A 55,792-nucleotide genomic window follows, 5' to 3' on the forward strand; every position below is an offset into this window, starting at 1 on the left:
GCTTCGCTGCGGTCAGCGTGCCGATCGCGGCGGTACGGCTGGCTCAGGGCGTGGGCCGGTTGATCCGGGCGACCGGCGACCGGGGCGTCGTCGCGGTGCTCGACTCCCGACTGGAGACGGCCCGGGGCTACGGGCCGTTCCTGCGCCGCTCGTTGCCGCCGTTCTGGTACACCACCCGCCCCGAGGTGGCGAGAGGCGCCCTGGAACGCCTGGCCAAGTCCTGACGCCGGCCCAGGCCGCGGGACGCGCGGGTCCAGGCCGCGGGACGCGCGGGTCCAGGCCGCGGGACGGGGTGTGGTCTAGGGGGCCTGGGAGGCGACGACCACGGCGTCGGGCGGGGTGTCCGGAACCCTTCGAGCGGCAAGCCTGCGGATCGCGGTGTTAAGTACCGCGATGAGCGGCACGGAGACCAGCGCGCCGGTGATGCCGGCGAGTACGACACCGGCGGCGATTCCGATGATCACGGCGAGCGGGTGGAGGGCGACCGCCCGTCCCATGATCAGCGGTTGGAGCACGTGCCCCTCGATCTGCTGCACACCGATCACCGCGCCCAAGATGATCAACGCGGTGACCGGGCCGCTGTCGACAAGCGCCACCAGCACCGCCACACCACCGGAGAGCGCCGCACCGACGATCGGGATGAACGCGCCGAGGAAGACCAGCGCGGCCAGCGGGAAGGCGAACGGGACGTCGAAGATGACCAGGAAGATGCCGATGCCGACCGCGTCGATGAAGGCCACCAGCACGGTCGCTCGGACGTAGGCGCCGAGCGTGTGCCAGGAGGCGCGGCCGGCGTCGTCGACCTTCCACCGGGCAGCGACCGGCAGCAGCCGAACCAGGAAGCGCCAGATCCGGTTGCCGTCGCGCAGGAAGAAGAACGTGGCGAAGAGCACCAGGAGCGTGCCGGTCAGCACCTCGGCCAGCGTCGCGGCAGTGCTCAGCGCCCCGCTGGTGAACTTCGAGGTGTTGTCGTTGATCCAGGCCTGTGCCTCGTCGATGTAGCGGTCGAGCTGCGTGTCGGAGAGGTGCAGCGGGCCGGTCTTCAGCCAGTTCTGGATCTGGCGGACACCCTCCGACGACTTCTCGCTCAGCTCGGGCACACCGCGGATGAACTCGTTGACCACCAGCGTCAGGGTGCCGATCACCGCGACCAGGCCGCCGACCAGCACCACTGCCGTCGCCAGCGAGCGGGGCAGTCGGGCGCGCAGCAGCCAGCCCACCGCCGGTGCGAGCAGCGCGGAGAGCAGCAGCGCGATCGCCAGCGGAATGATCACGATCTTGATCGTGCCGACGATCCTGAGCAGGGCCCAGGCCACCACACCGATCACGATCAGTCGCCAGCACCACGCGGCGGCGATCCGCAGCCCGTGCGGGACGTCGGCGTCGTCCCGGCTGGCGGTCGAGCTGTGCAGGTCCAGCGGGGCTTCCGCGCCGTAGACCGCGGCGCTCGGCGGTGCGGTCGGCCCCGGCACCGCCGGCGACGCCAGCCGGGCCGCCTCCGACACGTCGGTCAACTCTTCACTCGACGTGCGCTGGTCGGCGCGCGCCGACTCCTTCCGCGACTGGTAGGCGCGGCGGAGCCGCCCGCGTACCCGCTCGAAGCGGCTCAAGCGCACCTCCTGGCAGAAAAGCCGGTCCGCCCACGACAACAGGTCGGACAGCATACGTCCGTTCCCGACACCGTAGGGCAGTTCCGCCACACAATGCCCCGACCACCACCGGCATAACCACCGGCGGGTCCGCCGTCGGCCACACGGTAGCGTTTGCGGCGTGACCGCCGACAACGATCTCGACACCGGCCTGCCGATCCGCATGCTGCACGACCGCGTGCTGGTGCGGATGGAGGGCAGCGAGGGCGAGCGGCGCTCCACCGCCGGCATCGTCATCCCGGCGACCGCCGCGGTCGGCAAGCGCCTCGCCTGGGCCACCGCGGTCGGGGTGGGGCCGAACGTCCGCGCCATCGTCTCCGGCGACCGGGTGCTCTTCGACCCGGACGACCGCTCCGAGGTCGAGCTGCACGGCCGTGGGTACGTGCTGCTGCGGGAGCGGGACGTGCACGCCGTGGCCGCCGAGCGGATCGAGAACGATCCCACCGGCCTCTACCTCTGACCCACCTCCCCCGGCCAGCAGGCCCGGCCGCGCACCGTTTGCCCTGGCGCACGACGGGAAGCCATCCGGCGACCGTGGCCCTGGGGAGGGACGATGCCAGTATTCGTCAAGAAGCTGCTGACCTGGGGCAGTGTCGCGTTCCTGATCTACTTCGTGGCCTTCCGGCCGGACGGCGCCGCGCAGATGTTCAAGGCGATCGGGGCTGCGCTGATCGCGATGTTCCAGGGCTTCGGTGACTTCCTCACCACCCTGATGACCTGAACCGGCCCGCCGGGGCGCCGGCGATCAGGGATGACCCGGCGGCCACGGCGCCGCAGGGCGCAGGCCGGGCCAGCCGGGCGGGGCGTATCCCACCGGAGGCGGAGCAGGGGCCAGCACCACCGGAATCGGCACCACCGGCTCGTCCGGCGCATCCACCGAACGCTGCGTACCGTCCGGGAAGCGCAGGTGGTAGCGGCTGCCGTCCCAGACCCCCGTCGGGGCCTGCGGGTCCCGACCGACGAAGAACGACCGGTACGCGCTGATGGTGTCCAGCAACTCCCGCTCCTCCCGTGCGGTCCGTTCCTGGTCGGCGGGCTTACGGTCCAACCCGCGCAGCGTCCCGTCGCGCAGCAGGGCCAACCGGGTGGCGGCGGACTGGTAGCCGCGCATCGCCCGCACCCCGGCGTCGCCGGCCACCCGCCGCGCCCAACTGCGGGCCGCGTGCCGCCTGCCGAGGCTGCTCAACGCAGCCACCTCGGGTGGGCTCAGCCAACCGGCACGGACGTAGTCGGGCAATGTCCGCTCGGTGAGCCGCCCCTCCCAGGCGCGCAGCCACACCGCCAATCCCACGGTGCCGAAGAAGACCGGCACCATCAGGCCCAGGAAGCCGTACAGCATGATCAACGCTTCGCCGGTGACCTGGGTCAGCGTGGGCAGCAGGTTCCACGTGCCGTGCAGCATCATCGCCAGCAGCAGGCCGGCGATCGGGGCGAGCACCCGCACCCTCCGGTCGGCCGTCCGCGCCGCGATGCCCAGCCCGATACCGGTCATCGAGGTGAAGAGCGGATGGGCGAACCCGAACAACAGGATCCGCAGAATGAAGATCGAAATCACCTGCTGGATGCCCGTCGCCGGGCCATAACGGTCGGCACCGGACGCGTAGCCCAGCCCGCCCAGGTAGAGGATGTTCTCCACCATCGCGAAGCCGACCGCGGACAGCCCGCAGTAGACCAGGCCGTCGGTGATCCCGGACCACTCACGACGGCGGAACACCAGCAGCAGGATCGGGCCCAGTGCCTTGGTCAGCTCTTCGACGAACGGCGCCACCAGCACCCCGGTGAGCGCGGACGGCAGGCCCCAGTCGTCGAAGCGGCTCGCGGCGAAGTCGTTCACCGTGAGCGAGGCGGCGGTGGAGACGAACGCCCCCCAGGCGAAGCAGAAGACCAGATATTTCAAGGGCTCCGGTTCGTACCGGTCCAGCCAGAGGAAGCAGGCGACCAGCACCGGCACCGGCAGAATGGCGGCGGCCACCCCGATCAGCAGAGCCTGCGCGCCGAGCGACTGGCCGAGCGTGAAGACCATGAACACCGCGCAGGCGGCGATGAACAGCACTACCCCGGCCAGCACCAGGAACCGTCGCCAGCCCAGTCGGCGCAACGGCATCCGGGGTGCCTCGCCGACGGACGGGGCCGTGGATGCGGGCGACGACGGCAGAGGTGAACCGGGCGGGGTGTCGGCCATGCGGTCAGCGTAGCCATCCGCTGCCGGCTGGTCCGGGCGCATCGGTAGCCGCTATGCTGCCGACAGGTCACGAGTGCCAGCGTTCAGCCCCGGCTTGCTGGCCGGCAACCCTCGTCGAGTTCGCGGTGGGGTGCCCCGGGTGATGACCGGGCCCAGCCCGATCGGTGTGCTGGGCAAGCGCGGACCCCGTCCCAACAGTGCACCCGGGGTCCCTGACCCCGGAGGTTCCGGCGTGCCCGTCACCCTCGTCCCCTCGCTGCCCACCCGCTTCGACGCCACGCCCACGCCGGCCTCGTCGCGGCCGCTCGACGTCCTCGGCGTGCCAGGCGAGATCAACCTGGACTACGCGGCCAGCGCACCGTGCGCGCAGGCCGCCGCCGACGCGGTGGCCGAGCTGCTGCCCTGGTACGCCAGCGTGCATCGTGGCGCGGGAGCACTGTCCCGGCGCTGCACCCTCGCGTACGAGCAGGCCCGGCAGACGATCGGCGACTTCTTCGGCGTCCGCGCCGACGATCACGTGATCTTCACCCGCAACACCACCGACGCGCTCAACCTGCTGGCGCGGGCGCTGCCGGCCGGCACGACCGTGGTCACCTTCGCCTCCGAGCACCACGCCAACCTGCTGCCCTGGCCGCGCGGCTCGGTGCGGCTCCCGGTGCCCACCGACCCCGCCGGGGCGGTACGCGACCTCGCCGCCGCCCTCAGCGAGCTACGTCGGGGCAGCAGCCCGGCGCTGCCGGTGCTGGTCGCGGTCACCGGTGCGAGCAACGTGACAGGTGAGCTGTGGCCGGTCGCCGAGCTGGCCCAGGTGGCCCACCGGCACGGTGCCCGGATCGTGCTCGACGCCGCGCAACTCGCCCCGCACGCCCCGGTCGACCTGCTCACCCTCGACGTCGACTACCTGGCCGTGTCGGGCCACAAGCTGTACGCGCCGTTCGGCGCGGGCGTGCTGATCGGGCGGGCGGACTGGTTGGACGAGGCCCCGCCGTACCTGGCGGGCGGCGGCGCCACCAGCCGCGTCGGTCCGGCCACCCATGACGTGACCTGGACGACCGGTCCGGCACGGCACGAAGGCGGTACCCCGAACCTGCTCGGCGCGGTGGCGCTGGCGGCAGTGTGCGCGGCGCTCGGCGACGCCGACCGGGCCGCGCTGGCCGCCCGCGAGCAGGCGCTGCTGGCCCGACTGCGGACCGGCATCGCCGCCCTGCCGCACGTGGTGGAGCTGCGTACCTTCGGCCCGGACGCGCCGCGGGTCGGCATCGTCTCGTTCGTGGTCGCCGGCTGGGACTCCGCCGACGTGGCCGCGCGGCTGGCCGGCGAGCACCGGATCGGCGTACGCGACGGGTTGTTCTGCGCCCACCCGCTGGCCCGACGGCTGCTCACCGAGGCGGCGGGGCGTACCGGCCGGCGGGACCTGCCGCCGACCGCACTGCGCGCCAGCATCGGCCTCGGCAGCACGGCAGCACAGGTGGACCGGCTGCTCGCCGCGCTCGCCGAGCTGGGCTGAGGGCACAGCACGCCGAGCTGGGCTGGATCCCGCTCAGCCCACCGGTGGGGCGGTGGGTGGTTTCGGCCCCTCGTCGGGCTCGGCCGGTTCACCGATCGGCCGCTCCTGCTCGCCGAAGGCGGTGCGGATCCACCGGTTCGCCTCCTCCTGCTCGATCCCGGAGGCCACCAGCAGGTCGCTCGCGGTGGTCCGGACCTGGGCGATGACCACGCTGCCGGAGAAGCCGACCCCGGCGCCGTACGCCCGGCCGGCCTCGCTGACCGCCCGGAGCGACCGCTCCCGGGCCTTCTCCGGCTCCTCACCGGCGGCGAACTCGTGCTTGAGCAGCCGGACCGACTCGGCGAGGTGGCCGATCGCGTCCGGCATCGGATCGGGAACCGGCTCCTCGTCCTCGATCAGCGTGACGGACCGGCGGATCAGCGTGCCGGTGTTGCGCATCGCCCGGTCGATCGGGTCGGCCGCCTCCGCGTAGTGGATCAGCTCGCCGCGGCGGTGCCAGCGGGCCGGGGAGAGGGTGGAGGTCTCCTTCGCGCCCTCGATCGCCTCGGCCAGCGTGTTCAGCTCGTCCTTGTTGTTGCGCAGCCGATCCAGTGCCCGCTGGACGCTCGCCCGGTCGCGGCTGCGCAGCCCGTCGGCGGTGACGTCGAGCTGGGTGGCGAGCAGGTCCAGCGCCGGTCGGGCGGCCCGGTTGATCACCCGGAGCGGGTTCAGCGGCAGCAGCACCGCCGTGACCAGCAGCGCGACCCCACCACCGAGAAAGGCGTCGACGAAGCGTGGGATCTCCAGATTCTGGGTGGAAGGGCTCAGCGTGACGATCAGCACCGCCGTGGCTGCCGCCTGGATGACGATCGCCACACTCGCACCGGCGAAGATCGTGAGCAGGATCGCGACCGTGACCACCAGGCCGAGCTGCCACGCCCCGGTGCCGAGCAGGTAGATCAGGAAGTCACCGATGGCGACGCCGATCCCCACCCCGGCGATCAACTCCACGGTCCGGCGGAACCGCTGGCCGACCGACGCGGCCAGGGTGCCGACCGCGGAGATCGGCGCGAAGACCGGTTGCGGGTTGCCGAGCACCTTGTGCGAGATCAGGTACGCCACCCCGGCGGCCAGCCCCGCCTGCACGGCCAGCCCGCCCGCCATCCGTATCCGGTGGAACCGGTCGTGCAGGGTGGCGCGGCCGCGATGGCGTAGCTGTTCGGTGGCTTCGGCGATCCGCGCGCCGTCGATGTCCACCAGGCCCTCGCGCAGCGCGGTGCGTCGCACCAACGGAGGTCGGTTGTCCCGGGCCACGGCCATGGGCGCGACTACCCGTGGGCGGCCCGCTGAATCCTCCCGTGCCGCGCCGCGAAGCGATACGGCAGACTCGGCTGGTGGTTGATCTGCTGGAACGATGGCGGGCGGCGGCCCTCGGCGCTGGTGCACGGCCGGACGCGGCGTCGACCGGGGCCGGGGAGCAACTGCTCGCCCGCTGGCGGGAGCCGCACCGGCACTACCACACGCTGGCCCACCTGACGGCGGTCCTGGACGTGGTGGACCAGCACGCCGAGCTGGCCGACCGGGTCGACGTGGTCCGGCTGGCAGCCTGGTGGCACGACGCGGTCTACGACCCGCGAGCGGCCGGCGACGCCAACGAACGGGACAGCGCCGCGCTGGCCGAAGACGTGCTCACCGGGCTCGGAGTGCCGGCGCCCACGGTGGCCGAGGTGCACCGGCTGGTGCTGCTCACCGCCGGGCACGAGGTGGCGCCGGGTGACGCCGACGGCGCGCTGCTCTGCGACGCGGACCTCGCCGTGCTGGCCACGTCGCCGGCCGCGTACGAACGCTACGCGGCGGCGATCCGACGGGAGTACGACCATGTGCCGGAGCCGGCCTTCCGTGCCGGGCGAGCCGCGGTGCTGAGGGGCCTGCTGGCGCTGCCGGCGCTGTTTCGGCTGCCGCCGCTGGCCAGCCGGTGGGAGGGGCCCGCCCGGGACAACGTGCGTCGCGAACTGGCCGCGCTCACCGAGTCGGCGACGGGTGCGGCCGACCCGGGCTGACCAGGTGCTTCGGGCGGCGCAGGCCGGCGGCGCGGAGCAACCGGACCAGCTCCCGGCTCGGCACCTCCTGGGCACCGAGCCACACCGCCGCCGCGAACCGGTCGGCCGGGATGTCGTAGTGGTCCCGGTCGAAGCCGCGCCGGGGCGCGCCGAGTGCCTCGGCGAAGGCGTGCAACTCGGCGTACGAGACGTCGCTGATCAGGTGCGACCAGAGTCGACCGCGCCACGGCCAGGCAGGCCGGTCCAGGTAGAGCATGATGCCCAAGTTATCCCGCGCAGTCGATCATGTTGATGATCGGCAGCCGCCGACCTAGCCTCGGCTGCATGGCCCCCACCAGTCTCCTCGACGACCTGCGCGCCGCGCTCGGTGCCGACGCCGTGCTCACCGACCCGGATCTGCTGCGGATGCACCAGCGGGACGAGGCCGACCTGTGCGCCGCCGGCACCCCGCTCGTGGTGACCCGACCACGCAGCACCGAACAGGTGGTCGCGGTGGTCCGGGCGGCGGCGCGCCACGGCGTACCCGTGGTGCCGCAGGGCGCGCGGACCGGGCTGGCCGGCGCGGCGAACGCGGTGGACGGCGCGGTGGTGCTCAGCACCGTCGCGATGGACGAGATTCGGGAGATCGACCCGGTGAGCCGGATCGCTGTGGTTCAACCGGGGGTGGTCAACGCGGCGCTGGCCGGGGCGGTGGCCGCGCGGGGGCTCTGGTACCCGCCGGACCCCGGCTCCTGGGAGTCGTCCACGATCGGCGGCAACGTGGCCACCAACGCTGGCGGAATGTGCTGTGTGAAGTACGGCGTGACCACCGAGTACGTGCTCGGCCTGGAGGTGGTGCTCGCCTCCGGTGAGGTGCTGCGCACCGGTCGGCGTACGGCCAAGGGGGTGGCTGGTTACGACCTGACCCGGCTCTTCGTCGGCTCGGAGGGCACCCTCGGGGTGATCACTGAGGTGACGGTGGCTCTGCGGCCGGCGCCGGCCGACTCGCTGACCCTGGTGGCGGTCTTCGGATCCACCGCTGCGGCCGGCGCGGCGGTGGCCGAGATCGCGGCCCGAGGGCTCACCCCCAGCCTGCTGGAGTTGCTCGACCAGACCCATCTGCGGGCGATCGAGGCGTACCAACCGATGGGGCTGCGGACCGATGCGCAGGCCCTGCTGCTGGCCGCCGCGGACACCGGCAGCCGGGCCGCCGAGGACCTGGCCGCCCTGGCCGAGGTGTGTGAGGCCGCCGGGGCGGACGAGGTCTACGCGGCCACCGACGCGGTGGAGGCCGCGGCGCTCCTGCAGGCCCGCCGGCTGGCCCACCCGGCGATGGAGAAGTTCGCCGCCGACGCCTACCCGGGCGGCAACGGCGGTCTGGTGATCGACGACGTGGCGGTGCCGCGCGGTTCGCTCGCCGCGCTGCTGGACGGGGTGGCCCGGATCGCGGAGGAGTGTGCGGTGCCGATCGGCGTGGTGGGGCACGCCGGCGATGGCAACATGCACCCGAACATCGTGGTCGACCGGGCCGACCCGGCGAGCGTGCAGCGAGGCCGACGGGCGTTCGACGAGATCATGCGGCTCGGCCTGGACCTTGGTGGCACGTGCACCGGAGAGCACGGGGTGGGGTTGCTCAAGCGGGACTGGTTGGCCCGGGAGATCGGGCCGGTCGGCGTCCGGGTGCACCAGGCGATCAAGTCGGCTCTGGATCCGACCGGCCTGCTCAATCCCGGCAAGGTGCTCTGACCGGCGCGGCGGTTTGGCGTGCTCAGCCGACGATCTCGGCCGGGGTCGCCTGGGTGAGCAGCAGCAGGATCTCCCCCGCGACCCGTGTGCGCTCCTCACCTGGGCAGTCCTGCGAGGTGATCAGCCCGGTCGAGGTGAGCAGGCTGGACGTGAGTGCGTCGATGCAGGTGGTTCGGTACGTCCGCGCCTGATCGGTCTCGGTGGCCAACGCCGGGTCGGCGAGCAACACCTGGAGCCGTTCGACCAGCTCCGGGGCGAGGGTGCCCCGGGAGGTGACCCCGTCGCCGGCGCAGTCGAGGCACTGCCACGCGCCGTCCCGCTCGACGCTCAGGGTGCGCAACGGGCCGTCTGCGCCGAGTCGCTGAAGCAGGCTGACCTGGCCGGCGGCGACCGTGGTGGGGATCTCCAGCTGCGATCCGCCACCGGCCGCAGCGGACGGTTGCGCCACCGACGTGCCCCGCACGTCCCGGTCGAGCAGCGAACACCCGGCCAGGGCACCGACGAGCGCGGCGGCGAGGACGGGTAGCAGCAGACGAGAGCGCGCGCGGGGTAGCACGCGCGGAAACCTACCCCACCGTAGGTAGCGACCGAAACCACCATCCGGGTCACTATCGACGGTTACCGCTCGGTAACGTTCCAAATCGTCATCGAGCGGACGGACGCAGCTCCGCCTGGTCGTCGTCGCCACCCCGGTCGGCCGCGTAACCCCGCACGTCCGGGGCGCCGAGCCGGGCCGCGTCCGCCGCAGCGTCATCCGGCATCAACTGGGACTGCCGCTCCGCTTCCACCCGGGCGCGATAGTGCTCGACCTCGCGTGCCCGGGTGGCGGCGTCCCAGCCGAGCACGGCGCCCATCAGCTCGGCGGTGTGCTCCGCCGACTCCACCCCCCGGTGGCTGGTCTCGAACGAGATCCGGGTCCGCCGGGTCAGCACGTCCTCCAGGTGCAGCGCGCCCTCGGCCCGCGCCGCGTAGGCGACCTCCGCGGCCAGATACTCCGGAGCACCGGCCAGCGGGGACGCGAGCAGCGGATCGGCGTCGATCAGCGTCAGCAGGTCCAGGGTGAGGGTGCCGTACCGCTCCAGCAGGTGCTCCACCACGCCCACCGGCACGCCGTGCCGGCGGGCCAGGTCGGCCCGGTCCCGCCACATCGCCGGATACCCGTCGGCGCCGAGCAGCGGCAGGTCGGCGGTGCGCGACGAGCGGGCGCCGCCGAGCCGGCGGGCCGCCCGGTCGACGACGTCGGAAGCCATCACCCGGTACGTCGTGTACTTGCCGCCGGCCACCAGCAGCAGCCCGAGCATCGGCTCGAAGACCGCGTGCTCACGGGAGAGTTTCGAGGTCGAGTCGGCCTCGCCGGCCAGCAGTGGTCGCAGCCCGGCGTACACCCCCTCGATGTCCGCGGTGGTCAACGGCCGGTCCAGCACGGTGTTGACCTCCCGCAGGAGGTAGTCGATGTCGCTGGCCGAGGCGGCCGGGTGGGACCTGTCCAGCCGCCAGTCGGTGTCCGTCGTGCCGATGATCCAGTGCCCGCCCCACGGGATGACGAAGAGCACCGACTTCGCCGTACGCAGGATGAGCCCGGTCTCGCCGGTGATCGCCGAGCGGGGCACCACCAGGTGCACCCCCTTGGAGGCGCGTACCCGGACGCCGGGCCGCAGGCCCACGTCGTTGAGCATCCGGGACATGTCGTCGCTCCACACACCGGTGGCGGCGATGACGGTACGAGCCTGCACCTCGAACTCCGCGTCCGGTGAGCCGGCCGGCGCCTCCAGGTCCCGAACGCGCACGCCGGTCACCTCGCGTGCCTGCCGGATCAGCCCGACGGCGCGAGCGCTGCTCACCACCGTGGCACCGAGGCTGGCCGCGGTGCGGGCCAGAGTGACGACCAACCGGGCGTCGTCGACCTGCCCGTCGTAGTAGCGGATCGCGCCGGACACCGCGTCGGCCCGCAGGCTCGGAAAGATCCTCCGGGCGCCTTCCCGGGTCAGGTGCCGGTGCAGCGGCATGCCCCGGCCACCGCCGAAGACTCCGGCGAAGGCGTCGTAGGTGGCCACGCCCGCGCCGTAGTACGAGCGGCGGAAGATCCGGGCCGGCAGGTCCCGTAGGCCCCGCCCGGCCGGCAGCGGCACCAGGAACGGCACCGGGCGCACCAGGTGCGGCGCAAGCCGGGTGGCCAGCAGACCGCGCTCGGTGAGCGCCTCATGGACCAGGTGGAACTCCAACTGCTCCAGGTAACGCAGGCCACCGTGGATGAGTTTGCTGGACCGGCTGGAGGTGCCCGCGGCAAGGTCGCGCGCCTCGACCAGGGCCACCTTCAGGCCTCGGGACGCCGCGTCCAGGGCGGCACCGGCACCGGTCACCCCGCCGCCGATGACCAGCACGTCGAAGCGCTCGGCGCGCAGTCGACGCAGGTCGGAGGCGCGGCGGACCGGCGAGAGCTGACCGGCGACGGATCGGGACACATTGGGGTCACGCACCCGTCCACCGTAACCGTCGCGCCGGCGTGTCGACATTCGCAGCCCGCCCCGTACTGTGCGAGTCATGCAGGTCGGGCCTCCGTCACCCGCTGGTCAAACGCCGCCCCACCCGCTGCCGCCGGGCCGGGCCAGCCCGTGGCCGGTGGTCGCGGCCGTGTTTGCCGGCGGCTGGACGGTTGCGGTCACCGTGGCCACCCAGACCGGTGGCTGGCTCACCGATCAGGTGCTGCTGGGCTTCGGACGGGACCGGGTCGGCTGGCTCTGGCCGGTGCTCGGCCTGGCCACCGTCCTGCTGGTCGGCACGCCCGCCCTGCTGCTGGCCGTCCTGCCCCGGTCGAGCACGGTCCGGGCCACCGGGCGACTCTGGCTGCTCGGGGCACTCGCCCTCGGGGTGCTGACGCTGCTGCGGGTCGTGCCGCCGGTGCACCACGAGGCGTACCTGGCCGCGCTGGCCGGCGTGGCGTCGCTCACCGCGCTCGCCGTACGCCGGTCGGCACGGTGGTGGGCCGGCTCGGTCGTCGGTGCGACGCCGGCCGCGCAGGGTCCTGGCAGTGCGGCGTCGAGCGGCGACGCCGCGCCGCAGGCTGACGGAAGCCCGGAGCCGGTCGGCCGCCAGCGGGGGTTGCGCCGACTCGGGCCGGTGCCCCTGCTCGCGGTCGCCGCCGGGGTGGCGCTGCTGCTGCCGTGGGCCTGGCTGGGCGCGCTCGGCGGGCTCCTGGAGACGGCGCTCGCGCTACTCGCGGCCGCCGCGCTCGGTGTGCTGGCCGCCACGCTGCTGGATGCCACCTTCTGGTCGGGGTTCGCCGTCGGACGGCCGCCCCGGCCGGCCCGGCTGGTGCTGGTCGGAGGTCTGGTCGCCGGAGTGGCGCTGCTGCTGCTCGCGGCCGGCACCGGTCAGTCCGGTGCGCAGCTGCCCGCGCTGCTGACCGTGCCGCCGATGGGTTTCGTGCTGGCCGCGCTGTGGGCCGCGACCTGGTGTCCCACCGCCGACCCGACCGCCGCCACACGCGCCGGCCGCACGGCGACCGGCTGGCTCGTGGGCCTGGCCGTACTCGGCCCGCTGGCCTTCACCGACCCGGAAGAGATCACCCTGCTGCTGGTCGGCACCCGGGACGTCCCGTTCTGGGTGGCGACCGCCGCCGGCGCCGGGCTCGCCGTCGCGGTCCTGGTCGCCATCGGGTACGCGGTGCTGCTCGCCCGGCCGACGGCCGGCACCCCGAGCCGTCGGGTCGCCGCGGTGGCAGCCGTGGTGCTGCTGGTGGCGTTCGGTGTGGTCGACCTCGGCCCCGGCCAGCCGGGCTTCTACGGCGAACGGCTGCTCGTGGTGCTGCGCGCGCAGGCCGACCTGACCGGACTACCGGCCGGGGCGCCAGGTCGGGCCGGGCGGGACGCCCGGGCGGCCGAGGTCTACCGCCGGCTGGTGACGACCGCCGAGCAGAGCCAGACGGACCTGCTCCGAGGGCTGAACCGGCTACGACTCGACCCGGTGTCGTACTACCTGGTGAACGCGGTCGAGGTGGACGGCGGCCCAGCGATACGGGCCTGGCTCGCCCGCCGACCGGAGGTGGCCCGGGTGCTGGTCAGCCAGCGCCTGCGGCCGCTGCCAGCCCCGGCCGGGCAGACCCGGGGCACCGCCCCACCGCCCAGCGGGCCGGAGTGGAACATCCGCCAGATCGGCGCCGACCGGGTGTGGTCCCAACTCGGGGTGACCGGCACGGGCATCGTGGTCGGCAGCTCGGATTCGGGAGTTGACGGCGCCCACCCGGCGCTGCGAGCCGGGTTCCGTGGCGGGGACGACTCCTGGTACGACCCGTGGGACGGCAGCCGGAACCCGACCGACAAGGGCGGGCACGGCACCCACACGGTGGGCAGCGCGGTCGGGCGGGACGGCATCGGGGTGGCGCCGGACGCGCAGTGGGTGGGCTGCGTCAACCTGGACCGCAACCTCGGCAACCCGGCGCACTACCTGGACTGCCTGCAGTTCATGTTGGCGCCGTTCCCGGCCGGCGGCGACCCGTTCACCGACGGCCGACCGGAGCGCGCCCCGCAGGTGCTGACCAACTCGTGGGGCTGCCCGGCGATCGAGGGCTGCGACCGGGGCGTACTGCGGCCGGCCACCGCGGCACTCGACGCCGCCGGGATCTTCGTGGTCGCCGCAGCCGGCAACACCGGCCCGTGGTGCGCGTCGATCGACGACCCGCCCGCGCCGTACGCGGACGTGTTGACCGTGGGCGCGGTGGACGCGCAGCGCCGGGTGGCCGAGTTCTCCTCGCGGGGGCCGGTGCCGGGCGGCACGGGTAAGCCGGACGTACTGGCGCCGGGTGTGGGTGTGGTGTCCGCGATGCCGGGCGGCACGTACGCCGCGCTCGACGGCACCTCGATGGCGACCCCGCAGGTGGCCGGGGTGGTCGCGCTGATGTGGTCGGCGAACCCGGCGCTGGTCGGCGACGTGAAACGCACCCGGCAGATCCTGCGGGACACCGCCACCGCGGCGACGCCGACCTACCGCTCCGGCAACCCGACCGACGCCTGCGGTGGCCCCTCGAACGTCACCGGCGCCGGCCAGGTCGACGCCTTCGCCGCCGTCCGAGCCGCTCAGCGGTGAGGATGGGGCGGGAGTGCGGGCCGAGCCCCCGGTGACCTAGGGTCGGCGACCATGGACGCCGAGATCATCGTCACCGAACTGACCCCCGACCTGGCTCCCACCGTGGTCCGGCTCTGTGCGCAGGCCCTCGACCTTCCCGAGGACGCCGCCGAGGCGGCCCCCATCGTGGACGTGCTCTGGCCCCGGGCCGCCGCCGACCGACCGGTGGTCGGGCTGGGCGCATACCGGGGCGAGGATCTGGTCGGGGTGCTGCTCTGCTCGGTGTCGTCGACCGAGCCGGGCATCGGGCACGTGGACCTGGTCGCGGTCCTCCCCGAGCATCGCCGCCGGGGCGTCGGCCGGGCGCTGCTCCGCCGGGCCGAGCGTGTGCTCGCCGAACGCGCGGTGACCGAGGTGCTGCTGGCCGGAAACCCGCCGTACTACGCGTGGCCGGGCATCGACGTCCGCTACACGCCGGCGGTCTGCGCCGCCCTCGCGTTGGGTTACCAGCAGGACCGGACCGCCTGGAACATGACCGCCGACCTGTCGTACGACGGGTCGCCGGCACTGCGCTCCACCGAGGCGGCCGAGCGGCGGCTGGCCGATCAGGGCGTCACCGTACGCCGGGCGGAGCCGGCTGACCTGCAGGCGCTGGCCGCGTTCGCCAGGTCCACCTTCGGTGGCGCGTGGGACGGCGAGCTGGCCGGGTCGGTGGGTCGGGACGGCGCCGGCTGCCACCTGGCGGAACGGGACGGCGAGGTGCTCGGCTTCGCCGCGTACGGGTCGTCCCGGCCGAGCTGGTTCGGGCCGATGGGCACCGCGCCGGCCGCCGAGGGGTCGGGCATCGGTGGCGTGCTGCTGCGCCGCTGCCTACGGGACCAGCAGGCAACGGGCCTGGACCGGGCACAGATCGGCTGGGCGGGGCCGGTGCCGTTCTATTCCGGCAGCGCGGGCGCCCGGATCGAGCGGGTCTTCTTCCTGTACCGGAGAGCGGTCGGAGCGCGATAAGGGGCGAACGGGACGCTGGTCCAGATAGCGCCATTCGCCCGCACCGGCCATCGACGCCCCCTACCGTTTTGGTAGAGGAGGCAGCCATGACCACGGATGACGACAAGACCGAGGACGGCCCGCCGATCACCTGGAAACCGGTCGGCGAGCTCCCCGGCCAACTGCCGTTCGACCGGCTCGACTACGGCGACGCCGAGCAACTGGCCGAGATGACCACCGACGACTCACCGTCGGTGGTCGAGGAGCCGCAGGAGATGGTGGACGCGCCGATCCAGCTGCTTCCGCCGTACGACCGGGCGCACAAACAGCGCAACCAGCGCCCACTACCGACCTGACGACGAACGGGGCGGACCGCGTCAGCGGCCCGCCCCGTTCTGTGTCGGAACTGGACTCAGAAGTCCATGTCCCCGCCACCCGGGCCAGCCGGGGCAGCCGGGTTCTTCTCCGGCTTGTCCGCGACGACGGCTTCGGTGGTGAGGAAGAGCGCCGCGATGGAAGCGGCGTTCTGCAGCGCCGAGCGCGTCACCTTGGCCGGGTCGATGATGCCCGCGGCCAGCAGGTCCACGTACTCGCCGTTGGCGGCGTTGAGGCCGTGACCCGCTTCGAGGTTACGGACCTTCTCCACCACGACGCCACCCTCGAGGCCGGCGTTGACGGCGATCTGCCGCAGCGGGGCGTCCAGCGCGACCTTGACGATGTTCGCACCGGTCGCCTCGTCGCCGACCAGGTCGAGCTTGTCGAAGGCGGTCTTGCCGGCCTGAACCAGCGCGACGCCACCACCCGGGACGATGCCCTCCTCGACGGCAGCCTTCGCGTTGCGAACGGCGTCCTCGATGCGGTGCTTGCGCTCCTTGAGCTCGACCTCGGTGGCCGCGCCGACCTTGATGACCGCAACGCCGCCGGCCAGCTTGGCCAGCCGCTCCTGCAGCTTCTCGCGGTCGTAGTCGGAGTCGCTCTTGTCGATCTCGGCCCGGATCTGGTTGACCCGACCCTGGATCTGCTCGGCGTCACCGGCACCGTCGACGATGGTGGTCTCGTCCTTGGTCACCACGACCTTGCGGGCGCGGCCCAGCATGTCGAGGCTGGCGGCGTCGAGCTTGAGGCCGACCTCCTCGCTGATGACCTGGCCACCGGCGAGGATGGCGATGTCGGTCAGCATGGCCTTGCGGCGGTCACCGAAGCCCGGCGCCTTGACGGCGACCGACTTGAAGGTGCCACGGACCTTGTTGACCACCAGGGTGGCCAGGGCCTCGCCCTCCAGGTCCTCGGCGATGATCAGCAGCGGCTTGCCCGACTGCATGACCTTCTCCAGGATCGGGAGCAGGTCCTTCACCGACGAGATCTTGCTGTTGGCGATCAGGATGTACGGGTCGTCGAAGACGGCCTCCATACGCTCCGGGTCGGTCATGAAGTAGGCCGAGATGTAGCCCTTGTCGAAGCGCATACCCTCGGTGAGCTCCAGCTCCAGCCCGAAGGTGTTGCTCTCCTCGACGGTGATGACGCCTTCCTTGCCGACCTTGTCCATCGCCTCGGCGATGATCTCGCCGACGGTGCTGTCGCCAGCGGAGATGGAGGCGGTGGAGGCGATCTGCTCCTTGGTCTCGACGTCCTTGGCGAGCTTGGACAGCTCCTCCGAGACGCTCGCGACCGCAGCCTCGATGCCCCGCTTCAGGGCCATCGGGTTGGCGCCAGCGGCCACGTTGCGCAGGCCCTCGCGAACCAGGGCCTGGGCCAGGACGGTCGCCGTCGTCGTGCCGTCACCGGCAACGTCGTCGGTCTTCTTGGCGACCTCCTTGACCAGCTCAGCGCCGATCTTCTCGTACGGGTCCTCGAGCTCGATCTCCTTGGCGATGCTCACACCATCGTTGGTGATGGTGGGGGCACCCCACTTCTTCTCGAGCACGACGTTGCGGCCCTTGGGGCCGAGGGTCACCTTTACGGCGTCGGCGAGCTGGTTCATGCCCCGCTCGAGGCCGCGGCGCGCCTCTTCGTCGAACGCGATCATCTTGGCCATACGGCGTTGTCCTCCTGGACACTCACGGGCCACCCGAGATGTGTGCCTCGAATGGGCCGCCTGGTGTACGCACCTTGGGACGTCGCCACCTGGCGACGACGACGTCCTTCGGCCGGGCCGGATAGCCCGCGACGACCGGCCATGTGCCGCCCCGGCGTCTCCACGCCGGTGCAACCTGGCCCCACCGTCCCGACCATTGGCACTCACGGTATGCGAGTGCCAATGACTTGTTTAGCACTCTCCCCTGCCGAGTGCAAGCACGATGGGGCCGCTCAGCCGAGTTCCGCGGCCAGTCCGGCAGTGTTCACCGGCGCCTCATGGGCCCGCTGCTCGGCGTACGTCACCAGCAGACCGATCAACTGGGCGAGGTGGGCCGGCAGCGCCAGCACCGCAGTGACCCCGATCACCGCCACCGCCCCGGTCGCGGCACCCGGCGACGCGAAGGGATCCGTACCGAACGCGGAGGTGCCCGCCCCCTCCAGCGCCCCCGGGATCAGGCTGCCGACGATCACCGCCAGGGCCACCAGGGCCACCCGACCGAGCACCAGGCCGAGCCGGGCGTGGAACATCCCGAACGATCGGCCGATCGGGTCGCGGCGTTCGAAGAGGTAGACCGGGCCGGCCATGCTCAGCGCGAACGCCAGGTAGATGCCGGGCAGCACGCAGAAACAGAGGCCGACGCCGACGATCACGCTGACCAACAGGGTCCAGCCCCACAGCCCGAGCGCCCGACGGAGGCCATAGCGCAGCGCCGACTCGAGGCTGCCCGGCCGACCGGCCGCCTGCTGGGTGATCACCCAACTGCCGGCGGCCCACCCGGCGGCCTGCAGCAACCCGATCAACAAACTGCCGCCGACCAGCACGACGATGAGGCTCACCAACTCGGCGGCGAAATTGTCCGGCAGCACGGCGGTCGGATCCGCCTCGGCCTGGGCGGCCCACTTCGCCGTCGGGTCCAGACCGAGGGAGATCACCGAAAGCACCGCCGCCGGCAACACCTGGGTGAGCAGCATGATGGGCACCAACTGCCGCCAACCCCGGCGCAACGCTGCCCAACACCGGTTGAACCATCCGGCAAGACCGGCACCGGGGGGAGTGACCAGCGGGTCGTTCGGGTCGAACCCGTAACCCGGCGGGTACCAGCCGACTGCCGACCCCGGATACCACGGCTGCCCGCCATAGGGACCCGCCCCGGGCTGCCCGCCAGAGGGACCCCACCCGGGCTGTCCGCCGTAAGCGCCCACCCCGGGCGGGTAGCCCCCGGGTGGCGGGTAAGCCCAGCCCTGCGGGGGCGGACCGGCCGCACCCCGCGCGGGATCCCAGCCAGACGCCGTGCCCGGCGTCGCGTTGAAACCGCCGTGGGGCGGGGTCGGCTCGGACGGACCCGGCTCGGACGGACCCGGCTCGGACGGGCCCGGCTCACCCGGCCCGGAGGGTGGGGTGGGCGGGGGTGACTCGTCGGTCATGAACGCTCCTCAGCATTGGCTGGAACGGTTCACGATCTTCCCGGCTGCGCGCCCGTGCCGCAGCCCCGACGTGGGGGCCGATCGGGGAGGAAGCTCAGGCGATGACGCGTACGTGCTCGGCCTGCGGGCCCTTCTGCCCCTGGGCGATCTCGAACTCCACCCGCTGACCGTCATCCAGCGCCTTGTAGCCGTCCATCTCGATTGCGGAGAAGTGAACGAACACGTCCTGACCGCCGTCGACGGCGATGAAGCCGTAGCCCTTTTCGGCGTTGAACCATTTCACGGTGCCCTGTGCCACGGTGCACTTCCCTCACTCTGCGCAGCGTTGCCTGACCCGGCGCACGGCGCGGCCGGGCGCCCTCGGACCACCGCCCCAGCGATCGATGGCGGCCATTGAAGCAGGTGACCGGAATCGCACGCTACACGAGGGATGACGACCGCGCACGACCACAAATCGGGCACCGTTCTGGCCGCTCCGGCACCGCCTCCAGCCGTGCTCGGAAAATGGTGTCCACCCCTGTGGTAGGCATGCGGGCATGACCACCGATACCGGCCCAGCCGCCCTCCGGCAGACGCAGATCCGCCGGGTCCGGCCTGGCGACGCCGCCCGGATGCGGGCGCTACGCCTGGAGATGCTCGCCGACGCACCGTTGGCTTTCCTGGAGACCCTGGCGGACGCGGCGGCCCGACCGCACACCGAGTTCGCCGCCCGGGTCGCCTTCACCTCGGCCGGTCCCACCAACGCACAGTTCATCGCCGATCCGGGCGGCCGGCTGGTCGGACACGCCGGCGGCACGGTCGCCCCGAACGAGCCGGGGCTGACCGTGATCTACGCCGTTTACGTCACGCCAGCCTGGCGGGGCGGCGGGCTGCTCGGCGACCTGGTGGACGGGGTGGCCGCCTGGTCGCGGGCCTGCGGCCGGCCGGAGCTGCTGCTGGAGGTGGTGGTCGGCAACAACCGCGCCTACCGCGCCTACCAGCGGCTGGGCTTCACCGACACCGGCGTACGGGTCCCCCACCCCACGATCCCGGCCCTGACCGAACTACAAATGCGCCGAACGGCCTGAACCCCGCCGCGCAATGACCCGCTGTCGACGCCGCCAACCCCATGATCGCGCTACAACCAGGATCGAGTGGCCTCCCCGCAAACGGTTACCACTACATCCTGGTTGCAGCACGATCATGGGTTGATGGGACAGCGCAGGCGCAGAGACGCCCACGACCACCGTGCCCACAAAGGGTTTCCGGGGCAGCCCGACCCGCGCAGGGATCAAGCCTGACCGCCCGGAGCGGGTCGGGCTGCCCCGGAAACCCCCAACCGCAAGCAGGGCGGGCCGCCCCGGAAAGCCCAAAAGCAACAACCACAGATCAGACGTGCCGCCGAGACTGCACGATCCGGAATCGATTGGCCACGTACGCCCCATCGGTCAACGCCGAGTTCGCCGCCGCGTTGGCGCCACTGCCGTGGAAGTCGGAGAACGCCGCCGACTGGTTCACGAAGACCCCGCCGGTGAGGTTGCAGGACAGGTGCACCCCGACCTCGACCGCGACCGCCTCGGTGGCGTCCAGCACGGCCTCGTCGGTGGAGTAGACCCCGGCGGTGAGCGCGCCCTTCTCGCCGACCGTGCGGCGCAGCAGGTCCAGGCTGTGCGTGGTGGAGTCGGTCGCGATGGCGAACGAGATCGGCCCGAACCACTCCCGGCCGTACGTCTCCGCGTCGTCCGCGGTCAGTTTCACGATCGTCGGGGTACGCACCACCGCGTCGGCGTACGACGGGTGGATCACGGCCCGCGACTCCAGCACCGGCTCGCCGACCTTGGTCACCTCGGCCAGCCGCTCCAGCACCCCGTCGTTGACGATGGCGCCGGTCAGCTCCACGCCTCGGGCCGGGTCCGCGGTGAGCTTGCCGACCGCCGCGGCGATTCCGCCGGCCACCTCGTCGAAGCTCTTGCGCCCCTGGTCGGTCTCGATGCCGCCGGCGGGGATGAGGATGTTCTGCGAGGTGGTGCACATTTGGCCGCTGTAGAGGGTCAGCGTGAAACCGAGGTTGCGGCACATCCCGGCGAAGTCGTCGGTGGAGTCGATGACGACCGTGTTCAGGCCGGCCTTCTCGGTGTAGACCGACGCTTGCCGGGCGTGCGTCTCCAGCCAGTCGCCGTACTCGGTGGAGCCGGTGAAGTCGACGATCCGGATGGAGCGGTGCAGGGCCAGGTCGCTCGCGAGCTTCTCGCCGGGGGCCTCAGCAGCCAGCATGATCAGGTTCGGGTCGAAGCCGGCCTCGGCGAGCACCTCCCGGGCGTACTTCACGGTGATGGCCAGTGGCAGCACCGCGCGCGGGTGCGGCTTGACGATCACTGGGTTGCCGGTGACCAGCGAGGCGAACAGCCCGGGGTACGAGTTCCAGGTCGGGAAGGTGTTGCAGCCGATCACCAGCGCCACCCCACGCGGCACGACGTGGAACGTCTTGGTCATCCGCAGCGGGTCACCCTTGCCGGCGGCCTTCTCCCAGCCTGCCGTCCCCGGGTGCCGGGTCATCTCGGCGTACGCGTAAGCCAACGCCTCCAGCGCCCGGTCCAGCGCGTGTGCGCCGCCGGCCTGGAAGGCCATAACGAACGCCTGCCCGCTGGTGAACTGCACCGCGTTGGCCAGCTCGAAGATGTGCTTGTGCAGCCGGTCGAGGATCTCCAGGCAGACGCCCACCCGGGCCTGCGGGCCGGCGTCGCGCCACGCCGGAAGCGCGGCGGAGGCGGCGTCGATCAGCTCGCCGGGGGCGGCATGCGGGTAGCGCACCGCCAACTCCACCCCGAACGGGCTCGTCTCGGTGGCGACGCGTTCACCGGCGCCCGGCTGGTCGAGCGGAAAATCACCACCGAGGTACGCCTCGAAGGCGGCCTTACCGTCGGCGGCGGCGGTCTCGCCGTACACCCGGGGGCTGGGAGATTCGGGATAGGCGGACCAGTAGCCCCGCTCCGTGATCGCGGTCAGCGCACGGTTGAGGGTGTCGGCGTGCCTGTCGTACAGGGGCTGCGGGGTCTCCGTCATGCCCGCCATCATGCCGCAGCCGTGTTCGGGAGCAGAAGCGCCGATGACAGACAACGCCGCATGCCTGAGTCACGTCCGCGAGCACCAGCGTCCGTCAGAGCGTGAGCTGCCAGTCGGTCCAGGCGTCCACCGGCCGGAAGCCGAGCTGCTCGTTGATCGCCACCATGTAGCTGTTGCTTGCCGCGTTCCAGGTGTCGATCATGCGGACCGCCGGCTCGTGGGTGAGCAGGTGGTGCAGGTTCTCGGCCTTGGCGATGAGGCCGAGCCGGTGCCCACGGTGGGCCGGGTCGACGATGGTGATCTGCTGGAACGCGTGCCAGTCGGCGGAGGCGCCCACGTCCAGCAGGGTCCAGGCGACCAGCCGGCCGGTCGCCTCGTGGCGCATCCCGAGGTGGTAACGCCGCCGGCCCCTGGCGTCCAACGCCCGGTCGTTGCCGCGGATGCGCTCGGCGTCCACCTGCTCCGGTTCCCACTGCACGTCCCCCATGGGAGCGTCGATGAGCAGCCGGCCGTCCAGGTAGGCGATGTCCGCGACGTACTCCTGCGGGGTCGCCCCCTGCCAGCAGACCGACCGGTAGCCCTCGGCCCGCGGCTGGGCCTCGGCCAACGCCGCCCGCAGCGCGACCCGGTCAATCTCGTCGACATCGAGCCGACGACGCACCTCGGCCAGGGCGGATTGAGCGCCCGTCGAGGCGGCGAACGCGTCACCCGCCACGCTTCGGGCGGGCCCGCCGGGCAGCGCGGAGACGGCCATCGCGACCACCCGCTTGCGTCCGTGCTCCCGCAGCAGGCGCAGCCCGTACTCGTGCAGTGCCCGGCCGACGCCCCGCCGCCGCAGCTCCGGATGCACCACCAGCTCGGCGGTGGCGTTGTCGGTGTTGTCGAGCTGCGGCAGGTCCAGTTGGAGGTAACCGGCCGGCACGCCGTCCAGTCGGGCCAGCGCCCAGAGGGACCGGGTGCCGGGCATCGGCGTGTGGAACATCGCGTCGAACCGCCGCCGGCAGAAGGGCGGCAGGTCCGGCAGATCGGCGTCGCTGACGGCCGCCCCGATCAGGTACGCCTCGTCGACCGAAGCCCGGTCGGCGCCGTCGAACGACGCGATCGTGATGCTCATGCCGCCGAGCGTGCACCCGGAAAAGCGATCGGGCCAGCGAATTATTCGCTGGCCCGATCGAACGTGGTCGGGAGGGACACTCGCACAACGCCTCCGGCGTTGGGTCGCAAGAACTTCAAAAGTCTTCGGCGAAATGCCCTCCCGCACGGAGCATCTTGCGCCGTCCGGTTCCTGCCGTCAAGTACAGAGCGGCGGGTTTTCCACACTCACAGCGAAATTCCAGTTACCGGGCGGCTCTTCCCCACGCGACCCCGACCCAGCACGTGATCCACTCCAGATCGCCGATGTGGCGGTGTCCAGGCGCTCGGATACCGCCACGTCGGCGAAACGGAGCCGATCAATATCGCGACGCCAGCGACCCGGACCGACGCCACAGGCGCGGGCGCGGGCGCGGGCGCGGGCGCGGGCGCGGGCGCGGGCGCGGGCGGGGTCAGCCGAGCAGGCCGGCGTCGCGGGCGGCACGCAGCGAGGGCTTGATGTGGTGGGAAGGCCCGACCTGGCCCGCCACCGCGTCGATGGTCTTCAGTCCTTCGCCGGTGTTGAACACGACGGTCTCCGCCGTCGGGTCGAGCCGACCGGACTCGACCAACTTGCGCAGCACCGCGACGGTCACCCCGCCAGCGGTCTCGGCGAAGACACCGGTGGTGCGGGCCAGATCGCGGATGCCGGCGCGGATCTCGTCGTCGTCGGCGTACTCCATCCACCCGCCGGTGCGGCGGACCGCCTCCAGGGCGTAGAGGCCGGCGGCCGGGTCGCCGATGTTGAGCGACTTGGCGATGCCGGTGGGCTTGACCGGGATGATCGTGTCGGTGTCGGCGTGCAGAGCGGTGGCGATCGGGTTGCAGCCGGCCGACTGGGCCCCGAAGACCTTCCAACCGCCGGCCGGGGCCTCGACCAGGCCGATCTCCACCAGCTCGGAGAAGGCCTTGTCAATCTTGGTGAGCAGCTCGCCGCTGGCCATCGGGATGACCACCTGCGCCGGGATCCGCCACCCGAGCTGCTCGGCCACCTCGTAGCCGAGGGTCTTGGAGCCCTCCGCGTAGTACGGCCGGACGTTCACGTTGACGAACGCGGTGTCCTCGAACTCGTCGGTCTCCACCAGCTCGCCGCAGAGCCGGTTGACATCGTCGTAGGAGCCGTCGATGGCGACCAGCTCACCGCCGTAGACGGCGGTGGTGATGACCTTGCCCTGTTCCAGGTCACTGGGGATGAAGACCACCGAGGGCACCCCGGCGCGGGCGGCGTGCGCGGCCACCGAGTTGGCGAGGTTGCCGGTCGACGCGCAGGCGAAGCGCGTGAAGCCGAGCGCCTTCGCGGCGGTGAGCGCCACCGAGACGACGCGATCCTTGAACGAGTGGGTGGGGTTGGCGCTGTCGTCCTTGACCCAGAGCGGCGCGGTGAAGCCCAGCTCGGCGCCGAGGTGCGGCGCCGCCACCAGCGGGGTCAGCCCCGGGTCGAGGGTGACCCGGCTGGCCGGGTCCTGACCGGCGGGGAGCAGTGCGGCGTACCGCCAGATGTTCTTCGGGCCGGCCTCGATCTGCTCACGGGTGACGGTGGCCAGGGCGGCGGTGTCGTAGTCGACCTCCAGCGGGCCGAAACACTCGTAGCAGGCATGCTGGGCGACGAGCGGGTAGCAGGCCGAGCAGGCGCGACAGACCAGGGCGCGGGCGGGGCTGGCGGAGGTGCCGATGCCGGATTGGGCGAGCGTCGACGTCATGTCGAGAGTCCTCTCATCTTTCCCCGCATCGCACGGTGCGGCGGGGACGGAATTGGCACCTGCCCCGCGGGGCGCTCAGCGGTGAGCGCGCGGGGTGGTTGCCGGGGCGTCGTCGGGCCGTATCCCTCAGCCCCTCTGGATGAGGTATGCAGTTGTGACGTCGAGTCTAGGCAAAGCCGGGCGCAGCCTCCAGCGCCCATCCCAGTGGGTGGGTCAGCGGGCGTTCACCGCCACCGGGTCGACCACCGCGATCTGGTCCGTGACCGCGGTCGACTGCGGCAGGGACGAGGGCCGGACCCGCGCCCTGGTGGCGAGGTTCGCGGCGATCAGCGCGGCGATCGTGATGGCGGCACCGACCAGCTCGACGGGTTCCGGGCGGTAGCCGCGGGCGATCTGAACCGCGAAGGTGGTCACCGGGACCAGGTTCATGAACAGCGCGGCGTTGGCGGCACCGAGCCGCTGCACGCCGGTGTTCCAGGCCAGGACCGCGATCACGGCAGCCACAATCACGGCGTACGCCAATTGCGGGGCGACCGCCGCGAGGTCGGCGGCGGCCGGCGCGTGCTGCCAACCGACGGCGTCGGCGCCGATGCTCGCGGCCAGCATGGCGGCTGTGCCGGCGAGCGCGGTCAGTGTGGTGAAGCGCAGCGGCGACCAGTCGCCGAACCGGCTGGCACCATGCGTGTAGATGCCCCAGCCGAGCACCGCGCCGATCATCATCAGGCCGCCGAGACCGAACTGGCCGAGCCCCGCCAGGCTCCCGCGGGTGATCACCAGGCCGACGCCGAGGAGCGCCACCAGGGAGAGGGCCAGCAAGAGCGGCTTCGGCCGTACGCCGTCACGGGCCCACCGGACCAGCTGAGTGATCACGGGGGTGGTGGCCACGAAGAGGGAGATCTGCTGGGGGGCGGCGTGTTCGAGCGCCAGGTTGGTGAGCAGGTTGAAGCCGGCAAAGCCGACTACGCCGAGCACCACGATCTCGACGGCCCGGCCGCCGGGCCGCAGCGCGCCGGAGCCCTCGCGGAGCAGCAGAATGGCGACGAGAATGACGGCGGCGAGCAGGTAGCGGGCGGTGGTCAGGTTGAGCGGGTCGATCCGGGTCAGCGCACTGGCCAGGACCGGGAACATCACGCCCCAACCGAGCACGGCGAGCAGCGGATAGGCGGCGGCGCGGGATCGCATCGTCAGCTCCAATGTTCGAGTATCGTCGAACCAACGACACCGACCCTAGGGTGTCGTTCGACGATTGTCGAACAACGGTTACACTGGTCACATGGAGCCGCACGAACCTGACCTGACCGACATACCGGTCACCACCGTGCTGGCCGCACTCGCCGACGACGTGCGGCTACAGATCGTCCGGGCACTCGCCGAGGGCGGCGAATCCGCCTGCGGCAGCTTCGACTTCGGCGTCTCCAAAGCGACCCGCAGCCACCACCTCAAAGTGCTGCGCGAGGCGGGCCTGACCCGCACCCGGGCCGCCGGCACCAGCCGCCTGGTCCGCCTCCGCCGCGACGAACTGGACCGCCTCTACCCGGGCCTCCTGCACGCGGTTCTCGGCGCGCGCACGCCAGCCTGACGCTCCGCCGCCGGAATGACCCCAGACCGGGGCACGTCGCCGGAACCGCCTCGTCGAGGCTCCGGCGACGCGCGGTACGCGTGCGGTCAGACGACCATCGAGTTCGGCTCAGCCACCGACACGGGCGGAGTTTCGGCGCGACGCCGGGCGAGCAGAGTGTCGAGCGACCAGGAGCCCGCACCCAGAGCCGCGATCAGCAGGAACGACCAGCAGAAGAGCGCCGACAGCTCACCGCCGTTGTGCAGCGGCAGCAGACCCTCCGGCTGATGCACGACGAAGTAGGCGTACGCCATCGAGCCGGACGCGAGGAGTGCGGCCGGCCGAGTGAAGAGCCCGGCCAGCACCAACGCGCCGCAAAGCAGTTGGATCAGCGCGGCCCACCAGCCCGGCCAGGTGCCGAACGGTATCGCCGCGCCGGTCATCGGGTTGCCGCCGAACAACCCGAAGATCGAGGACAGGCCGTGCAGTGTGAACAGCAGGCCGGTCACGATGCGGAACAGGGACAGGATCGGCCCGCCGAGCCGAGAGACGTTCATGGAACTCCCATCGAAGAGGATAAATGGATCCCATCAATGTTGAGGCATGAAGACATCGAGGGTTACAAGTTCCTTGTCAGTGGGAAGATCCCTCGTGAAAACGATGCTGGGCTCCGCACGACGACGAGCAGCCGCGGAGCAAGTGCCCGACGCGGCAGCCCTGAGCCGGCCCGTTGGCAACCGGCGCGACCCCTCCAGCCCGAAACCGGCCCGCAGACAACCCCGGCGCAACCCCACCGCCGACACTCCAGCCCAGAGCCGGCCCGCTGGCGACTGCGGCCCGCCCGTCGTCGACGACACGCCGACTCTGAGCGGGCCCTGGAGAGTCGACCAGTCGACCGCGAGCGAGCGGACAACCAGTTCCCGCCCACCCGGGCCTCGCGGGCGTGACGCCCCGCCTGCCCGGCGGCTCGCGGTGCACCCCTCCGCACCGGTCACCCGCCAGCCCGCTCTCCCGGCCGACATTTGGGACTCGGCGGACAGATCTGGGCCGCCGCGCGCATGATCCACTCCATATCGCCGACATTGGGGTATCCAGGTCGCGGGATACAGCAATGTCGGCGAAATGGAGTGGATCATCAGCACGCGAAGCCGGAACAGGCTGGTGATATCGCAATCGGTTCAGCGCGAAGGACCACCAGGCGACCCCGCCACGCCTGCGCGACCGGAGCGGCCGGGACGGTCAGCGCGGACCGAGCGGACCGAGCCGACCGGAGCGGCCGGGCCGGTCAGCGCGGACCGAGCGGACCGAGCGGACCAAGCAGGATGGGCGGGGACGAGCGGACCGAGCGGACCGAGCGGACCAAGCGGGATGGGCGGGGACGAGCGGACCGAGCGGACCGAGCGGACCAAGCGGGATGGGCGGGGACGAGCGGACCGAGCGGACCGAGCGGACCGAGCGGGATGGGCGGGGACGAGCGGACCGAGCGGACCGAGCGGACCGAGCGGGATGGGCGGGGACGAGCGGTGCGCGCGGCCGGAGGCCGGCAGTGGTGGGACGCTGACGTAGGCAATGATCGACGAATGATTTCCCGCAACACCGCAGCATGGCGACGGATCAGCGCAATGGGCGCCACGGCTCTCGTCCTCGGCGCCTGCTCTTCTGACCATCGGGGTCAGGACGGGGACGGCCCGCGCCCGACGCCGACCGCGCCGACTGTCAGCCCGTCGGCGAACGTCGACCCGTGTCCGGCGTCTGGCGTCCGGATCCGGTCGACCGGCGGGGACGCCGCGATGGGCCTGCGCGCCCTGGGCATTGAGCTCATCAACTGTGGTGACCAGCCCTACGAGCTCAACGGGTACCCGGTGCTGCACGTGTTCGACGAGGAACGCGAGCCGATCATGCTGCGCGTGGTCAACGGCGCCAAGGAGATCACCTCGGGTTTCGACCAACCGCCACGAAAGGTCACCCTCGCCCCCGATGAGCGGGCCACCGCCGTGGTGCTCTGGCGCAACCTGGTCACCGATTCGACAGTGGTGGCCACCAACGGCGAGTACCTGACGGTGGCACCCGCCGCGGGGCAGCCGGCCGAGGACGTCGACCCGGACGGGCCAGTTGACCTGGGCAACACCGGCCGGATCGGCGTCAGCGCCTGGAAGAAGGCCGACCCGTCCACGCCCGCGCCGACGCGGCCGGCCCCGCCACCGGCTCCGAGCGCGGTGCCATCTTCGGTGAGCCCGCCGGACAGCCGGCTGTGAGTCGATCCGCTACGACGTGATGTCCTTGCGGGTGAAGCGCCAGAACGCCAACCCCCAGAACAGCGTCGCGTAGCTGATCGCCGAGATGCAGCCGCGTACCACGTCGTCGGTCTGCACCGGGGTCGAGAGCAACCCCAGCCAGGCGGTGCTGAAGTGGGTGGGTAGGAAGTCGCGCAGCGCGCCCAGGGCGGTGATCTGGTCCAGGATGCTGGACAGGATCCAGAGCAGCACGGCGCCGCCGACCGCGCCGAGCGCGGCGTCCGTGGTCACCGACAGCAGGAACGCCAGCCCGGCCACCACCAGCAGTACGACCGCCAGGTAGCCGAGCACGGCCAGCAACCGGAACAGCCCTTCGGTGGGTTCCAGCTCGGCGGCGACCGTGCTGCGCAGCGGTGACCAGCCGTAACGCAGGGTGCCGGCCAGCAGCGCGGTGCCAGCCAACAGCACAAGAGCCAGTCCCGAGTACGCGAGCGCGACCACCAGCTTCACCGTCAGCAACCGGGCCCGGGGTACCGGGATCGCCAGCAGGTAGCGCAGGCTTCCCCAGCTCGCCTCACTGGCCACCGTGTCGCCGCAGAACAGCGCGACGACCACCACCAGCAGGAACGACGCCGACACGAAGATCGAGAACAGGGTGAAGTTGAGCCCGCCCGAGGTGGCCAACTCGACCAGGCTGGCGAACTCGTTGCGGCCGTTGTCGTCGTCGCCGCCCGAGTCGAACTGGAACGCGATCAGGATGATCAGCGGCAGCAGCACCATGAACCCGAGCGCCAACTGGGTTCGCCGTCGGGACGCCTGCCGGCGGAACTCCGCCGCGAACGGCATGGTGGCCGACGGCCGGTAGCCCCGGGCCGCACCGGCCGGGTCGGTGACGCCCAGCGGCGTTTCGACGGAAGAGCCTGCCATCACCGGTCACCGCTTCCCCGAGAGTTGTCGCCCACCAGGGCGAGGAACGCGTCCTCCAGGCGCCGCCGGGGCACCACCCGGTCCACGCCGATGCCGGCGCGCACCAGCTCGGCGACCACCTCGCTGCGGGCCGTGCCGTTGGTGTCGACCACCAACTGGCCGTCGCTCTCCGGCAACACGCGGACGCCGTGCAGGCGGTCCAGGACCGCCCGCGCCGCCACCGGGTCGCTGACGTCGAAGAGCACACTCGGCGACTCGCCCACGATCTCCTCCACCGGCCCGGACGCCACGATCCGGCCCTTGTTCACCACCACCGCATGCGTGCACGTCTGTTCCACCTCGGCCAACAGGTGGCTGGAGACCAGCACCGCCCGGCCGTCCGTGGCGTACCGCTGGAGGACCCGGCGCATCTCGGCGATCTGTGGCGGGTCGAGCCCGTCGGTCGGTTCGTCCAACACCAACAGCTCGGGGAGGCCGAGCATGGCCTGGGCGATGGCGAGGCGCTGACGCATCCCGTGGCTGTAGTTCTTGATTTTCCGGTGTACCGAGTCGCCCAGCCCGGCGATCTCCAGGGCCGCGTCGAAGTGCGCGTCCTCGGCCGGTCGTCCGGTGGCCTGCCAGTACGCCTTCAGGTTGTCCAGGCCGGACAGGTGCGGCAGGAAGCCGGGCCCCTCCACCAGCGCGCCGATTCGGGACAGCACCGGCGAGCCGGGCACCAGCCGGCGACCGAAGACGTAGATCTCCCCTGCGGTCGGCTGGGTCAGCCCCATCAGCACTCGCAGGGTGGTGGTCTTACCGGCACCGTTGGGCCCGAGCAGGCCCACCACCTGACCGGGGTGCACCTCGAAGTCCACGTTCGACACCGCCACGAAGCCGTCCGCGTACTCCTTGCGCAGTGAGCGCACGGCCAGCGGGGTGTCCGCGTACTCCGGATGCACCGACCGGTCCTGGCGACGGTGCCGGCGGCGAACCACGGCGACGACCACGACGAGCCCGACCGCGATGGCGGCGAGCAGGCCGGCGAGCACCCAGCGCCAGATCGTCGCGGCGGTGGGGATCGGCTCGCCGCTGACCGTGGGCAGCGTGACCGCGCCGTCCGCCGCCACCGTGTAGACGGTCGGTTCGGCGGGAGTGGTGTACGCCTGGTCGGAGGTGGCCACCACCAGGCGCAGCCGATGTCCGGCCTCCACCCGGCGGACGATCCCGGGCAGCGTCACCGTGACCGGGCGAGCGTCCTGCACCCGCTGTGGCAGGCCGGTGAGTCGGACCGGGGCGACCAGCCCGTTCGGCAGGGTGGCCGCGCCGTCCGGGTCGACGTCGTAGAGCTTGACGAAGAGCACCGCCTCGCCGGTCGGCGACGCGGCCCGCACGGTGACGGTGGGCGCACCGGCGATGTCCACCGCGTCGGTCAGCGGCGCCGACTCGAACCGGGCGTGCTGGCCGGGCACGTCGCCGGCCACGCCGTCCAGCAGGGAGGCGAGCCCACCGGCGAACGGGATCGAGGAGATGGCGGCCGGGTTGCCGTTCGGTGGGTTCGCGATCGACTGGGCCGGGCCGGCGACCGTGACGTCTCGGCGGGCGTTGCCGGTCAGGCCCGGGTAGTCGGCGCGGCGGAAGCCGGTGGCGACCAGACCTCGGTCGAGCGCGTCGAAGCCGGCGATGCGCGACCAGGTGAAATCGTCGCCGGGCGCGTCGCCCTCGCCCTTGACGTAGTGGTCGAGCCACTGGACGGTCAGGAACTTCACCCGGTCGGAGTCGGAGCGGGGGCCGGCGCCGCCGTCGTGGCCGCCGGTGAACCAGGCGACCCGCACCGGGGTGCCGGCGGCGGCGATGCCCTTCGCGTTCGCGTCGGCCTCGCCGAGGGGGAAGAGCGTGTCGGCCTCACCCTGCACCAGCAGGGTCGGTGCCTTGATCCGGTCGAGTACGCCCGCCGGGCTGGAGCGGCGCAGCAGGTCCACGGCGGCCTGGTCGGCGCGGCCGGTGGTGGCGATCCGCAGGTACGCGGCGCACACGTCGGCGGCGAACCGGCCGCAGGACGGGTCGGCGGCACCGGCCGGGGCGCCACCGGGACCGGTGCCCGGGCCGGCACCCGGCCCCGGACTGGGCGGGCCGGCCGACGCCGGTGCGCCCTGCGGCTGGGCGGCGGTCCCGCCGGAGAGCCCGGCCGGGCCGCTGCCCACGTTGCCGCCTCCGCCGAAGAAGAGGCCAGCCCAACCTTTCTTGAACACGCCCTCGGTCGGTGCCCCGCCGGTGCTCTCCGGCAGGAACGCGCGGGACAGGTCATTCCAGGTGATCATGGGGACGATCGCGTCCACCCGACGGTCCTGCGCGGCCAGCAACAGTGCCAACCCGCCGCCGTACGAGCCGCCGACCACACCGACCTTCGGGTCGCCGGCGGCGTCGGTGCGGATCTCCGGTCGGGCGGCCAGCCAGTCCAGCAGCCGCTGGGCGTCGCGCACCTCGTAGTCGGGGCTGTCCAGGTGGATCTCGCCGCCGCTGCGACCGAAGCCGCGCGCGGTCCAGGTGAGCACCGCGTAGCCGCGCCCGGCGAACTCCTCGGCGTCGGAGCGCACCGACTCCTTCGTGCCGCCGAACCCGTGCGCCAACAACACCGCCGGCACCTTCCGACCGGACGACGCGTCGTCGGGCAGGTAGAAGGTCGTGTCCAGGCTCACCGGCTGGTCGTCGGACGGTCCGGAGCGGACGGTGAGCATCGCGCTCGCACTGCGTACGCCGGACCCCCGCGGCCACACCGCCCAGGTCACGGCGGCGGCCAACAGCACGACGACCACAGCTGCGGCGATCGCGCGGCGGCGGGTGGGCAGGGCACGCCGGAACCACGCGGCCGGCGACGGCGATGTCATTCGGCACACGGTACGGCCCGCAGCCTGAGCGTTGGCTGAGATCCGCCGTACGTCCGTCCGGTTGCCCCGATCGGTGTTCGGGTGGGTGCGAGCGAGTCCTGTCCGACGCGGCCCAGTGAGTTGACTTCGGATCCCGTGAATTCCGATCTTCCACGGATATCCACCTCGATCCCTCCATGTCACACCGGCCAATCAAATCGAGCGTGCCGGAAACGCGGACAAATGGCGACATCGCTTGAACTGACGCGAACCTGACTCGTCGAGCTGGGCCTGACCAGCGAGGGGGTCGGTTAGTTTTCCGGTCCGGTGCACGGGACTTGTCGGTTGACCCGACACCGCGCCGACCCGCGCCCCACGCCGGAGGAGACACACACATGACAGTCCCCGCGCCGCGGGCCCGTCGACGGCCGTCCACGCTGGGCCGACTGCTGCCGCTACTGCTCATCGGGGCGTTACTGGCACCGGTGGGACTGCTCCTCACGTCCACCTGGCGGCAGTCCACCGACGACCGCGACCTGGCCGTCCGGGAACGGCTGGGCGTGCAGTACCTCGGCGCTCTGGGCTCGGTCACCGACGCCCTCGTGGAGGCCCAGACTGCTGCGATCAACGGTCGCCCCGTCTCCGGAGAGGCACTGAACCGGGCGGTCGAGGAGGCCGCCGCGGTGGACGCTCGCATCGGCGTCGAACTGCTCAGCCAGGAACGCTGGGCCGGGGTACGCGCCCGGCTGGAGGCGTTGCGTGGTCGCAGCGCCGCCGACCCGGAGTCCGCCTACACGGCGTACAGCGAGGTGTCCGACCTGCTGCTGGCCCTGCACCGGAAGGTCCGCGAGAGCTCCGGGCTGGTCCGCGATCCCGTTGCCGACTCCTTCTTCCTCCAGGACAGCGCGGGCCAGGAACTGCCCGAGGCGGTGGTGGCCGCCGGTCGACTCGCCGATCTGGGCACCCTGGTCGCTCGGCGCCCGGCCGCCGAGCAACCCCGCGGCCTGATGGAGCTGACCGGCCTGCGGGTGGCCGCCCTGGGCCCGGCCAGCGACCTCGTCGACAATTTGCGCTCCGCCGTCGACGGCTCGGAGAGCACCGATCTCGGTGCCAACGTGCTGACTCCGTTGGACACCTACCAACGCTCGGTGGAGGCGTTGGCCGCGTACTCCACCCCCGCCAGCGGCACGGGCACGGTGGACCCGGGTCAGTTGAGCGCTGCCGGGCTCAACACGCAGCGCGCCGCCCGCCAACTTCAGCCGGTCATTCTCGGCGAGCTGGACGCCCTGCTGGTCGAGCGCATCGACGAGCTGGACCGGGACCGCTGGCTGACCGCCGGAGCGGGCGTGGTCGCCGGGCTGTTGCTGAGCTGGCTCGCCGCGCTGCTGTTCACCGCCGGTCGGCGGGCCCGACGCCGGGCCGCCATGGCCGCGACCCAGGCGGACAGCCCCGACACCCCCGCGGCGATCGACCTGTGGCAACCGACGGCCGGCGACCCACGCGGCCTGCAACCGGCGGCCAGCGACCCGCGCGGCCTGCAACCTGTGGCCGGCGACCCGCGCGGCCTGCAACCGGTCGGCACGGCCCGCGACCCGGAGACGGCGCAGTGGGGGGCGTTCGATGCTGCTCGGTAGGCTCCGCATCCGCGGCAAGCTCGCGCTGCTCGTGGTGATCCCGCTGCTCAGCATGGTCGGCCTGGCCGTGCCCGTCATGCTCGACCGGGTGGCCGCGGCACAGCGGGCCGGCGACACCGCCGACCGGGTACGACTCGCCAGCCAGGTCGGCAGCCTGGTCCAGGACCTCCAACAGGAACGCATCCTCTCGGTCGGTTTCCTGCTCGGTCGAGTCGAACGCGGCGAGCTGATCCGCAAGGCCGCCGACGTGGACGACCGGGTGGCCGACCTGCGGGCTGGCGACAGCGACGCGCTGACCGACCGGGTCGACCACGCCCTGGACGGAGTGTCCAGCCTCATCGACCTGCGCACAGCCGTACTGGCCCGGGTCGCGAACCCCGGCCAGGTGATGGACGCGTTCACTCCGGTCAACATGGGGTTGATCGAGTCGCTGCGCCTGGTGTTCGGTGTGGACACCGACACGTTGCCGGGTCGGCAGGTGCTCGCCCTCGACGGGCTGCTCCGCGCCGACGAGGGCCTGGGCGCCTGCGCCACCCTGAGCCTGCTGGTCAAGGCGATCGGCAGCCCGGACACCACCGCCGGGTACGTGGCGTGCATCGCCGCGCTCCAGGTGGACAATCTGCGCTTCCGCAGCCTGATCACCCCCGAGCAGCTCAAGGTGGCCGAGCTCAACGACGCGGCCGTGGCGGCACGTACCAGCGCGGATTTCCTGGTCAACAGCGCTCGGGACCCAGCCGGCGCAGTCCGCGACGTGCCGATGGAAGCGCTCTTCCCGGCCGTCCGCACGATGATCCGACTCGGCCAGTTCGTGGAGAAGAAGCTGGTCGCCGACGTCCTCACCGAGGTGACCGCCGAGCAGCGGCGCGCGCTGACCGCCGCATACCTGGTCGGTGCCGCGGCAGCGCTGATCCTGACGCTGGTGGTGCTGCTCAGCGCGGCGGTCGCGCGGACGGTGGCCCGACCGCTGACCCGCCTCACCCGCTCGGCGGACCGGGTCGCACGGGTCGCCGAGGCGGAGCTGGTCCGTGTCACCGACGACGAGGGGGAGAGCCCTCAGCCGGTCCGGCTGGAACCGGTGGACATCCGGGCCAACGACGAGATCGGCGACCTGGCACGGGCCTTCGACCGGGTGCAGAGCACCGCCGCGCGGCTGGTCGAGCGGCAGGTCGCCGGCCGACGCAACGTGGCGCAGATGTTCGGCCACGTCGGGCGGCGCACCCAGAACCTGGTGGGCCGGCAGATCGCACTGATCGACCGGCTGGAGCAGCAGGAGGTCGACCCGGGACGACTGGAGCACCTGTACCGACTCGACCACATCTCCAGCCGGTTGCGGCGCAACGCCGGCAGCCTGGTGGTGCTCTCCGGCTCGGCCGGCGCCGACGCGCACACGGCACCGGTACCGCTGGCCGACGTGGTCCGGTTGGCGCTCGGCGAGATCGAGGATTACACCCGGGTGGAGGTACGGGTGCCGGCGGGCATCTCGGCCGCACCGGCGGTGGTCGGCGACCTCATCCTGACGCTGGCCGAGCTGATGGAGAACGCCACCGCTTTCTCCCCGCCGCACACCCGCGTGCTGGTGGCCGCCGAGGCGTCCGGCCTCGGCGCGCGGATCACCGTCGTGGACCACGGCATCGGCATGGGCGAGCAACGGCTGGCCGAGGAGAACGCCCGGTTCACCCGCCGGGAACGGCTCGACCTCGCACCGACCGAGGTCCTCGGTCTCTTCGTGGTGGGCCGGTTGGCCCGCCGCCACGGCTGGGAGGTGGGCCTGGCCGGCACCGTCGGCGGTGGGGTGACCGCACACCTGGAGATCCCACCGGCGTCCCTGGTGCTGCGCCGCCCCGATCGGGCCGGGGCGACCGTCGCCCGGGCCGTGGTGCCGGAACGAGACCGGCGTACGGCGGCGACACCCGACCACGGCGCGCGGTCCCTTCCGGCGGCCATCGCCGCACCGGCCCGCTTCGACTCGGACCTGCTGAGTCGTGCCACCCGCAGCCTGGAGGCCAGCCCTTCCTGGAACGCGTTCGGCCCCGACCAGCCGGAGCAGACCGACCCCACACCCCCGGCTCCGCAACCGTCGGGCTCGCCAGCCGGGCCGCGGGTCCGGCAGCGGGTGCCCGGGGCCAGCCTGCACGCTGCCGCCCCACCGATCCGACCGGTGGACGCGACCGGCGCGGACCCCGCCGCCGCCCGTGCGCTGGTCGAGGCGTTCCAAGCCGGTGTACGCCGGGCCGAGCTGAACACCGTCGACCTCCCGAGCACACCCGGGGGCGTCGGTCCCCTGGTGGCGGCCAACGCCGGCCTGGCCAATGGCACCCCGGATCGGCCCAGGCTGATCCGACGGGTGCCGGGGGCGAACCTCGCTGCCGTTCCGGCGTGCCAACCCCTCAGTACGCACCTCGGTGACCCGGCCGAGGTCCGCAATCTCATCACCGAGTTCGAGGCGGGCGTCGCCCGCGCTCTCCGCGAAGTCAGCCCAGACCGCCGGAACGAAGAAGGATCATCACGGTGACCAGCCCCTTCCTGCACGACAACGTCGACCACCCGAGCCAGTCCGTCGCCGGCGGTGACCTCAGCCCGGAGGCCCGTACGTTCAACTGGCTGCTGGACTCCTTCACCTCCGGCACCGCCGGGGTCCTGGAGGCGATCGCGGTCTCCTCGGACGGCCTGCTGATGGCCATGTCGGCGATCAAGGACCGGTCCAATGCGGAACGGTTGGCCGCGGTGGTGTCGGGGATGACCAGTCTCGCCGGTGGGGCGGCCAGTTGGTACGCGCTCGGCGGTTTGAACCGGGTGATCGTCGACATGGCCGACGGCTATCTGCTGATCAGCGCGATCAGCAGCGGATCCGTCCTGGGGGTCGTCGCCGACCGGTCGGCCAACCTGGGCACCGTCGCGTACGAGATGACGCTCTTCGCCGGGCGGGCCGGTGGTGCCCTGACCCCCCGGCTGATCGTCGAGTTGAAGAACGCCGCTCAGCAGTGACCCCCGACGTCGCCGGCGAGGATCCGGACCCGGAACCCACGGTCCGGATCCGCCCGTACCTGCACGCGGCGCCCCCGACCGAGGACAACGCCGTGGCATCGGCGCTGCCCGAGCCGGGCGGTGGTCGTCCGGCCGGGCCTCGCCCATTCGTGCTCACGGCCGGACGGGTGGCGGGTGCCGACCCGGCGATCGGGCTGGAGACGCAGGTGACCGCCCGCACGGACAGCGGCTGGTGGACCGGCTCGCCCGGTGCCCTGCTGGCACCGGAAGTCCAGGCGATCATCGCGCTCTGTGCCGAGCCGATCTCGGTGGCCGAGATCTCGGCACGTACCCGGTTGCACTTCGGCGTGACGCGGGTCCTGGTCGGTGACCTGCGGGCGGCCGGACACCTGGACGTGCACGTCACCGACACCGACGACGCCTTCGACCCCGACCTCATCCTGCGAGTGATTGATGGACTCCGTGCGATCTCCTGAATGGCCGGTCGCCCCGCTCGGCGGGGTCGCCGGAAACAGCGCAACCGCCCGGTACGGCATGCCGGCGGCCAGTGGGCCGACAGTCGGGCGCGCCGGCCCGCCGCCGTACCAGCCTCCGTCCGGCACCGGGGCGACGTCGCCGCCGGTCGGTAAGCCGACGGCACCGCCGATCCCGGTCAAGATCCTGGTGGCCGGTGGGTTCGGGGTGGGGAAGACCACCACCGTGGGGGCGATTTCCGAGATCGCTCCCCTGACCACCGAGGCCGAGATGACCAGCGCCGGGATCGGCGTGGACGACCCGGGTGCCCGGTCCACCAAGACCACCACGACGGTGGCGATGGACTTCGGCTGCGTGACCATCGATCGGAGTCTGAAGCTCTACCTGTTCGGCACGCCCGGGCAGGCCCGGTTCGGCTTCATGTGGGACGACCTGGCCCGCGGGGCGCTCGGCGCGCTGGTGGTGGTGGACAGCGCCCGGTTGGACGACTGTTTCCCGGCGGTCGACTTCTTCGAGCGGGCGGGGTTGCCGTTCGTGGTCGGGGTCAACGCCTTCGACGGGCGGCTGGCCCTGGAGCTCGGTGAGATCCGCTGGGCTCTGGCCATCGGTGACCACGTTCCGCTGGTGCAGTTCGACGCCCGGGACCGGCTCTCGGTGCGGGACGCCCTGCTGGTCGTCCTGGACCGTGCGCTGGAACGTGCTACCCGGGACAGGAGCGCCTGAGCCGGCGGGCTCCGGCCGTGGCGGGAAGGGGTGGTCCGGTGAGGGGCGATCTGGACGAGACGTTGGCCCGGCTGGCCCGGCGTGAGGAGGCGCTGCGTCGGCGCGCCGACGACCGTGACGAAACCGCGTCACCGCAGGGTCCTCCCGGGCTCGGCGGTAGCGACGCCCGCAACGCCGGGCCGGGCCGGTACGGCGCCCGCCACGCGGGGGCACCCGCATCGGGTGACGTGGCCGGGTGGGGGCCGGTCGAGGAGGTGGCCGATGCGGTTCGCCAGGTCGTCGGCGCGCACCCCGGGCTGACGGTGACCGTGCACGTGGAGCACGCGGGGCGGACGTACCCGTTGCGGGTCTCCTGGAACGGCCCGGACGTCACGGTCGGGCCAGCGCCCTCGGCGGCCCCGGCGCCGGCCCCCGCTCCGGCAGTTCCGAACCCGGCAGCCCCGAACCCGGCAGCCCCGAACCCGGCAGCCCCGAACCCGGCAGCCCCGGCCCCGGCGGCCCCGGACCCGGCGGCCCCGGCCCCGGCAGCCGCGGCCGAACCTCCGCCGGCCTGGCCGCTGTCCGGCCGGACGATGCCCGCGTGGGCGCCCGGTCCGGACGGGTTGACCCCGGACCCGGCGGCCCGGTTGGCCGAGCTGATCCGGCGGGACCCGTCGCTGTTGGACGAGTTGGATCCGCGGCGCTGACCGGCGGGGCTGGCCTCTGGCGGCTACGGTCGGGCGGTGGCGCAACCCGACCTGACCCTGACGGCGAGCCTGCGGCCGGCCGCGCTGGACGCCCGACGAGGCATCGTGCGGCTGCATCCGGAGGCGCTGACCGCGCTGGGGCTGCGCCCCGGCGACCCGGTCCGGCTTGCCGGCCGCCGGGTGACGGCGGGGATCGTGGCGGCGGCCGCGCCGGGCGCGAGCAGTGCCCTGCTGTACGCCGACGACCTGACGCTGGGCAACCTGGGCGTGCGCGACGGCGGTCAGGTGCGGGTGAGCCCGGTGCCGCTGATCCCGGCGGGCCGGGTCACCCTGGCCGGGCCGGTGGGGGTGGTCGCGGCGGTCAGCCCGGAGATGCTGCGGTTGGCCCTGCTGGGCAAGGTGCTCACCGACGGCGACGACGTGTCGTTGCTGCCGCAGGACGTGCTGCCGGACGCCTCGGTGCGCAGCCTGGTCGAGGTGGCTCGACGCAGCCTCGCCAACACGGTCGGTTTCGCCTGGACCAGCACTCTGCTCACCGTGCTCACGGTGGAGCCGGCCGCTGGCGCGCTGGTCACCATGGACACGGTGGTCGCCTGGGAGCACGGCCCGACCACCCACGGCGGGCCCGCCCCCGTCGATGCCGGGCCGGCACGGCCGTCTCGGGCGGCCGACGCGGCTCCGGCGGACGACGCGCCCGACGTGGACGAGCTGCCCGGGCTGCGGGCCCAGGCCGAGGAGCTGACCGAACTGCTCGACCTCGGCTTTCACCACCGGGAGGTGCTGGGCCGGCTGGGCACCACCATTTCGTTGGGGGTGCTGCTCGTCGGCCCGGCCGGCTCGGGGAAGTCCGCGCTGGTCCGCGCCGTTGCCGCCCGGGTCGGTGCCCGCGTACACCCGCTGTGGGCACCCGAGGTGGTCGCGTTGACCAACCAGGCCGCCGCCGAACGGCTGCGTGCCGCGGCGACAGCCGCCCGAGCCAGCGGGCCGGCGGTGCTGCTGGTCAGTGACGTCGAAGCGCTCGCGCCGGCGGACGAGCCCGGCCCGCTGGCCACGGTGTTCCGCCAGGTGCTCGTGGAGAGCATCCGAGCCGGTGTCGCCGTGGTCTGCACCACCGGCCGGCCGGAGTCGGTCGATCCCGCGCTGCGCGCGCCGGACCTGCTTTCGCTGCGGATCAGCATCCCGCTCCCCGACCAGGCGATGCGCCGCGAACAGCTCACCGTGCTGACCCGCCAGGTGCCACTGGCTGACGACGTCCGGCTGGACGAGGTGGCCGCGCGTACCCCCGGGTTCGTCGCGGCGGACCTGGCCGCGCTGGTCCGGGAGGCCGGGGTACGCGCGGCGCTGCGGCAGAAGTCCGCCGAAACGCCGACGGTCTCGATGGCCGACTTCAGCGCCGCTCTGGAGGTGGTCCGGCCCACCACGATGGCTGCCTCGACCCTGGATCTGGCCTCGGTGACCCTGGAGGACGTGGGTGGCCTGGACGAGGTCAAGCAGACGTTGACCGAATCGGTGCTGTGGCCGCTGACCTACCCGGACACCTTCGCCCGGCTCGGGGTGCAGCCGCCGCGCGGTGTGCTGCTCTACGGGCCGCCGGGATGCGGCAAGACGTACCTGGTCACCGCGCTGGCCGGGTCGGGGCGGGCCAATGTGCTGTCGGTGAAGGGAGCGGAACTGCTCTCCAAGTGGGTCGGCGAGAGCGAACGGGCCGTCCGCGAGTTGTTCCGCAGGGCCCGGGAGGCGGCCCCCACCCTGATCTTCCTGGACGAGGTGGACGCGCTGGCGCCGGTACGCGGCCAGGCGACCGACGGGGGCACCACGGACCGGGTCGTCGCCGCGCTGCTCACCGAACTGGACGGGGTGGAGACGCTGCGCAACGTGGTGGTGGTCGGCGCGACGAACCGGCCCGACCTGGTCGACCCGGCGCTGCTGCGGCCGGGCCGGTTGGAACGGCTGGTCTACGTGCCGCCGCCGGACGGGCCGGCCCGTTCGGAGATCCTGCGGGCCGCGTCCCGGCAGGTGCCCCTGGCACCGGATGTCGACCTGGCTGCCCTCGGCGACGAGCTGACCGGCTTCTCCGCGGCGGACTGCGCGGCGCTGGTCCGGGAGGCGGCGCTGGCCGCGATGCGTGAGTCGCTCGCTGCCGCCACGGTCACCGCCGAGCACGTGTCGACGGCGCGGGCACGGGTGCGCCCGTCACTGGACCCGGCCCAGGTCTCCTGGCTGGCCGCGTACGCGGCGAAACGGAATTGAGTCCGTAGCCAACCTTTCGGCGGGCCCAGGGGGTTCATACGACGTCAGATTCCCCTGTGGAGTTATCCACATGCACGTCAGGTGGTGTTCCTTGCGCAAGCTGCTATCCCTTTTTATCGTCCCCCTGGTCGCGGCGGCGACCCTCGCCACGGTCGGCTCTCCGGCGACGGCTCATCCGACGAAGCCGTTCCCGGCCCGGATCGCCCTGCCCGACGGCTTCACCCCGGAAGGGTTGACCATCGGCCATGGCACCACCGTGTACGTTGGGTCCATTTTGGACGGTGCGGTCTGGCGCGGTGACTTACGGACCGGGCGCGGCTCGGTGCTGATCCCAGGGACGCCCGGCACCGACAAGGCGGGCCTCAAGCTCGACCCGCAGGGCCGGCTCTGGACCGCCGACTACTCCGGTGGCGGCGCCAGCGTCTACGACGCGGGCACCGGCGCCAAGCTGGCCCACTACCAGTTCAACGACCAGCCGGGCGTCAGCTACATCAACGACCTGGTGATCACCAAGCGGGCGGTCTACTTCACCGACTCCGCACTGCAGGTGCTGTACGTGGTGCCGCTGGGCCCGGGTGGTCGCCTGCCGGCACCCACCGCCTTCCGGGTGCTGCAGCTCAGCGGTCCGGCCGCCACGCCGGACGTCTACCACAACGGGATCGTGGAGCTGCCGGACGGGGATCTGCTGGTCGCGCAGATGCTGAACGGCAAGTTGGTACGCGTCGACCCGCGTACCGGCCGCAGCCGCCTCGTCGACCTCGGCGGCTACTCGGTCGAGCGCGCCGACGGGCTGGTGCTGCGTGGTCGCACCCTTTACGTGATCCGGAACCTGAGCAACGTCATCGCGGTGGTCCGGATGAACGCCGACTACACCGCCGGGGTGGTGCAGCGTGAGATCACCGGCCCGCAGCTACGTTCGCCGGCCACCGGCGACCTGCTCGGCTCGTCGTTGTACGTGGTGAACGGTCGGTTCGACGTGGAGTCGACGCCGAGCACCGACTACGACATCATCCGGGTTCCGGCCTGATCCAGGCGGTCGGCGGTGGCCCTCTCGGGCTGCCGCCGGCCGGCCCGGGATCAGTCCGTGGGGAGGAGCGGGCCGAGCGGGCCAAGGTCCAGGTTCAGATCCTCCGGAGCCAGCCCGAAGTGTTCGCGCAGCCCGACCATCTGCTCCTCCAGGGCCATCAACGTCACTCCGATTCGCTCGACCTGCTCCTCAGTGAGGTCTCCGAGGTCCACCCGGCGCAGGGCCTGCCGCTCCATCAGCTGCCGCAGCAGCTCGACGACGGTGAGCACCAGGCTCGCCAGCCCCCGCTCGACCGATTCCCGGTCCACGGAGATTCGGCGGTCCAGCGGGGTCACCCTGGGCTGCTGCCACGACTGGGCACCCAACGCGGCAGCCAACTCCGTGGCCTCGTTCCGCCCGGTCATCCGGCGTCCTCCGTCTGAGTCAGCGAGCCGACGGATGCGACGAGCGCGCGCAGCGAGATCCGGACCAGGTCCACGTCGGCGATTGCCAGGGTGATGTCACCGCTGATCACCACGCCGGTGGCGAGGACCCGGTCGAGCAGGTCCACCAGGGCGACCGGCCGGTACGCCAGCGGATCGTCGGCGCTGCTCGGCGCGAGCACGCTGGTCACCACGGCTCCCGTACGGTGAGCGCGGGCTCCGGCCGTTCCGCGACGAAGGAGTACGCCGGCCACGGCCCGGTCAGCTCCAGCCGGATCTCCGGATGCCGGCTGCCCAGCGCGCCGACGAGGTCGGTGAAGCCGGGCAGCGCCGCGAGGTCCATCAGGTACGCCCCGTTGAGCACCATCGGGGTGGACGCCCCGGACAGTCGTTGGTCCTGCGGGGCGTGCCGCCGGCCCGCCACGGCCAGCTCGCACAGCGCGGCGTGCACCGTGTCCGCCGCCGCGCTCGCCGCCTGCTGGCCTTCCTCCCGGGCGGTCAACTGCGCCCGGCGCCGCCGCAGGTACGCCGTTCCCACACCGCCGGCGCCGACGGGTTCGGCGCTCACCGGAGCCACTCCCGGCACCAGGTAGCCCTTTACACCCCACTCGCCGCGTCCGGTGAGCCGGTCCAGGGTGGCCTCCAGCTCGGCCTGGCGCTCGGCGAGTGACCTGGCGACCCGGTCGTCGTCCGTGTGCACGGTGGCGAGCCGGGCCGGCACCACCGGCCCTCGTCGGGCCAGTGCCTCGACCACGCCGTGGTGCGCCCGGGCCGCCCGCTCCAGCCAGGCCAGGTCCTCCAGGTTGCGGCGCAGCGGCTGCTCGCCGTACTCGTCCAGCGGCGCGGTACTGACCACAGCGACCAGGCCGGAGGCGGACACCACCCGGACCGGAGCGCCGTCCATCCCGGCGATCGCCGCCAGCGCCGCCGGATCGACGTCTCGGACCACGCCGTGCAGCCACGCCCCGGCGACCGGGACGGGCCCGGCGCTGGCTACCTCAACCGTCGAACTCATTCCACTCCTCCAGTTCGGCGTCCCGGCGGCGCGCCCGGGCCGCCACCCGGGGCCGGCGCTCCGCCTCGACCTCCTCCGGGTCCCGTGGGCCAGGCTCCACCGGCGGTCGGGCCCGCGAGCTGAGCCACGGGTCGTGTTCCCACCAGTCGATGCCGATCTGCCGCGCGGTGTCGACCGAGGCGATGACCAGCCGCAGCTTCAACGTCAGCAGCTCGATGTCGAGCAGGCTGACGCGGATGTCACCGGCGATCACGATGCCCCGGTCGAGCACCCGCTCCAGGATGTCGCCCAGGTTGGCCGGCTCGTGCCCGGCGGGCAGGACCTGGCCGGAGTTCTGCACGACCGATGGAGCCTGCGGTCTGGTCATCTCAGCCCACCTCGCCCTTCCCGCGCTGGTAGCGGCGCACCCGCCGGTAGCCCAGCAGGCCGCCCTCGATGTCGAGTTCGACCTCGTAGAGGCCGAGCAGATCGGTCGACGCGGGAATCCGGTGGTCCTCGACCACCTCGACCCCGATCAGCCAGCCGTCGTCGGTGGCCTGGAGCGAGGTGGCTCCGACCGGGTCCCGGCCGGACAGCTCGACAATCTGGCGCAGCCCTTCCCGGACCGCCTCCGCGGCCGACACGGGCTCGACGTACTCCTCCTCGTCGTACCGGTCAACGTCAGCGCCCTCCGGCGCCCGCCGGCGGGCGCGTTCGCCGTCGCTGCGGACTGCCACCTCGCTCACCTCCCCCCTCGCCGGTCCGGGTCACCCGACCGGTCGGCACGCCGTCGCTGGCCGGTCTCCCGTGGCCCCCCGGAGCGGGCAGGGCGGTTACCCGCCCGGCCCGCGCCCGGGGCAGCGCCACGAGCGCCGCCACCCATGCCGGTCAACCGGTCCAGGACCTGCTGCTGTCTCAGGTCACGCTCCTGCGAGGTGATGTCGCCGGCGGCCGCCGCCGCGTCCAACTCCTCTAGCTCACGCCGGATGTTGGCCGGGTTGTACCGCTGTGCCTCCGCCTCCCGCGCGATCACCTTCACCACCGCGGTCAGCCCTCGCACCGGGGCGTACGGCAGCGTCAACAGTCCAAAGAGGATGTCCACGCGTCACTCCACCAACTGGTGCGCGCTGACGAAGTCGTACGGGGCGAGCGGCCCGAGCAGCCGCATCCGGATCAGGTCCCGGCGCTGCTCGGCGAACTCCTCCAGCACCCGCACGAACTCCTCCTCGTCGTCGGTGGCGACCAGGAAGGCGACGTTCATCGCGTCCAGTTCGCTGCTCGGTGGGCGCGGCACCTGCGCCACCGCGTACGGGGTGAGCGCGTCGATCAGCGCCCGGTTCTCCGCCTCCCGCCGCAGCTCCACCCCCTGGCTGATCATCTCGCCGAGCCGGATCCGCTGTTCCCGGCTCTCCGTTTCCGGCCGGCCGCGCACTTGGTCGGCGAGCGCGGCGGCGGAGCGGTTCTCGGCGAGGAAGTCGCCGATCATTTCCTCCTCGTCGAAGCGGCCGTGCACGGTGTACTGCAGCCGGTCCTCGAACTCGTCGAGGGCGGTGGCGAACTGGTCGTGGTGGGCCTTCAGGAGGTCCTGGACCGCGTCCGGCCCGGTCACCACCGTGCCGAACCGGACCGGCAGCACGGGCGCGACGGCCGCCGTCCCGTCCAGCAGCGTCTGGTACGCGGTCAGGTCGGCCGGGCGACCCATCGGCTCCTCCAACCCGACGTCGCTGACCAGCGCGGCCACGTCGCCGTGCCGGATCACGGTCACCTCGCCCGGCGGGTTGCCGACCCCTTCCGCGTCCGGGGTCGGCTCCACGTCGGACGGCACGATGCCGTAGATGAACAGCCCGGCCTCGTCGGCCGGCTGGGCCTGCTCGTCGGTCATGTTCACCGCTCCTCGTCCCGGCGTCGGCGTGGCCGCTCCCGCTCCCGGTCGGAGCCGCGGTCGCTCAGCGAGTCCGCCACCGCACCGCTGATCTCCTGGGCCGCCTTGCCGAGGCCGGAGATCGCCTTGCCCTTGGTCGCCGCCCCGGCCGCGTCCCCCACCATGTCGGGCAGCCCCTTCGTGCCCTTGGGCACGATGCTCAGCCGGTCGACCGCCTCGGCGAACCGCAGGTACGTCTCGACGCTGGCGATCACGATCCGGGCGTTGATCTCCAACAGCTGGATGCCGACCACGGCGACCGACACCTGCGCGTCGATCACCACGCCCTTGTCCAGCACCGTCTCCACGACGTCGGCCAGAGTGCCGCCGCCGCCTCCTCCGCCGCGCTCCAACGCGCCGCCCTGGCGTCCGCTAGTCGTCGCGATGCTCACTGGTCACGCTCCTCACGTCGGCGGCGGACCACCGGCCGTCGTGGTGCCTCCGGGGCCCGACGGGCGGCGGGGCGGGCGCGCGGCGCCCGCTCTTCGCGGGGCTCCCTCTCCTCGCGGGGCTCCCTCTCCTCGCGGGGCTCCCGCTCCTGGCGCGGCTGGGCGCGGCGGGCCCGCTCCGGCTGGCGCCGGCGCGGCGGAGGCTGCTCCTCCTCGGGTTCCTCCTCCTCGTACCCCTCGTCGTAGTCCTCGCCCTCGTCGTACGTCTCGTACTCCTCCTCCTCCGGGGGACGGCGGCGCGCCGGCGGCCGACGGCGGCCGCGCTCGGCGGGCTGGCGCCGCCCCTCCTCCGGCCGCTCCTCCTCCCGCTCCTCCTCGGGCTCCTCCGCCCGGCCCTGCTCCTCGCGGGACTCCCGCTCCTCGCGGAGCGTGGTCTCGTGGTCCTTGACCACCTGGGAGTCCTCGATCTCGCCGCGCCAGCCCTCGACCGAGTCCGGGTCCAACACGGTGGAGGTCATCACGTGCCGGACGAAGTGCTTCAGCTCCAGCCGCACCCGCCGGCCCTGGGCGCGCCACAGGTTGCCGGTGTGTTCGAAGAGTCCCTGAGGGTGGTACTCCAGCACCACGAGGATGCGGGTCAGGTCCGGGGTGATCTCGTGGAAGCTGACGGTGCCGTCGACCGAACCCTTCTCACCCTTGGACCGCCAGTGGATCAGCTTGTCCGGCACCTGGCGGACGATGGTCGACTCCCACGTCCGGTGCGACCAGAAGACCTGCGCTTTCCAGGTCAGCTTCTCGTCGGATTCGGCGTCGACGCTCTTGACCTTCTTCATGTAGCTGGGGAAGTCGCCGAACTGCGTCCACTGGTTGTACGCGGCCCGTACCGGCACACCGACCTCGATCGTCTCGACGATGTTGGTGACCTTCTTCTTCCCACCGCCCTTCCCGCCCGCACGGCCGAGAGCTGCCATCACCTTCTCCTTACCGCCGGCCAAACCGGCATGCACCATCGCCTTCACCGGTGAGTCGCCCTCGGCCAACTTCTGCGCCCCGGTCGCGGCGGCGATCAGTCCCGGCCCGCCGCCCTGTCGCGCGTACTCACTGAGACGGCCGGTCGCCCCGGTGATCCGCTCGGTCACCACGCTCATCGCGCGATCGCCGATCGCACCGGCCAGGTTGCGCATCTCGTCGGCCAATTGGCCGCGCAGCTTCTCGCCGAGTCCGATGGGATTGGTGTTCGCCGTCACGGTCACCGCCCCCGTCGCTGCTCGGCCGTTGCGTCGTCCCGGTTGTCCGACGCGCCACGGTCGCCGCTGTCGCGCCTGTCGCCGTCCTGGTCACGGCTGTCGTCGCCCTGCTCACGGCTGTCGTCGCCCCGGCTGCCGGAGCGGCGGCGCAGGGCGTCGGCGGAGCCGCGGAGCCGCCCGGTGAGCGCGTCGACGCTGCTTCCGGCAGCGGCGGTCGCGGCAGCCCGACCGGCGTTGACCAGCGGCCCTCCGAGCCGGCCCAGGTTGCCCAGGTGGGGGGAGGACTGCAACGCGTCGGTGCCCCGCTTCAACAGAGCGCCCGGGTCCCGGCTCGCCCGGCCGGCGGCGACCGCCGCGGCCAGGGTGAGCGCCGTACGCATCTTGCGGCGACGGCCCAGCAGGTAGCCGAAGCCCACCGCCAGCCCGATTCGTGTTCCGGTCTTCATCAGTTCTCCCTCGCTCCCCCGGTGGGTCCGGACGTCTGCCAGGTGAGGGCCGGAAAAGGGCTGCCGGGGGACAGCGCGAACCATGCCCTTGATCAGACGTCCGTATCTACGGACCCGGCGGGCAGTACCCAGCGGCATTACTCCGAAACCGCTACGACAATTTCCGTGGACGTCCCATTAAGGCATTCGGAAATGCGGTGCCGAAGGACCCAGACCGGACTTTGCGGTGGTCACGCGTAGGGAGAATGCCGGAGAAGGCGAAAGGCAAGAACCGCGCTCAGAGCGCGGGAGGGGTCGAATCGAGGCAGATTTCGGCGTGCACCTTTCCGCCGTCCTCGCGCAGTTTCGCACCGCATTTCTCGAGTACGGCGACCGCGCCGATGTTGTCCGTGGTCGTCTCGGCGACCACCGCCCGCATGCCCACCCCGGCGGCGGCGTTCAGCAACTCCCGCAGGGCGGCCGCGCCGATCCCCTGCCCACGCGCCGAGCGCCCGAGCCACATGCCGGTCTCCACCGTGCCGGGCTCGTCACAGCGCGTCATCCGGACCATGCCCATGACCTCGCCGCCGACGAGGATCGCGAACATCTGGGAACCGGTGGGGCCGTCCAGGCCACCGAAACTGGCCCGGTGGAAGTCCCGGAATGCCTCCCGACGGGCGAGCGACCAACCTGCGGGCGCCTCGACCGGAGGCATCACGTCATCCGGCTCGGCCTCGGCAGCCGCTACGGAGAGCAACGGCTCCAGGTTCTGCTCGTCCACCGGCTCCAGCCGGACCGCACCCGCCACGTGCCGCAGTCTGCCGCCCTCATCGGCCGAAGTCCACCCCAATGGCGATGCACTGGCGGTCCGGCTACCGGTACCGGCCGGTCGGGCGGCTTGGGTGTTACTCCTCACGCTCTGTTGTCACCCGTTGGTGTTCGAACCGTCGGCCCGAACTCACAGAACACCACCGACGCGTCGTCGGTGGGCTTGTGCCGGCGCAGCCGGTCGGGGTGATCCCGCTCGGCGGCCCGAACCCGGTCGATCAACGCCTCCGGCCCGTCGGCGCTCAGCAGATCGAGCAGACCGGCCCAGTCGGTGAGCCCGAACTGCTCCACCGCGCTGGACGCACCGTCGCTGAGCAGTGCCGCCCTGCGAATCGCCCCCGGCCCCCGCCGGGGCATCGACCCGGTCACCGCGTGGAAGGCCGCGTCCGGGTCCGACGCCGCGACCCAGTACCCGTGGGTGCGGTTCATCCGCTCCCGTTGGATGCTCACGGCGTGCCGGAACCGGGTGACCGGGTCGGCCGCGCCGCCCGGCACGGTGGCCACTGTCTCCCGCAGCTCGGCCATCGCCTGGTCCAGGCGGTTGTCGGTCACCACGCTGACCTGGCCGCCGACGTCGAGGACCAGTGGGCTGTCGCAGAGCACCAGATAGTCCACCTGGTCGCCGCAGTCACGCAGGAGGCAGACGGTGCTGGACGGGGTACCGGGCTGGTCGAGGTCGCACTGCCCGCCGTGGTCGGCCCGCACCGCGAGGATGGCCGCGGCCAGGTTGCTCGTCAGCCGGGCCGCCGGGCGGGCCGCCTCCGCCACGCTGAGCCGCGCGGCCAGGTGCCGGACATACCACTCCGGCCCGTGTACGCAGCCGGTGTCGAAGCCCTCCGGCACGGTCGCGCCGTCCAGGACGCCGACCAGCGGGCCGATCCGGAAGACCAGGTCCTCGTTGACCGGCCGGCCCGGGGCCGGCGCGGACGCGGAGCGTACCCGCATCACCGGCGCCGGCCCCTCCGCCCCGACCGGGTCAGCGCTGCCGGAGGTCGTCGGCGGCCGCATGTGCCTCCCCCTGCACCTGGCCAGCGGCCGAGCGGCCCTGGTCGCGTACGGCGGACATCCCCTGCTGGGCGGTGGACCGCACCGACTGCGTCGCCTGCTGCACCGGCTCCCGCATGTTGTCCTGCATCTGGTGGCCGACCTGGCTCGCCTGCCCGCGCAACTGATCGGAGTGCTCACTCACCATGGTCCGCGCCCGTCCGGCGAGTTGCCGTTCGCGCCCGCTCGGCGGGATCAGCGAGGCGGCCAGCAGACCGACCCCGAAGGCGACCAGGCCAGCAGCCATCGGGTTGCCCTGAGCCTGCTCACGGCCCTGCTGCCCGAGCGAACGGGTCTCGTCGCGTACGGCTCCTGCGGCGTGCGACATCCGCTGACCGGTCTCCTGCCCGAGATGGTTCGAGTTGCCCATCATCTTCTCCTTCGCTCGGGTGAACGCGTCGCGTGCCTGCTCGACCCGATCACCGGCGATCCGACGGGGATTGACCCTGTCGGCCAACGCGTCGACGTCACTGCTCAGCTCGTTGCGGGTGGTCTCGATCTCCCACCGGATCCGATCCGGGTCACTGGACATGACCTGTTCCCTCCCGACTCGCTCACCGACCCCGCAGGGCGTTCGGCATCTCCCGGGCGGTCTGCTTCGTCCGAGGCAGCACCGCACGTGCCCGTTTCAGCTGGGTCTTGGCGTTGATGAAGAGGCCACCGGCCACGACGGCCCAGAGCACCGCGACGATCAGCGCCGCCCATCCCTGGTCCATCGTGTTGGACAGCCCCCACCACAGGGCGTACGACACGAAGAGCACTGCCAGGAACCCGGCCAGCCCGGCGCCGCCGAACATGCCGCCCGCCTTACCGGCCTGGCTGACCTCCTCGCGGAGCTCGGCCTTGGCCAGCTCGACCTCCTTGCGCACCAGCGTGGACACGTCCCGGGTCACATCGCCCAGCAGATCGCCGACCGAGGCCTGGGTCCGTTCCTTCTCCGGGGCGCTCACGGTGCCACCCCGCCGGGCAGGTCCAGGTTCGGTTGACCGGCGGGCGAGACGTTCCGCGCCCGGGCCGTCCCGACGTACGGCTGCTGAGCGCCCTGCGCTGGCGGCGGAGCGCCGGACGCGCTTCCACCCTGACCGTTGCCGGAGGCTTGTGCGGTCAGGCCACGGGTGAGCCGCCCGACCAGCAGCCCGGCCACTGCGGCACCCGCGAGGAACGTCCCGGGGTGGCTCCGCGCGTACGTGCGTACCTCGTCGAGCACCTCGCCGGGCTCGCGCTCGTCGAGCCAGCCGGCGGCCTGCTGGGCGGCATCAGCCGCCCGGCGTACCGCGTGACCGGCCAGCCCGGAATCGCCGTCCCGTTCGGCCATCGAGCCCAGGTTCCGACCCAAGTCGCGTAGGCCCTCGGCGGCGCGCCGCTGCTGCGTCTGCGCCTGGTCCCGAAGCTGCCCGCTGGCCTGGCCGGTCAACTGCTGTGCCTGTCGCCGCGCCTCTGCGGCCACCTGCCCGCCCTGCTCGGCCGCGGTGTGCGCGACCTGCCCCCCGGCCTGCGTGGCCTGCTGGCCTACACGGGAGGCCTCCTGCCGGGCCTGCTGTCCACGCCCGCTCTGGTTCGCTGCCGTCATGCTCCGCTCCCCTCCTGGGTGCTCGGTCGTCTGGCGACCTCGGAACGCCACCCGCCTACCCGGCTGGCCAGCCGGCATGCGGTATGCCGGCTGGCCAGGTCAGGAAGACCGGCAGGGCAGGCGTCGGCGGGAGGAACAGCCCGAATCGGCACACCAGCGCGAAACGGGGACGGATGACGGTCAGCGGCGGCGATTGCGGGCGCGCGACGAACGCAGTCGACGGAGCCGACCGATCAGCACGGGATCGGCGGCAAGCGCGGCGGGGTTGTCCAGCAGACCGTTGAGCAGTTGGTAGTACCGGGTCGAGGAGACCCCGAAGGTGTCCCGCACGGCCTGTTCCTTGGCGCCGGCGTGCCGCCACCACTGCTGCTCGAAGGCGAGGATGGCCCGTTCCCGCTCGGTCAGCCCGGCAGCCGGCGGGGCGGGCTCGGCGTGGACACCGTCGTCGTCCGGCGCGAGATCGTCGGTGCTCTCGACGGATGGCGCCGGCCGGGGCGTCGGAACGCTGGGCCCGCTACCAACCGCCGTGACGCCCGGGTGAGCGTCGGTGGACGGCTCGGGGGCGGTCGGGGTGGTGTCGGCGGGCATGGCGCTCAGCCTAACCAGGGTCGACCAGGGTCGCAGCAAGCGGCGCGGCCGGCCCTGAGCCGCCGGGAATCCCGACGGCCGGGCCGGCCACGTCACCGTGCTGTGGTCAGGAGATGTCGCGGCGACGCATCACCCAGAGCGCCGCCCCGAGGATCACCACCAACCCGACCGAGAAGAGTACGGAGGACTGCTGCCAGGTGATGTCCAAGGTCGCCGATTCGCAGGACCCGTAGTAGGTCGCGTTGCAGGAGTTGTAGTCCTGCAAGGTGACCGTCTTCGTCATCCAGGCCAGCGCGTACGTGGGCAGCAGCCAGGCCTCGGCCCACCGCACGTTGGCCATCGCCAGCAGGATGCCCAGGCCGAACTGGCCGACCACCATCACCGCCACCACGCCGCCGAGGGCCATGGCGGTGTGCCGACCCAGCGAGGCGAGGGCGAAGCCGATGGTGGTGAGCACCAGCACCAGCACCACGCCGCGCACTCCGGTCAGGACGAACGACTGCCAGACCCCGGAGGTCATCTTTTCGGTGCTGCCCCGGAACGAGGCGACCGCCCAGAACCCGGCGAACCAGATCACCGCGGCGGGCAGTGTCACCGCCAGCATGCCGGTGAGCAGGGCGGCCAGCTTGGTGAGCAGCACGGTGAGCCGCTTCGGCCTCCAGAGCAGCAGGTTCATCATGCCGCCGGTGCTCCACTCGGCACCGACGAAGGACGCACCGACCACGAACCCGACCAGGGCGAGGATCGCCGCGAACGGGATCAGCGTCTCGTCGAACGTCTTTCGGAAGTCGAACGTCGAGGGCAGGAACCACTTCGCCTCGATCTGGTCCCGGGGCGGCGGCGAGATCACCGAGCAGTCGTCGGGGTAGCGGCCGTCGGTCGGCGTGCCGGCCGCCTTGGCCTGCTCGCACGCGGCGCGTTCCTGATCGCTCCAGCGCACCTGCTCCTGGTACTGCTGCTCGGCCTGACGTTCGGCCTGGGCGAGTTGATCGGCACCGATCTTCTGGTTGGTGAAGAACACCCCGACCACGATCGCGACCAGCACCAGCAGGCCGAGCAGCGTCATGTAGCGGGTGAAGCGCCGCTTGGTGAGTCGGCGCAGCTCCGTACGAAAGAGGCTCACGCGCCCCACCCTCCTGCGGCGGCACCGGGCTGACCCGCCCCACCGACCTTCATTGACTCGTCGACCTGCCGGTTCTGACCGGGGACCGGTGCGGTGGCGGTCAGTTCGAGGAAGACGCTCTCCAGATCGACGGCGATCGGAGCCAACTCACTGACGTAGAGGTTGTGCTCGGCGAGCAGTCGCGTCACCGAGGCCGGCTTGTCGACGCCGGCCAGCATCAGGTGGTCCGGGTGGCCGGTGACCCGGATCCCTGCCCGGGTGAGCGCCTCGGTGGCCGCAGGCAGATCAGTGACCGCCTCCAGTCGGACGCGTACCGCACCGGACGAGTGCTGCGCGAGCACCTCGTCGACCGGGCCGAAGGCGACCCGCCGGCCCAGCGAGATGATGGTGACCGAGTCACAGATCAGCTGGATCTCGCCGAGGATGTGGCTGGACAGCACCACGGTCATCCCGGATTCGGCGAGATTACGCATCAGCGTGCGCATCTCCCGGATGCCGCCCGGGTCGAGGCCATTGGCCGGCTCGTCGAGGATGAGCAGCTTCGGGTTCTTCAGCAGGGCCGAGGCAACGGCGAGCCGCTGCTTCATGCCCAGCGAGTACGTCCTGACCCGCTCGCCGGACCGGTCGCGCAGCCCCACGAGCTCCAGCACCTCGTCGACCCGGATGGCCGGCACCTCGCCCGCCCCGGCCAGCAGGGACAGGGTGTCCCGCGCCGAGAAGTGCGGGAAGAACTGCGGGCTCTCCACGATCGCGCCGACCTGACCGGCGACCATGGGCAGCGCGTCGGGGACCTCGTGCCCGAGCAGCGCCATCCGGCCGCCGTCGGGCCGGATCAGGCCGAGCAGGGTACGCAGCGTGGTGGTCTTGCCGGACCCGTTGGGGCCCAGGAAGCCGTGCACCTGCCCCGCGTCGACCCGCATGTCGAAGCCGTCGAGCGCGTTGCGGGTGCCGCGTCGACGACTCTTGTACGTCTTACGTAGACCTTCGATCTCCAGGACAGCTGGCAAGCTGCACCTCCCCCGATGGGTGGGCGTGACAGCCGACACCATACGCGGTATGCAGACCCGCGCAATACGCCGTATGCATAGACGCGCCGAACGGGTTACTTCATCGACGGAGCGTGACCGCTCAGGCGCAGATGACCTGCACACCGGCAGCGCGGAACGCGTCCACCACGTCCGGGTCGGCGCCGGAGTCGGTCACCAGCGTCTCCACGCGCTCGACCGGGCAGATCCGGGCGAAGGCGTGACCCCCCAGCTTGGACGAATCCGCGATGATCACCACGCGCTTGGCTCGGGCCACCATCAGGTTGTTCATCGCGGCCTCCCCCTCGTGGTGGGCGGCGGCCCCGAGCTGCGGATCGATCGCGTCCACACCGAGCAGCGCGACGTCCAGGGTCACCTCGCGCAGCAGCGCCCCACCCAGCGGGCCGACAAGTTCGAACGACTTCGGGCGGACCACCCCGCCAGCCACCACGACCTTCATCCGCGACCGGACCAGCAGCTCGTTGGCGATGTTCAGCGCGTTGGTCACCACGGTGAGCTGGGCACCCTCGGCACTGGTGTTCAGATCCGGTCGAACGGCGAGCGCCCTCGCCACCTCGGTGCTGGTGGTGCCGCCGTTGAGGCCGACCACGGTGCCCGGCGTGACGAGCGCCGCCGCAGCCGCGCCGATCCGCTGCTTCTCCGCCGAGTGCTTGGCCGTCTTGTAACGCAGGGGCAGGTCGTACGAGACGCCGTTCGCGACCGCGCCACCCCGCGTCCTCGTGATCATCTGCTGCTGGGCGAGCTGGTCGAAGTCGCGCCGGATGGTGGCCTGGGAGACGTCCAGCCGCTCGGCTGCCGTCTCGACACTGACCCGGCCGTTGTCGGTCAGCATCTCGAGCAGGGCGTTCCATCTGGCGTACCGGTCCACCGCGGGGGCCCTCCCAGAGACTGCACGGACGGTGATTGATTGCGTGCACAGTAGTGCGCGAAACTAGGCTGGCGCAAAAGACTCACCTGCGCGATCGGCTGGTCGGTTGCCACGACCACCCGCATTCGCGCAGAATAACGCGCGAAATGCGGGTCTAACGAGCCGTATTGCGCACCGGTCGCTTCTGCGAGGAGTTTTCCATGGCGTACGTGGACGCGGAGATCGCGAGCCAGCCCGACTGCTGGCGGGAGGCGGCCGAACTGGCCGGCGTCGTACAGGGTGACCTGCCGCGCCCCGGTGAGCGGGTCGCCGTCGTCGGTTGCGGCACGTCGTGGTTCATGGCGATGGCGTACGCGGCCCGCCGCGAGCAGGCCGGCCAGGGCGAGACGGACGCGTTCCAGGCGTCCGAGTTCCCCGCCGGCCGCCGCTACGACCGGTTGATCGCGATCACCCGCTCCGGCACCACCACCGAGGTGCTGGAGCTGCTCGCCGCGCTGCGCGGCCGGACACCCACCACCGTCATCGTCGGTGACCCGGCGTCCCCGGTGGTCGAGTTGGCCACCGCGACGGTGGCCATGCCCTTCGCCGACGAGCGGTCGGTGGTGCAGACCCGCTTCGCGACCACCGCACTGGCCCTGCTCCGGGCCCACCTGGGCGACCCGGTGGCCGCGCTCGCCGCCGACGCCGAGGTTGCGGTGCGGTCCCCGTTGCCGATCGACCCGGCCACCATCGAGCAGGCCACCTTCCTGGGTCGAGGGTGGACGGTCGGGCTGGCGCAGGAGGCAGCGTTGAAGTGCCGCGAGGCGGCCACCTTCTGGGCCGAGGCCTACCCGGCGATGGACTACCGGCACGGCCCCATCTCGGTCGCCGCGCCCGGCCGGCTGGTCTGGGCGTTCGGGGAGCTGCCCGACGGGCTACCCGAGGATGTGGCCGCCACCGGCGCGGCCTTCGTGCACAGCCGCACGCACGGGTGGCGCACGGTGTTGGGCAGCTGGTCCGCCGGTCGTACCCCGGTCGACCCGATGGCCGACCTGATCCTGGCTCAACGTTTCGCGGTCTCGCTGGCGACCAGCCGGGGTCTCGACCCGGACGCCCCTCGACACCTGTCCCGGTCCGTGGTGTTGACGTGACCGGCGGCGACGCCACGGGCACCGAGCGCGTGGTCGTTGCGCTGGACGTCGGCGGCACCGGCATGAAGTGCGCCCTGGTCCGGCCGGACGGCGTCGCGGTACGCACCGAGCGGCACCCCACCGACGCCACGCGCGGCCCGGCCGCGGTGGTCAACACGATCCTGGATGTGGCCGGCGGGCTGGCCGCGAAGGCCCGCGCCGACGGGCTCACCCCGATCGCCCTCGGCATCGCCGTGCCCGGGGTGGTGGACGAGGCGCGCGGAGTGGCGGTCTGGTCGGCGAACGTGGGCTTCCGGGACGTACCCCTGCGGGACCTGGCGGTGACGCGGCTC

57 protein-coding genes and 2 riboswitches (2 of these 59 cut by a window edge) are annotated in these 55,792 nt (G+C 72.3%); of the genes, 22 read left to right on the plus strand and 35 right to left on the minus strand.

Going from position 1 to position 55,792, the window contains the following annotated elements:
- Nucleotides 1-224 carry the end of an ATP-dependent DNA helicase gene (locus tag JOD64_RS12010; RefSeq protein WP_204942307.1) on the plus strand. The gene continues 1,981 nt to the left of window position 1, outside the view, so the window shows 224 of its 2,205 coding nt (coding positions 1,982-2,205); the start codon falls outside the window, past its left edge; the stop codon is at nucleotides 222-224.
- 75 nt (nucleotides 225-299) lie between these two features.
- Here the strand turns inward: JOD64_RS12010 and JOD64_RS12015 are convergent, their stop codons facing one another.
- A complete protein-coding gene (locus JOD64_RS12015) occupies nucleotides 300-1,664 on the minus strand; it encodes an AI-2E family transporter (RefSeq protein ID WP_239559485.1) in 1,365 nt (454 codons plus the stop codon).
- A 106-nt stretch (nucleotides 1,665-1,770) separates the two neighbouring features.
- On the opposite strand from JOD64_RS12015, the gene JOD64_RS12020 reads away from it, so the two are divergent.
- Both JOD64_RS12020 and JOD64_RS12025 read left to right on the plus strand, forming a co-directional pair.
- The gene (locus tag JOD64_RS12020) at nucleotides 1,771-2,109 is read left to right on the plus strand and encodes a GroES family chaperonin (protein ID WP_110563819.1); all 339 of its coding nucleotides are present in this window, start codon (nucleotides 1,771-1,773) and stop codon (nucleotides 2,107-2,109) included.
- Nucleotides 2,110-2,202: 93 nt separating this feature from the next.
- Complete coding sequence (locus JOD64_RS12025) at nucleotides 2,203-2,370, plus strand: hypothetical protein (RefSeq protein WP_172862117.1); 168 nt, start codon at nucleotides 2,203-2,205, stop codon at nucleotides 2,368-2,370.
- Nucleotides 2,371-2,394: 24 nt separating this feature from the next.
- Here the strand turns inward: JOD64_RS12025 and JOD64_RS12030 are convergent, their stop codons facing one another.
- Nucleotides 2,395-3,873 (minus strand): PrsW family intramembrane metalloprotease, encoded by a 1,479-nt coding sequence (locus JOD64_RS12030; RefSeq protein ID WP_204942309.1) that lies wholly within the window; start codon nucleotides 3,871-3,873, stop codon nucleotides 2,395-2,397.
- Between the two features lie 23 nt (nucleotides 3,874-3,896).
- Nucleotides 3,897-4,017: riboswitch (SAM riboswitch) on the plus strand.
- 70 nt (nucleotides 4,018-4,087) lie between these two features.
- On the opposite strand from JOD64_RS12030, the gene JOD64_RS12035 reads away from it, so the two are divergent.
- Nucleotides 4,088-5,338 carry an aminotransferase class V-fold PLP-dependent enzyme gene (locus JOD64_RS12035; protein WP_204946024.1) on the plus strand — a complete coding sequence of 417 codons (1,251 nt, stop codon included), beginning with the start codon at nucleotides 4,088-4,090 and terminating at the stop codon, nucleotides 5,336-5,338.
- 33 nt (nucleotides 5,339-5,371) lie between these two features.
- Here JOD64_RS12035 and JOD64_RS12040 read toward each other — a convergent pair whose 3' ends face one another.
- Complete coding sequence (locus JOD64_RS12040; RefSeq protein WP_307813930.1) at nucleotides 5,372-6,574, minus strand: FUSC family protein; 1,203 nt, start codon at nucleotides 6,572-6,574, stop codon at nucleotides 5,372-5,374.
- Nucleotides 6,575-6,711: 137 nt separating this feature from the next.
- On the opposite strand from JOD64_RS12040, the gene JOD64_RS12045 reads away from it, so the two are divergent.
- Nucleotides 6,712-7,377 carry an HD domain-containing protein gene (locus tag JOD64_RS12045; RefSeq protein WP_204942310.1) on the plus strand — a complete coding sequence of 222 codons (666 nt, stop codon included), beginning with the start codon at nucleotides 6,712-6,714 and terminating at the stop codon, nucleotides 7,375-7,377.
- Here the strand turns inward: JOD64_RS12045 and JOD64_RS12050 are convergent.
- Nucleotides 7,340-7,633, minus strand: a complete 294-nt coding sequence (locus tag JOD64_RS12050) for a DUF4031 domain-containing protein (protein WP_204942311.1) — start codon at nucleotides 7,631-7,633, stop codon at nucleotides 7,340-7,342. The two genes, JOD64_RS12045 and JOD64_RS12050, sit on opposite strands and share 38 nt — an antisense overlap.
- 68 nt (nucleotides 7,634-7,701) lie before the next feature.
- Here JOD64_RS12050 and JOD64_RS12055 point away from each other — a divergent pair, with 68 nt between their 5' ends.
- Nucleotides 7,702-9,102: an FAD-binding oxidoreductase gene (locus tag JOD64_RS12055; protein ID WP_204942312.1), complete on the plus strand. Its 1,401-nt coding sequence runs from the start codon at nucleotides 7,702-7,704 to the stop codon at nucleotides 9,100-9,102.
- Between the two features lie 22 nt (nucleotides 9,103-9,124).
- Here the strand turns inward: JOD64_RS12055 and JOD64_RS12060 are convergent, their stop codons facing one another.
- Complete coding sequence (locus tag JOD64_RS12060; protein WP_204942313.1) at nucleotides 9,125-9,658, minus strand: hypothetical protein; 534 nt, start codon at nucleotides 9,656-9,658, stop codon at nucleotides 9,125-9,127.
- 88 nt (nucleotides 9,659-9,746) lie between these two features.
- Entirely contained in the window at nucleotides 9,747-11,564 is a 1,818-nt protein-coding gene (locus JOD64_RS12065) for a glycerol-3-phosphate dehydrogenase/oxidase (RefSeq protein ID WP_204946026.1), read from the minus strand.
- 79 nt (nucleotides 11,565-11,643) lie between these two features.
- Here JOD64_RS12065 and JOD64_RS12070 point away from each other — a divergent pair, with 79 nt between their 5' ends.
- The 3 genes from JOD64_RS12070 to JOD64_RS12080 all read left to right on the plus strand — a co-directional run bounded on the left by JOD64_RS12070 (nucleotide 11,644) and on the right by JOD64_RS12080 (nucleotide 15,506).
- A complete protein-coding gene (locus JOD64_RS12070; protein ID WP_204942314.1) occupies nucleotides 11,644-14,184 on the plus strand; it encodes a S8 family serine peptidase in 2,541 nt (846 codons plus the stop codon).
- 51 nt (nucleotides 14,185-14,235) lie between these two features.
- The gene (locus JOD64_RS12075; RefSeq protein ID WP_204942315.1) at nucleotides 14,236-15,171 is read left to right on the plus strand and encodes a GNAT family N-acetyltransferase; all 936 of its coding nucleotides are present in this window, start codon (nucleotides 14,236-14,238) and stop codon (nucleotides 15,169-15,171) included.
- A gap of 86 nt (nucleotides 15,172-15,257) precedes the next feature.
- Nucleotides 15,258-15,506 carry a hypothetical protein gene (locus tag JOD64_RS12080; protein WP_204942316.1) on the plus strand — a complete coding sequence of 83 codons (249 nt, stop codon included), beginning with the start codon at nucleotides 15,258-15,260 and terminating at the stop codon, nucleotides 15,504-15,506.
- A 56-nt stretch (nucleotides 15,507-15,562) separates the two neighbouring features.
- Here the strand turns inward: JOD64_RS12080 and groL are convergent, their stop codons facing one another.
- From groL to JOD64_RS12095, 3 genes are all read right to left on the minus strand, one after another.
- Nucleotides 15,563-17,185, minus strand: coding sequence for a chaperonin GroEL (groL, locus tag JOD64_RS12085; RefSeq protein WP_088950420.1), 1,623 nt, complete (start codon nucleotides 17,183-17,185; stop codon nucleotides 15,563-15,565).
- A gap of 272 nt (nucleotides 17,186-17,457) precedes the next feature.
- Nucleotides 17,458-18,198, minus strand: a complete 741-nt coding sequence (locus tag JOD64_RS12090; protein WP_204942317.1) for a hypothetical protein — start codon at nucleotides 18,196-18,198, stop codon at nucleotides 17,458-17,460.
- A 547-nt stretch (nucleotides 18,199-18,745) separates the two neighbouring features.
- Entirely contained in the window at nucleotides 18,746-18,949 is a 204-nt protein-coding gene (locus JOD64_RS12095) for a cold-shock protein (protein WP_039909088.1), read from the minus strand.
- Nucleotides 18,950-19,187: 238 nt separating this feature from the next.
- Here JOD64_RS12095 and JOD64_RS12100 point away from each other — a divergent pair, with 238 nt between their 5' ends.
- Nucleotides 19,188-19,718 (plus strand): GNAT family N-acetyltransferase, encoded by a 531-nt coding sequence (locus JOD64_RS12100; protein ID WP_204942318.1) that lies wholly within the window; start codon nucleotides 19,188-19,190, stop codon nucleotides 19,716-19,718.
- A gap of 301 nt (nucleotides 19,719-20,019) precedes the next feature.
- Here JOD64_RS12100 and paaN read toward each other — a convergent pair whose 3' ends face one another.
- The 4 genes from paaN to JOD64_RS12120 form a co-directional block, all read right to left on the minus strand.
- A complete protein-coding gene (gene paaN / locus JOD64_RS12105) occupies nucleotides 20,020-21,693 on the minus strand; it encodes a phenylacetic acid degradation protein PaaN (RefSeq protein WP_204942319.1) in 1,674 nt (557 codons plus the stop codon).
- A gap of 94 nt (nucleotides 21,694-21,787) precedes the next feature.
- Nucleotides 21,788-22,807 carry a GNAT family N-acetyltransferase gene (locus JOD64_RS12110; RefSeq protein ID WP_204942320.1) on the minus strand — a complete coding sequence of 340 codons (1,020 nt, stop codon included), beginning with the start codon at nucleotides 22,805-22,807 and terminating at the stop codon, nucleotides 21,788-21,790.
- 430 nt (nucleotides 22,808-23,237) lie between these two features.
- Nucleotides 23,238-24,524: a threonine synthase gene (gene thrC / locus JOD64_RS12115; RefSeq protein WP_204942321.1), complete on the minus strand. Its 1,287-nt coding sequence runs from the start codon at nucleotides 24,522-24,524 to the stop codon at nucleotides 23,238-23,240.
- Nucleotides 24,525-24,534: 10 nt separating this feature from the next.
- Nucleotides 24,535-24,670: riboswitch (SAM riboswitch) on the minus strand.
- 67 nt (nucleotides 24,671-24,737) lie between these two features.
- The gene (locus JOD64_RS12120) at nucleotides 24,738-25,706 is read right to left on the minus strand and encodes a DMT family transporter (RefSeq protein ID WP_204942322.1); all 969 of its coding nucleotides are present in this window, start codon (nucleotides 25,704-25,706) and stop codon (nucleotides 24,738-24,740) included.
- 91 nt (nucleotides 25,707-25,797) lie between these two features.
- On the opposite strand from JOD64_RS12120, the gene JOD64_RS12125 reads away from it, so the two are divergent.
- Nucleotides 25,798-26,103 (plus strand): ArsR/SmtB family transcription factor, encoded by a 306-nt coding sequence (locus JOD64_RS12125; protein ID WP_204942323.1) that lies wholly within the window; start codon nucleotides 25,798-25,800, stop codon nucleotides 26,101-26,103.
- An 86-nt stretch (nucleotides 26,104-26,189) separates the two neighbouring features.
- On the opposite strand, the gene JOD64_RS12130 is transcribed toward JOD64_RS12125, so the two are convergent.
- Complete coding sequence (locus tag JOD64_RS12130) at nucleotides 26,190-26,639, minus strand: DoxX family protein (RefSeq protein ID WP_204942324.1); 450 nt, start codon at nucleotides 26,637-26,639, stop codon at nucleotides 26,190-26,192.
- A gap of 1,023 nt (nucleotides 26,640-27,662) precedes the next feature.
- On the opposite strand from JOD64_RS12130, the gene JOD64_RS12135 reads away from it, so the two are divergent.
- Nucleotides 27,663-28,337, plus strand: a complete 675-nt coding sequence (locus JOD64_RS12135; protein ID WP_204942325.1) for a DUF4232 domain-containing protein — start codon at nucleotides 27,663-27,665, stop codon at nucleotides 28,335-28,337.
- A gap of 9 nt (nucleotides 28,338-28,346) precedes the next feature.
- Here JOD64_RS12135 and JOD64_RS12140 read toward each other — a convergent pair whose 3' ends face one another.
- Together JOD64_RS12140 and JOD64_RS12145 are read right to left on the minus strand one after the other, a co-directional pair.
- Nucleotides 28,347-29,243, minus strand: coding sequence for an ABC transporter permease (locus JOD64_RS12140; protein ID WP_204942326.1), 897 nt, complete (start codon nucleotides 29,241-29,243; stop codon nucleotides 28,347-28,349).
- The gene (locus JOD64_RS12145) at nucleotides 29,243-32,107 is read right to left on the minus strand and encodes an alpha/beta fold hydrolase (protein WP_204942327.1); all 2,865 of its coding nucleotides are present in this window, start codon (nucleotides 32,105-32,107) and stop codon (nucleotides 29,243-29,245) included. The genes JOD64_RS12140 and JOD64_RS12145 overlap by 1 nt, the downstream gene beginning before the upstream one ends.
- Before the next feature lie 374 nt (nucleotides 32,108-32,481).
- Between JOD64_RS12145 and JOD64_RS12150 the strand changes: the two genes are divergently transcribed.
- From JOD64_RS12150 to JOD64_RS12185, 8 genes are all read left to right on the plus strand, one after another.
- Entirely contained in the window at nucleotides 32,482-33,720 is a 1,239-nt protein-coding gene (locus JOD64_RS12150) for a hypothetical protein (RefSeq protein ID WP_204942328.1), read from the plus strand.
- A complete protein-coding gene (locus tag JOD64_RS12155; protein WP_204942329.1) occupies nucleotides 33,707-36,232 on the plus strand; it encodes a nitrate- and nitrite sensing domain-containing protein in 2,526 nt (841 codons plus the stop codon). Before JOD64_RS12150 ends, JOD64_RS12155 begins: the two co-directional genes overlap by 14 nt.
- A complete protein-coding gene (locus tag JOD64_RS12160; RefSeq protein WP_204942330.1) occupies nucleotides 36,229-36,705 on the plus strand; it encodes a roadblock/LC7 domain-containing protein in 477 nt (158 codons plus the stop codon). Before JOD64_RS12155 ends, JOD64_RS12160 begins: the two co-directional genes overlap by 4 nt.
- Nucleotides 36,702-37,181 (plus strand): DUF742 domain-containing protein, encoded by a 480-nt coding sequence (locus JOD64_RS12165; protein ID WP_204942331.1) that lies wholly within the window; start codon nucleotides 36,702-36,704, stop codon nucleotides 37,179-37,181. The genes JOD64_RS12160 and JOD64_RS12165 overlap by 4 nt, the downstream gene beginning before the upstream one ends.
- Nucleotides 37,159-37,902 (plus strand): GTP-binding protein, encoded by a 744-nt coding sequence (locus tag JOD64_RS12170; protein ID WP_204942332.1) that lies wholly within the window; start codon nucleotides 37,159-37,161, stop codon nucleotides 37,900-37,902. The genes JOD64_RS12165 and JOD64_RS12170 overlap by 23 nt, the downstream gene beginning before the upstream one ends.
- A gap of 38 nt (nucleotides 37,903-37,940) precedes the next feature.
- A complete protein-coding gene (locus JOD64_RS12175; RefSeq protein ID WP_204946372.1) occupies nucleotides 37,941-38,588 on the plus strand; it encodes a hypothetical protein in 648 nt (215 codons plus the stop codon).
- A 36-nt stretch (nucleotides 38,589-38,624) separates the two neighbouring features.
- On the plus strand, nucleotides 38,625-40,838 hold the full coding sequence (locus JOD64_RS12180; protein ID WP_204942333.1) for an AAA family ATPase: 2,214 nt from the start codon (nucleotides 38,625-38,627) through the stop codon (nucleotides 40,836-40,838).
- A gap of 91 nt (nucleotides 40,839-40,929) precedes the next feature.
- Nucleotides 40,930-41,865: an SMP-30/gluconolactonase/LRE family protein gene (locus tag JOD64_RS12185; RefSeq protein ID WP_204942334.1), complete on the plus strand. Its 936-nt coding sequence runs from the start codon at nucleotides 40,930-40,932 to the stop codon at nucleotides 41,863-41,865.
- A gap of 50 nt (nucleotides 41,866-41,915) precedes the next feature.
- On the opposite strand, the gene JOD64_RS12190 is transcribed toward JOD64_RS12185, so the two are convergent.
- The 19 genes from JOD64_RS12190 to JOD64_RS12280 form a co-directional block, all read right to left on the minus strand.
- Nucleotides 41,916-42,269: a gas vesicle protein K gene (locus tag JOD64_RS12190; protein ID WP_204942335.1), complete on the minus strand. Its 354-nt coding sequence runs from the start codon at nucleotides 42,267-42,269 to the stop codon at nucleotides 41,916-41,918.
- Entirely contained in the window at nucleotides 42,266-42,478 is a 213-nt protein-coding gene (locus tag JOD64_RS12195; protein WP_239559487.1) for a gas vesicle protein, read from the minus strand. Before JOD64_RS12195 ends, JOD64_RS12190 begins: the two co-directional genes overlap by 4 nt.
- Nucleotides 42,475-43,302: a GvpL/GvpF family gas vesicle protein gene (locus tag JOD64_RS12200; RefSeq protein ID WP_204942337.1), complete on the minus strand. Its 828-nt coding sequence runs from the start codon at nucleotides 43,300-43,302 to the stop codon at nucleotides 42,475-42,477. Before JOD64_RS12200 ends, JOD64_RS12195 begins: the two co-directional genes overlap by 4 nt.
- Entirely contained in the window at nucleotides 43,286-43,669 is a 384-nt protein-coding gene (locus tag JOD64_RS34055) for a gas vesicle protein (protein ID WP_204942338.1), read from the minus strand. The genes JOD64_RS12200 and JOD64_RS34055 overlap by 17 nt, the downstream gene beginning before the upstream one ends.
- 1 nt (nucleotide 43,670) lies before the next feature.
- The gene (locus JOD64_RS32945) at nucleotides 43,671-44,018 is read right to left on the minus strand and encodes a gas vesicle protein GvpO (RefSeq protein ID WP_204942339.1); all 348 of its coding nucleotides are present in this window, start codon (nucleotides 44,016-44,018) and stop codon (nucleotides 43,671-43,673) included.
- A gap of 5 nt (nucleotides 44,019-44,023) precedes the next feature.
- Nucleotides 44,024-44,383, minus strand: coding sequence for a gas vesicle protein GvpG (locus JOD64_RS12215; protein WP_204942340.1), 360 nt, complete (start codon nucleotides 44,381-44,383; stop codon nucleotides 44,024-44,026).
- 3 nt (nucleotides 44,384-44,386) lie between these two features.
- Nucleotides 44,387-45,163: a GvpL/GvpF family gas vesicle protein gene (locus JOD64_RS12220; RefSeq protein WP_204942341.1), complete on the minus strand. Its 777-nt coding sequence runs from the start codon at nucleotides 45,161-45,163 to the stop codon at nucleotides 44,387-44,389.
- A 2-nt stretch (nucleotides 45,164-45,165) separates the two neighbouring features.
- Entirely contained in the window at nucleotides 45,166-45,594 is a 429-nt protein-coding gene (gene gvpJ, locus JOD64_RS34060) for a gas vesicle protein GvpJ (RefSeq protein WP_204942342.1), read from the minus strand.
- Nucleotides 45,591-46,844 carry an SRPBCC family protein gene (locus JOD64_RS32955; RefSeq protein ID WP_307813348.1) on the minus strand — a complete coding sequence of 418 codons (1,254 nt, stop codon included), beginning with the start codon at nucleotides 46,842-46,844 and terminating at the stop codon, nucleotides 45,591-45,593. Before JOD64_RS32955 ends, gvpJ begins: the two co-directional genes overlap by 4 nt.
- The gene (locus JOD64_RS12235; protein ID WP_204942343.1) at nucleotides 46,841-47,284 is read right to left on the minus strand and encodes a hypothetical protein; all 444 of its coding nucleotides are present in this window, start codon (nucleotides 47,282-47,284) and stop codon (nucleotides 46,841-46,843) included. The genes JOD64_RS32955 and JOD64_RS12235 overlap by 4 nt, the downstream gene beginning before the upstream one ends.
- A 277-nt stretch (nucleotides 47,285-47,561) precedes the next feature.
- Nucleotides 47,562-48,071: a GNAT family N-acetyltransferase gene (locus JOD64_RS12240; protein WP_204942344.1), complete on the minus strand. Its 510-nt coding sequence runs from the start codon at nucleotides 48,069-48,071 to the stop codon at nucleotides 47,562-47,564.
- Between the two features lie 104 nt (nucleotides 48,072-48,175).
- Nucleotides 48,176-49,099 carry a hypothetical protein gene (locus JOD64_RS12245; protein WP_204942345.1) on the minus strand — a complete coding sequence of 308 codons (924 nt, stop codon included), beginning with the start codon at nucleotides 49,097-49,099 and terminating at the stop codon, nucleotides 48,176-48,178.
- Nucleotides 49,068-49,667: a DUF3618 domain-containing protein gene (locus JOD64_RS12250; protein ID WP_204942346.1), complete on the minus strand. Its 600-nt coding sequence runs from the start codon at nucleotides 49,665-49,667 to the stop codon at nucleotides 49,068-49,070. Before JOD64_RS12250 ends, JOD64_RS12245 begins: the two co-directional genes overlap by 32 nt.
- A 22-nt stretch (nucleotides 49,668-49,689) precedes the next feature.
- Nucleotides 49,690-50,085 carry a phage holin family protein gene (locus JOD64_RS12255; RefSeq protein WP_110563787.1) on the minus strand — a complete coding sequence of 132 codons (396 nt, stop codon included), beginning with the start codon at nucleotides 50,083-50,085 and terminating at the stop codon, nucleotides 49,690-49,692.
- Nucleotides 50,082-50,705, minus strand: a complete 624-nt coding sequence (locus tag JOD64_RS12260) for a hypothetical protein (protein ID WP_204942347.1) — start codon at nucleotides 50,703-50,705, stop codon at nucleotides 50,082-50,084. The genes JOD64_RS12255 and JOD64_RS12260 overlap by 4 nt, the downstream gene beginning before the upstream one ends.
- Before the next feature lie 180 nt (nucleotides 50,706-50,885).
- Nucleotides 50,886-51,293, minus strand: coding sequence for a DUF3263 domain-containing protein (locus tag JOD64_RS12265; RefSeq protein WP_204942348.1), 408 nt, complete (start codon nucleotides 51,291-51,293; stop codon nucleotides 50,886-50,888).
- Between the two features lie 106 nt (nucleotides 51,294-51,399).
- On the minus strand, nucleotides 51,400-52,416 hold the full coding sequence (locus tag JOD64_RS12270; RefSeq protein ID WP_204942349.1) for an ABC transporter permease subunit: 1,017 nt from the start codon (nucleotides 52,414-52,416) through the stop codon (nucleotides 51,400-51,402).
- Entirely contained in the window at nucleotides 52,413-53,423 is a 1,011-nt protein-coding gene (locus JOD64_RS12275; protein WP_275581438.1) for an ATP-binding cassette domain-containing protein, read from the minus strand. The genes JOD64_RS12270 and JOD64_RS12275 overlap by 4 nt, the downstream gene beginning before the upstream one ends.
- Before the next feature lie 121 nt (nucleotides 53,424-53,544).
- On the minus strand, nucleotides 53,545-54,330 hold the full coding sequence (locus JOD64_RS12280; RefSeq protein WP_204942350.1) for a DeoR/GlpR family DNA-binding transcription regulator: 786 nt from the start codon (nucleotides 54,328-54,330) through the stop codon (nucleotides 53,545-53,547).
- 200 nt (nucleotides 54,331-54,530) lie between these two features.
- Between JOD64_RS12280 and JOD64_RS12285 the strand changes: the two genes are divergently transcribed.
- Nucleotides 54,531-55,460: an SIS domain-containing protein gene (locus tag JOD64_RS12285; RefSeq protein ID WP_204942351.1), complete on the plus strand. Its 930-nt coding sequence runs from the start codon at nucleotides 54,531-54,533 to the stop codon at nucleotides 55,458-55,460.
- On the plus strand, nucleotides 55,457-55,792 hold the start of the coding sequence (locus JOD64_RS12290) for an ROK family protein (protein WP_204942352.1). Its footprint extends 636 nt past the window's final position; only the first 336 of its 972 coding nucleotides appear in the window; it begins with the start codon at nucleotides 55,457-55,459; the stop codon falls past the right edge of the window. Before JOD64_RS12285 ends, JOD64_RS12290 begins: the two co-directional genes overlap by 4 nt.

The organism is Micromonospora luteifusca, from assembly GCF_016907275.1.
GTDB classification, from domain to species: domain Bacteria; phylum Actinomycetota; class Actinomycetes; order Mycobacteriales; family Micromonosporaceae; genus Micromonospora; species Micromonospora luteifusca.

Bases quoted from the DNA above. Each gene is read 5' to 3' on its own strand.
- JOD64_RS12130 (WP_204942324.1), bottom strand. From the start codon at position 26,639: ATGAACGTCTCTCGGCTCGGCGGGCCGATCCTGTCCCTGTTCCGCATC.
- JOD64_RS12265 (WP_204942348.1), bottom strand. From the start codon at position 51,293: ATGCCCGCCGACACCACCCCGACCGCCCCCGAGCCGTCCACCGACGCT.
- JOD64_RS12235 (WP_204942343.1), bottom strand. From the start codon at position 47,284: ATGAAGACCGGAACACGAATCGGGCTGGCGGTGGGCTTCGGCTACCTG.
- JOD64_RS12080 (WP_204942316.1), top strand. From the start codon at position 15,258: ATGACCACGGATGACGACAAGACCGAGGACGGCCCGCCGATCACCTGG.
- JOD64_RS12150 (WP_204942328.1), top strand. From the start codon at position 32,482: ATGACAGTCCCCGCGCCGCGGGCCCGTCGACGGCCGTCCACGCTGGGC.
- JOD64_RS12120 (WP_204942322.1), bottom strand. From the start codon at position 25,706: ATGCGATCCCGCGCCGCCGCCTATCCGCTGCTCGCCGTGCTCGGTTGG.
- JOD64_RS12075 (WP_204942315.1), top strand. From the start codon at position 14,236: ATGGACGCCGAGATCATCGTCACCGAACTGACCCCCGACCTGGCTCCC.
- JOD64_RS34055 (WP_204942338.1), bottom strand. From the start codon at position 43,669: ATGACCAGACCGCAGGCTCCATCGGTCGTGCAGAACTCCGGCCAGGTC.
- JOD64_RS12110 (WP_204942320.1), bottom strand. From the start codon at position 22,807: ATGAGCATCACGATCGCGTCGTTCGACGGCGCCGACCGGGCTTCGGTC.
- JOD64_RS12070 (WP_204942314.1), top strand. From the start codon at position 11,644: ATGCAGGTCGGGCCTCCGTCACCCGCTGGTCAAACGCCGCCCCACCCG.
- JOD64_RS12015 (WP_239559485.1), bottom strand. From the start codon at position 1,664: ATGCTGTCCGACCTGTTGTCGTGGGCGGACCGGCTTTTCTGCCAGGAG.
- thrC (WP_204942321.1), bottom strand. From the start codon at position 24,524: ATGACGTCGACGCTCGCCCAATCCGGCATCGGCACCTCCGCCAGCCCC.
- JOD64_RS12030 (WP_204942309.1), bottom strand. From the start codon at position 3,873: ATGCGCCCGGACCAGCCGGCAGCGGATGGCTACGCTGACCGCATGGCC.
- JOD64_RS12260 (WP_204942347.1), bottom strand. From the start codon at position 50,705: ATGACGGCAGCGAACCAGAGCGGGCGTGGACAGCAGGCCCGGCAGGAG.
- JOD64_RS12245 (WP_204942345.1), bottom strand. From the start codon at position 49,099: ATGCGGCCGCCGACGACCTCCGGCAGCGCTGACCCGGTCGGGGCGGAG.
- JOD64_RS12190 (WP_204942335.1), bottom strand. From the start codon at position 42,269: ATGACCGGGCGGAACGAGGCCACGGAGTTGGCTGCCGCGTTGGGTGCC.
- JOD64_RS12145 (WP_204942327.1), bottom strand. From the start codon at position 32,107: ATGACATCGCCGTCGCCGGCCGCGTGGTTCCGGCGTGCCCTGCCCACC.
- JOD64_RS12090 (WP_204942317.1), bottom strand. From the start codon at position 18,198: ATGCTGCTCACCCAGGTGTTGCCGGCGGCGGTGCTTTCGGTGATCTCC.
- JOD64_RS12025 (WP_172862117.1), top strand. From the start codon at position 2,203: ATGCCAGTATTCGTCAAGAAGCTGCTGACCTGGGGCAGTGTCGCGTTC.
- groL (WP_088950420.1), bottom strand. From the start codon at position 17,185: ATGGCCAAGATGATCGCGTTCGACGAAGAGGCGCGCCGCGGCCTCGAG.
- JOD64_RS12100 (WP_204942318.1), top strand. From the start codon at position 19,188: ATGACCACCGATACCGGCCCAGCCGCCCTCCGGCAGACGCAGATCCGC.
- JOD64_RS12140 (WP_204942326.1), bottom strand. From the start codon at position 29,243: ATGGCAGGCTCTTCCGTCGAAACGCCGCTGGGCGTCACCGACCCGGCC.
- JOD64_RS12055 (WP_204942312.1), top strand. From the start codon at position 7,702: ATGGCCCCCACCAGTCTCCTCGACGACCTGCGCGCCGCGCTCGGTGCC.
- JOD64_RS12135 (WP_204942325.1), top strand. From the start codon at position 27,663: ATGATTTCCCGCAACACCGCAGCATGGCGACGGATCAGCGCAATGGGC.
- JOD64_RS12050 (WP_204942311.1), bottom strand. From the start codon at position 7,633: ATGCTCTACCTGGACCGGCCTGCCTGGCCGTGGCGCGGTCGACTCTGG.
- paaN (WP_204942319.1), bottom strand. From the start codon at position 21,693: ATGACGGAGACCCCGCAGCCCCTGTACGACAGGCACGCCGACACCCTC.
- JOD64_RS12220 (WP_204942341.1), bottom strand. From the start codon at position 45,163: ATGACCGACGAGCAGGCCCAGCCGGCCGACGAGGCCGGGCTGTTCATC.
- JOD64_RS12250 (WP_204942346.1), bottom strand. From the start codon at position 49,667: ATGTCCAGTGACCCGGATCGGATCCGGTGGGAGATCGAGACCACCCGC.
- JOD64_RS12155 (WP_204942329.1), top strand. From the start codon at position 33,707: ATGCTGCTCGGTAGGCTCCGCATCCGCGGCAAGCTCGCGCTGCTCGTG.
- JOD64_RS12200 (WP_204942337.1), bottom strand. From the start codon at position 43,302: ATGAGTTCGACGGTTGAGGTAGCCAGCGCCGGGCCCGTCCCGGTCGCC.
- JOD64_RS12170 (WP_204942332.1), top strand. From the start codon at position 37,159: ATGGACTCCGTGCGATCTCCTGAATGGCCGGTCGCCCCGCTCGGCGGG.
- JOD64_RS12125 (WP_204942323.1), top strand. From the start codon at position 25,798: ATGGAGCCGCACGAACCTGACCTGACCGACATACCGGTCACCACCGTG.
- JOD64_RS12285 (WP_204942351.1), top strand. From the start codon at position 54,531: ATGGCGTACGTGGACGCGGAGATCGCGAGCCAGCCCGACTGCTGGCGG.